Source organism: Streptomyces sp. NPDC007905 (assembly GCF_042959345.1).
Lineage (GTDB): Bacteria > Actinomycetota > Actinomycetes > Streptomycetales > Streptomycetaceae > Streptomyces.
In genome coordinates, this window is record NZ_JBIBKS010000016.1 from 56712 (window position 1) to 112075 (window position 55364).

55 protein-coding genes and 1 pseudogene (2 of these 56 cut by a window edge) are annotated in these 55364 nt (G+C 70.9%); 32 read left to right on the forward strand and 24 right to left on the reverse strand.

All coding sequences use genetic code 11. The annotated features are described in order from the left end of the window. The 3 genes in view from ACFZDC_RS26860 to ACFZDC_RS26870 are tightly spaced (at most 39 nt apart) and all read right to left on the reverse strand, a layout consistent with a single transcriptional unit that may run on beyond the window. Window positions 1-2133, reverse strand: partial view of an FtsX-like permease family protein gene (locus ACFZDC_RS26860; protein ID WP_391327836.1) — the 5' portion only. It extends 150 nt beyond the left edge of the window; only the first 2133 of its 2283 coding nucleotides appear in the window; the start codon lies at window positions 2131-2133; its stop codon lies beyond the left edge, outside the window. 39 nt (window positions 2134-2172) lie between these two features. Beyond that, window positions 2173-2940: an ATP-binding cassette domain-containing protein gene (locus tag ACFZDC_RS26865; protein WP_391327838.1), complete on the reverse strand. Its 768-nt coding sequence runs from the start codon at window positions 2938-2940 to the stop codon at window positions 2173-2175. After that, entirely contained in the window at window positions 2937-3452 is a 516-nt protein-coding gene (locus ACFZDC_RS26870; protein WP_391327840.1) for a helix-turn-helix transcriptional regulator, read from the reverse strand. Before ACFZDC_RS26870 ends, ACFZDC_RS26865 begins: the two co-directional genes overlap by 4 nt. 129 nt (window positions 3453-3581) lie before the next feature. On the opposite strand from ACFZDC_RS26870, the gene ACFZDC_RS26875 reads away from it, so the two are divergent. The 5 genes from ACFZDC_RS26875 to ACFZDC_RS26895 all read left to right on the forward strand — a co-directional run bounded on the left by ACFZDC_RS26875 (window position 3582) and on the right by ACFZDC_RS26895 (window position 10247). Beyond that, the gene (locus tag ACFZDC_RS26875) at window positions 3582-4853 is read left to right on the forward strand and encodes an extracellular solute-binding protein (protein WP_391327842.1); all 1272 of its coding nucleotides are present in this window, start codon (window positions 3582-3584) and stop codon (window positions 4851-4853) included. 143 nt (window positions 4854-4996) lie between these two features. Next, on the forward strand, window positions 4997-6658 hold the full coding sequence (locus ACFZDC_RS26880; RefSeq protein ID WP_391327844.1) for an alpha-amylase family glycosyl hydrolase: 1662 nt from the start codon (window positions 4997-4999) through the stop codon (window positions 6656-6658). Window positions 6659-6711: 53 nt separating this feature from the next. Continuing rightward, window positions 6712-8040, forward strand: coding sequence for an extracellular solute-binding protein (locus tag ACFZDC_RS26885; RefSeq protein WP_391327845.1), 1329 nt, complete (start codon window positions 6712-6714; stop codon window positions 8038-8040). A 9-nt stretch (window positions 8041-8049) separates the two neighbouring features. Next, entirely contained in the window at window positions 8050-9411 is a 1362-nt protein-coding gene (locus tag ACFZDC_RS26890) for an ABC transporter permease subunit (protein WP_391327847.1), read from the forward strand. Next, complete coding sequence (locus ACFZDC_RS26895; RefSeq protein ID WP_391327849.1) at window positions 9408-10247, forward strand: ABC transporter permease subunit; 840 nt, start codon at window positions 9408-9410, stop codon at window positions 10245-10247. The genes ACFZDC_RS26890 and ACFZDC_RS26895 overlap by 4 nt, the downstream gene beginning before the upstream one ends. Window positions 10248-10304: 57 nt before the next feature. On the opposite strand, the gene ACFZDC_RS26900 is transcribed toward ACFZDC_RS26895, so the two are convergent. The 7 genes from ACFZDC_RS26900 to tkt form a co-directional block, all read right to left on the reverse strand. Further along, window positions 10305-10781: a hypothetical protein gene (locus ACFZDC_RS26900; protein WP_391327851.1), complete on the reverse strand. Its 477-nt coding sequence runs from the start codon at window positions 10779-10781 to the stop codon at window positions 10305-10307. Between the two features lie 29 nt (window positions 10782-10810). Continuing rightward, window positions 10811-11305 (reverse strand): lamin tail domain-containing protein, encoded by a 495-nt coding sequence (locus tag ACFZDC_RS26905; protein ID WP_391327853.1) that lies wholly within the window; start codon window positions 11303-11305, stop codon window positions 10811-10813. Window positions 11306-11473: 168 nt separating this feature from the next. Next, window positions 11474-12256 (reverse strand): 6-phosphogluconolactonase, encoded by a 783-nt coding sequence (pgl, locus tag ACFZDC_RS26910; RefSeq protein ID WP_391327854.1) that lies wholly within the window; start codon window positions 12254-12256, stop codon window positions 11474-11476. Further along, window positions 12253-13299, reverse strand: a complete 1047-nt coding sequence (gene opcA / locus ACFZDC_RS26915) for a glucose-6-phosphate dehydrogenase assembly protein OpcA (RefSeq protein ID WP_391327856.1) — start codon at window positions 13297-13299, stop codon at window positions 12253-12255. Before opcA ends, pgl begins: the two co-directional genes overlap by 4 nt. Then, window positions 13296-14834 (reverse strand): glucose-6-phosphate dehydrogenase, encoded by a 1539-nt coding sequence (zwf, locus tag ACFZDC_RS26920; protein ID WP_391327858.1) that lies wholly within the window; start codon window positions 14832-14834, stop codon window positions 13296-13298. The genes opcA and zwf overlap by 4 nt, the downstream gene beginning before the upstream one ends. Before the next feature lies 1 nt (window position 14835). Beyond that, a complete protein-coding gene (gene tal, locus ACFZDC_RS26925) occupies window positions 14836-15954 on the reverse strand; it encodes a transaldolase (protein WP_391327860.1) in 1119 nt (372 codons plus the stop codon). A 33-nt stretch (window positions 15955-15987) separates the two neighbouring features. After that, window positions 15988-18075: a transketolase gene (gene tkt, locus ACFZDC_RS26930; protein ID WP_391327862.1), complete on the reverse strand. Its 2088-nt coding sequence runs from the start codon at window positions 18073-18075 to the stop codon at window positions 15988-15990. A gap of 377 nt (window positions 18076-18452) precedes the next feature. Between tkt and ACFZDC_RS26935 the strand changes: the two genes are divergently transcribed. The 4 genes from ACFZDC_RS26935 (at window position 18453) to ACFZDC_RS26950 (ending at window position 21877) form a co-directional block, all read left to right on the forward strand. Then, window positions 18453-19442 (forward strand): heme o synthase, encoded by a 990-nt coding sequence (locus ACFZDC_RS26935; protein WP_391328118.1) that lies wholly within the window; start codon window positions 18453-18455, stop codon window positions 19440-19442. A 58-nt stretch (window positions 19443-19500) separates the two neighbouring features. Beyond that, window positions 19501-19821 carry a hypothetical protein gene (locus tag ACFZDC_RS26940; RefSeq protein ID WP_391327864.1) on the forward strand — a complete coding sequence of 107 codons (321 nt, stop codon included), beginning with the start codon at window positions 19501-19503 and terminating at the stop codon, window positions 19819-19821. A gap of 172 nt (window positions 19822-19993) precedes the next feature. Beyond that, window positions 19994-21100 carry an amidohydrolase family protein gene (locus ACFZDC_RS26945; RefSeq protein WP_391327866.1) on the forward strand — a complete coding sequence of 369 codons (1107 nt, stop codon included), beginning with the start codon at window positions 19994-19996 and terminating at the stop codon, window positions 21098-21100. Between the two features lie 39 nt (window positions 21101-21139). After that, complete coding sequence (locus ACFZDC_RS26950) at window positions 21140-21877, forward strand: nucleotidyltransferase (protein ID WP_391327867.1); 738 nt, start codon at window positions 21140-21142, stop codon at window positions 21875-21877. Between the two features lies 1 nt (window position 21878). On the opposite strand, the gene ACFZDC_RS26955 is transcribed toward ACFZDC_RS26950, so the two are convergent. The 4 genes from ACFZDC_RS26955 to ACFZDC_RS26970 are packed head-to-tail and all read right to left on the reverse strand — an operon-like array spanning window position 21879 to window position 25471. Further along, the gene (locus ACFZDC_RS26955; protein WP_391327869.1) at window positions 21879-22889 is read right to left on the reverse strand and encodes a COX15/CtaA family protein; all 1011 of its coding nucleotides are present in this window, start codon (window positions 22887-22889) and stop codon (window positions 21879-21881) included. Between the two features lie 44 nt (window positions 22890-22933). After that, entirely contained in the window at window positions 22934-23650 is a 717-nt protein-coding gene (locus tag ACFZDC_RS26960) for an ABC transporter permease (RefSeq protein WP_391328119.1), read from the reverse strand. A 50-nt stretch (window positions 23651-23700) separates the two neighbouring features. After that, entirely contained in the window at window positions 23701-24624 is a 924-nt protein-coding gene (locus ACFZDC_RS26965; protein ID WP_391327871.1) for an ATP-binding cassette domain-containing protein, read from the reverse strand. Window positions 24625-24655: 31 nt separating this feature from the next. After that, the gene (locus ACFZDC_RS26970) at window positions 24656-25471 is read right to left on the reverse strand and encodes an AAC(3) family N-acetyltransferase (RefSeq protein WP_391327873.1); all 816 of its coding nucleotides are present in this window, start codon (window positions 25469-25471) and stop codon (window positions 24656-24658) included. A gap of 185 nt (window positions 25472-25656) precedes the next feature. On the opposite strand from ACFZDC_RS26970, the gene ACFZDC_RS26975 reads away from it, so the two are divergent. From ACFZDC_RS26975 to ACFZDC_RS27010, 8 genes are all read left to right on the forward strand, one after another. Next, window positions 25657-26400: an ArsR family transcriptional regulator gene (locus ACFZDC_RS26975; RefSeq protein ID WP_391327875.1), complete on the forward strand. Its 744-nt coding sequence runs from the start codon at window positions 25657-25659 to the stop codon at window positions 26398-26400. Continuing rightward, window positions 26397-27818 (forward strand): Fe-S cluster assembly protein SufB, encoded by a 1422-nt coding sequence (sufB, locus tag ACFZDC_RS26980; protein ID WP_391327877.1) that lies wholly within the window; start codon window positions 26397-26399, stop codon window positions 27816-27818. The genes ACFZDC_RS26975 and sufB overlap by 4 nt, the downstream gene beginning before the upstream one ends. Before the next feature lie 59 nt (window positions 27819-27877). Further along, window positions 27878-29062 (forward strand): Fe-S cluster assembly protein SufD, encoded by a 1185-nt coding sequence (gene sufD / locus ACFZDC_RS26985; RefSeq protein WP_391327879.1) that lies wholly within the window; start codon window positions 27878-27880, stop codon window positions 29060-29062. Further along, complete coding sequence (locus ACFZDC_RS26990) at window positions 29059-29382, forward strand: Rieske 2Fe-2S domain-containing protein (protein WP_391327881.1); 324 nt, start codon at window positions 29059-29061, stop codon at window positions 29380-29382. The genes sufD and ACFZDC_RS26990 overlap by 4 nt, the downstream gene beginning before the upstream one ends. Before the next feature lie 7 nt (window positions 29383-29389). Then, window positions 29390-30154 carry a Fe-S cluster assembly ATPase SufC gene (sufC, locus tag ACFZDC_RS26995; RefSeq protein ID WP_391327883.1) on the forward strand — a complete coding sequence of 255 codons (765 nt, stop codon included), beginning with the start codon at window positions 29390-29392 and terminating at the stop codon, window positions 30152-30154. Then, entirely contained in the window at window positions 30151-31407 is a 1257-nt protein-coding gene (locus ACFZDC_RS27000; protein ID WP_391327885.1) for a SufS family cysteine desulfurase, read from the forward strand. The genes sufC and ACFZDC_RS27000 overlap by 4 nt, the downstream gene beginning before the upstream one ends. Before the next feature lie 62 nt (window positions 31408-31469). After that, window positions 31470-31940, forward strand: a complete 471-nt coding sequence (sufU, locus tag ACFZDC_RS27005; RefSeq protein WP_391327886.1) for a Fe-S cluster assembly sulfur transfer protein SufU — start codon at window positions 31470-31472, stop codon at window positions 31938-31940. After that, window positions 31937-32269 (forward strand): metal-sulfur cluster assembly factor, encoded by a 333-nt coding sequence (locus ACFZDC_RS27010; protein WP_030745090.1) that lies wholly within the window; start codon window positions 31937-31939, stop codon window positions 32267-32269. The genes sufU and ACFZDC_RS27010 overlap by 4 nt, the downstream gene beginning before the upstream one ends. A 54-nt stretch (window positions 32270-32323) precedes the next feature. Here the strand turns inward: ACFZDC_RS27010 and ACFZDC_RS27015 are convergent, their stop codons facing one another. Then, a complete protein-coding gene (locus ACFZDC_RS27015; protein ID WP_391328121.1) occupies window positions 32324-32533 on the reverse strand; it encodes an AbfB domain-containing protein in 210 nt (69 codons plus the stop codon). On the opposite strand from ACFZDC_RS27015, the pseudogene ACFZDC_RS27020 reads away from it, so the two are divergent. Beyond that, window positions 32501-32602, forward strand: a pseudogene (locus ACFZDC_RS27020) (TetR family transcriptional regulator); the annotation flags it as partial. The gene ACFZDC_RS27015 and the pseudogene ACFZDC_RS27020 overlap by 33 nt on opposite strands. A gap of 74 nt (window positions 32603-32676) precedes the next feature. Next, a complete protein-coding gene (gene dapD, locus ACFZDC_RS27025; RefSeq protein WP_391327888.1) occupies window positions 32677-33663 on the forward strand; it encodes a 2,3,4,5-tetrahydropyridine-2,6-dicarboxylate N-succinyltransferase in 987 nt (328 codons plus the stop codon). A gap of 57 nt (window positions 33664-33720) precedes the next feature. On the opposite strand, the gene ACFZDC_RS27030 is transcribed toward dapD, so the two are convergent. Both ACFZDC_RS27030 and ACFZDC_RS27035 read right to left on the reverse strand, forming a co-directional pair. Then, the gene (locus tag ACFZDC_RS27030; protein WP_391327890.1) at window positions 33721-33951 is read right to left on the reverse strand and encodes a LuxR C-terminal-related transcriptional regulator; all 231 of its coding nucleotides are present in this window, start codon (window positions 33949-33951) and stop codon (window positions 33721-33723) included. 136 nt (window positions 33952-34087) lie between these two features. Further along, the gene (locus ACFZDC_RS27035; RefSeq protein WP_391327891.1) at window positions 34088-34597 is read right to left on the reverse strand and encodes a hypothetical protein; all 510 of its coding nucleotides are present in this window, start codon (window positions 34595-34597) and stop codon (window positions 34088-34090) included. 137 nt (window positions 34598-34734) lie between these two features. Here ACFZDC_RS27035 and ACFZDC_RS27040 point away from each other — a divergent pair, with 137 nt between their 5' ends. Together ACFZDC_RS27040 and ACFZDC_RS27045 are read left to right on the forward strand one after the other, a co-directional pair. Then, window positions 34735-35292 carry a SigE family RNA polymerase sigma factor gene (locus ACFZDC_RS27040; RefSeq protein WP_391327893.1) on the forward strand — a complete coding sequence of 186 codons (558 nt, stop codon included), beginning with the start codon at window positions 34735-34737 and terminating at the stop codon, window positions 35290-35292. After that, window positions 35289-36506 (forward strand): WD40 repeat domain-containing protein, encoded by a 1218-nt coding sequence (locus ACFZDC_RS27045; protein ID WP_391327895.1) that lies wholly within the window; start codon window positions 35289-35291, stop codon window positions 36504-36506. The genes ACFZDC_RS27040 and ACFZDC_RS27045 overlap by 4 nt, the downstream gene beginning before the upstream one ends. On the opposite strand, the gene dapA is transcribed toward ACFZDC_RS27045, so the two are convergent. Next, entirely contained in the window at window positions 36507-37400 is an 894-nt protein-coding gene (gene dapA, locus ACFZDC_RS27050; RefSeq protein ID WP_391327897.1) for a 4-hydroxy-tetrahydrodipicolinate synthase, read from the reverse strand. Window positions 37401-37567: 167 nt separating this feature from the next. Here dapA and ACFZDC_RS27055 point away from each other — a divergent pair, with 167 nt between their 5' ends. The 6 genes from ACFZDC_RS27055 to ACFZDC_RS27080 all read left to right on the forward strand — a co-directional run bounded on the left by ACFZDC_RS27055 (window position 37568) and on the right by ACFZDC_RS27080 (window position 40821). Continuing rightward, a complete protein-coding gene (locus tag ACFZDC_RS27055; protein WP_391327899.1) occupies window positions 37568-37708 on the forward strand; it encodes a hypothetical protein in 141 nt (46 codons plus the stop codon). Then, window positions 37705-38400, forward strand: coding sequence for a hypothetical protein (locus ACFZDC_RS27060; RefSeq protein ID WP_391327901.1), 696 nt, complete (start codon window positions 37705-37707; stop codon window positions 38398-38400). Before ACFZDC_RS27055 ends, ACFZDC_RS27060 begins: the two co-directional genes overlap by 4 nt. Before the next feature lie 53 nt (window positions 38401-38453). Beyond that, entirely contained in the window at window positions 38454-38873 is a 420-nt protein-coding gene (locus tag ACFZDC_RS27065) for a phage holin family protein (protein ID WP_391327903.1), read from the forward strand. Then, complete coding sequence (locus tag ACFZDC_RS27070; protein ID WP_391327905.1) at window positions 38870-39361, forward strand: DUF3618 domain-containing protein; 492 nt, start codon at window positions 38870-38872, stop codon at window positions 39359-39361. The genes ACFZDC_RS27065 and ACFZDC_RS27070 overlap by 4 nt, the downstream gene beginning before the upstream one ends. 106 nt (window positions 39362-39467) lie before the next feature. Then, on the forward strand, window positions 39468-40070 hold the full coding sequence (locus ACFZDC_RS27075) for a helix-turn-helix domain-containing protein (protein WP_391327907.1): 603 nt from the start codon (window positions 39468-39470) through the stop codon (window positions 40068-40070). A gap of 13 nt (window positions 40071-40083) precedes the next feature. After that, window positions 40084-40821 (forward strand): SRPBCC domain-containing protein, encoded by a 738-nt coding sequence (locus tag ACFZDC_RS27080; RefSeq protein ID WP_391327909.1) that lies wholly within the window; start codon window positions 40084-40086, stop codon window positions 40819-40821. A 9-nt stretch (window positions 40822-40830) separates the two neighbouring features. Here ACFZDC_RS27080 and ACFZDC_RS27085 read toward each other — a convergent pair whose 3' ends face one another. Further along, the gene (locus ACFZDC_RS27085) at window positions 40831-42666 is read right to left on the reverse strand and encodes an endonuclease/exonuclease/phosphatase family protein (protein WP_391327910.1); all 1836 of its coding nucleotides are present in this window, start codon (window positions 42664-42666) and stop codon (window positions 40831-40833) included. A 265-nt stretch (window positions 42667-42931) separates the two neighbouring features. Here ACFZDC_RS27085 and ACFZDC_RS27090 point away from each other — a divergent pair, with 265 nt between their 5' ends. From ACFZDC_RS27090 to ACFZDC_RS27110, 5 genes are all read left to right on the forward strand, one after another. Further along, the gene (locus ACFZDC_RS27090) at window positions 42932-44359 is read left to right on the forward strand and encodes a hypothetical protein (protein ID WP_391327912.1); all 1428 of its coding nucleotides are present in this window, start codon (window positions 42932-42934) and stop codon (window positions 44357-44359) included. A 184-nt stretch (window positions 44360-44543) separates the two neighbouring features. Beyond that, window positions 44544-45989: an alkaline phosphatase PhoX gene (locus ACFZDC_RS27095; RefSeq protein ID WP_391327914.1), complete on the forward strand. Its 1446-nt coding sequence runs from the start codon at window positions 44544-44546 to the stop codon at window positions 45987-45989. 500 nt (window positions 45990-46489) lie between these two features. Further along, on the forward strand, window positions 46490-48073 hold the full coding sequence (locus tag ACFZDC_RS27100) for a TROVE domain-containing protein (protein ID WP_391327916.1): 1584 nt from the start codon (window positions 46490-46492) through the stop codon (window positions 48071-48073). Window positions 48074-48771: 698 nt separating this feature from the next. Next, window positions 48772-49335, forward strand: a complete 564-nt coding sequence (locus ACFZDC_RS27105; protein WP_391327917.1) for a 2'-5' RNA ligase family protein — start codon at window positions 48772-48774, stop codon at window positions 49333-49335. Window positions 49336-49412: 77 nt separating this feature from the next. Next, on the forward strand, window positions 49413-49991 hold the full coding sequence (locus ACFZDC_RS27110) for a TetR family transcriptional regulator (protein WP_391327919.1): 579 nt from the start codon (window positions 49413-49415) through the stop codon (window positions 49989-49991). 55 nt (window positions 49992-50046) lie between these two features. Here the strand turns inward: ACFZDC_RS27110 and ACFZDC_RS27115 are convergent, their stop codons facing one another. The 5 genes from ACFZDC_RS27115 to ACFZDC_RS27135 all read right to left on the reverse strand — a co-directional run. Continuing rightward, the gene (locus tag ACFZDC_RS27115) at window positions 50047-51252 is read right to left on the reverse strand and encodes a TerD family protein (RefSeq protein ID WP_391327920.1); all 1206 of its coding nucleotides are present in this window, start codon (window positions 51250-51252) and stop codon (window positions 50047-50049) included. A gap of 85 nt (window positions 51253-51337) precedes the next feature. After that, a complete protein-coding gene (locus tag ACFZDC_RS27120) occupies window positions 51338-52327 on the reverse strand; it encodes an alcohol dehydrogenase catalytic domain-containing protein (RefSeq protein ID WP_391327922.1) in 990 nt (329 codons plus the stop codon). After that, on the reverse strand, window positions 52324-53169 hold the full coding sequence (locus tag ACFZDC_RS27125; RefSeq protein ID WP_391327924.1) for an ABC transporter permease subunit: 846 nt from the start codon (window positions 53167-53169) through the stop codon (window positions 52324-52326). The genes ACFZDC_RS27120 and ACFZDC_RS27125 overlap by 4 nt, the downstream gene beginning before the upstream one ends. Next, window positions 53166-54101, reverse strand: a complete 936-nt coding sequence (locus tag ACFZDC_RS27130; protein WP_391327925.1) for an ABC transporter permease subunit — start codon at window positions 54099-54101, stop codon at window positions 53166-53168. The genes ACFZDC_RS27125 and ACFZDC_RS27130 overlap by 4 nt, the downstream gene beginning before the upstream one ends. Beyond that, a protein-coding gene (locus tag ACFZDC_RS27135; RefSeq protein ID WP_391327927.1) for an extracellular solute-binding protein crosses the window boundary here: on the reverse strand, window positions 54098-55364 show its 3' portion. The gene runs 104 nt beyond the window's last position; the window shows 1267 of its 1371 coding nt (coding positions 105-1371); its start codon lies beyond the right edge, outside the window; the stop codon is at window positions 54098-54100. The genes ACFZDC_RS27130 and ACFZDC_RS27135 overlap by 4 nt, the downstream gene beginning before the upstream one ends.

Below are 55364 nucleotides of genomic sequence, written 5' to 3' on the forward strand. Positions count from 1 at the left end.
GCCGCTGGAACTGCCCTGGGCGTCGATCAGCCGGTGCGCCAGCGGCAGCCCCAGCGCCGTACCGGCAACCGCCGCGGCCAGGGCGGTACAGGTCGTCGCCGTGACGGTGATCGCGGTGATCTGCCGCGGGGACATGCCGATCGCCCTGAGCGCCAGCACGTCCCGCTCGCCCTCCCGGACGCTGCCGCCGATCGCGGTGAGCAGCTCGACGAGCCCGATGAGGGCGAGCACGGCGATCAGCCCGGTGACGACCCCGCGCAGCGGGGACAGCCCGTCGGCCGGGTTGGTCACGGCGTGCACGTCCAGATGTCCGCGGCCGGTCCTGACCAGGGCGGACGCGACCCGCCGCGGGTCGGCGCCCGGGCGCAGGCGGAGCTGGTAGAAGGCCGGTGACAGGTGCGGGTCGTTCTCGCGCAGGGTGTCCAGGGAGGTCGTGACGACCCGGCCGGCGTTCTGCGGCTCGATGCTGCGGCCCACGATGTGCAGGATCTGCGGCTGCTCGCCCACGGTCATCCGCACCCAGTCGCCGACCCGTACGTGCAGCAGGTCGAGCAGGCCCTGACCGGCCACCGCCTCGTCCGGCTCGTGCGCGGCCCGGCCCTCGGCGAGGGCGTACGGGTAGGGCTGGGTGCGCGTGCCGAGGCCGCGCAGCGCGATCGTCCCGGTCTGGCCGGGGACCAGCGCGACCACCTCGACGCCCGGATAGGCGGCGCCGACCCGGGGGTCCTTCGCCAGCAGGGCCCGTACGTCCGCGTCGCTCATGCCGCCGTCCGAGCGGACCGAGAGCGCCGCCGGCAGCCCCACGCGCTCGGGGTCGCTGTGAAACTGGTCGAGGGTGGTCCACGCGCTGAGCGCCACCACCATCAGCAGCAGCGGCAGCGTCAGCCGGGCCACGCCGGCCAGCGAGCGGCCGCGGCCCGCGAACGCCTTGTGGCAGCCCAGGACCAGCGCGGCCGGCAGCCGCAGCCCCAGGGCGCCGCGGGCGAGGCCGGTGAGACGGCCGCCCCCCGGAGCCGACGGGCGCGGCACCGGCACCGGAGGCACCCGGCCCGCCCGCCAGGCCGCGAGTCCCGTCGTCAGGCCGATGAACAGCACCGCACCGACAGGCACGGCGGACAGCGCCACGGTGTGCCCCGGCAGCCCCTGCCACACACCCATCGCGTCACCGAGCCGCCCCGGGATCCGGTTGCCCAGACCCTCGGTGAGCGCGGCCGCGGTCACCGCGCCCAGCACCGCGTACGCCAGGTGCTGGAGCAGGAAGATCCGCACGACCTGGCCGGGCGTGAAGCCGATGGCCTTCAGTACCGAGATGTCCCGCAGATGGCCCCGGATGCGGGTGCCGATCGCCCCGTGCACGGCGAAGCCCGCGGCGGCCAGGGCGCCGAGCCCGAACAGGGCGAGCACCTGCCCGAGGAGCCGGTTCTCGCCCTGTGCCTCGGCCCGCGCCTGCTGCCAGGTGGAGACCTCGCCGACCGCGCCCGCGCCCAGCACGGTCACGGCGCGCTGCACCGCGTAGTCCGTGTCGCCCGGGTCCTTCAGGCGCAGCCCGGTCACCTGGCCGGCGGGGGCGCGCACGGCGGACGGCAGCGCCCACACGAGCCCTGGCTGTGCGCCCGGGCTGTAGCCGGGTTCCGCGCTGTCGGCGATGCCCTCGACGGTCAGGGTGCGGGCGGTGCCGGGCAGGCTGAGGGCGTCACCGGGCTCGGCCAGCAGGGACCGGGCCAGGCGGCTCTCCAGGACCACGCCGTCCGGCTCGGCCGGGTCCAGCCAGTGGCCCGCGGTGAGCAGCGGGCGGCCGACGGAGGGCAGGTGCGGGGTGCCGCGCAGCTCCACGGCGGCGCGGGTGCCGCGGGAGGCCACGGTGGTGGACTCCGTCCGGTACGGGCCGGCGACGGACTCGACGCCGTCCAGCCGGGCGAGTTTTCGGGCGTCGGCGGACCCGGCCGTGCGGATCCACACGTGTGCGCCGTGTCCCTGGGCGAAGGTCCGCTGCCAGGGGTTGGTGGCGTAGCCGAAGAGGGCGGCGGCCAGCAGCAGCGAGGCGACGATGCCGGCGGTGGCGAGCGTGATGAACAGCGCCTCGCCCCGGTGCGTGCGCAGATCGGAGTGGGCCCAGCGGAGGGTGGCTCGCACGGGCTCAGCCCCCGGTCGTCGGACGGTCGTACACCCGGATCAGTCCCTCAGCTCCAGCACGCCGGAGGCGCCGCTCCTGCGGGACGGCGTGCCGTCCAGGGCGGCGTCGTCGGCTATGCGGCCGTCGAAGAAGCTGATGACCCGGTCGGCGGCGCTGGCCAGCCGGGCGTCGTGGGTGACCAGCACGATGGTCTGGCCGCGCCCGTGGAAGCGGGACAGCAGCCGCATCACCTCGCGGGTGCCCTTGCTGTCCAGGCTGCCGGCGGGCTCGTCCGCCAGTAGCAGCGGCGGATGGTTGACCAGGGCGCGGGCCAGCGCGACCCGCTGCTGCTCGCCCCCGGACAGCTCGCCCGGCATGCTGCGCTCCTTGCCCTCAAGGCCCAGCTCGGCGAGCAGCTCCTCGCGCTCGGCCCGGGCCTTCTTCGGCGCGACGCCCGCGAGCAGCGCGGGCAGCTCGACGTTGTCGGCGACCGACAGGTTCGACACCAGGTTGAAGAACTGGAAGACGATCCCGATGGCCTTCCTGCGCTCCACCGCCCAGCGCGCCTCGCTGAAGGAGTCCGTGCACCGGCCGTCGAGCCAGAGGCTGCCCTCGTCCGGCCGCTGCAGGCCGCCGAGCAGGTGCAGCAGTGTGGACTTGCCGGCTCCGGAGGGCCCGGTGATCGCCACGAACTCGCCCCTCGCCACGCTCAGGTCGACCCCGCGCACGGCATGCGCGGGCGCGCCCTCGCCGTGGTGGGTCTTCACCAGGCCCGCGGCCCGCAGCACAGCGGGATGGCCGTGCACAGGAGGGTGGCCGTCACTCACTCCAGCTCCTCCAGTTCCTCCTGGCACCGCTCCAGCCAGTCCAGGTCGGCCTGCAGGTGCAGCATCGCGCCCTCGATCAGCAGATGGGCGATTCGGTTGTCCCGGTTTTCGGCCGCGGCCAGCTTCGACAGATTGCGCATGGTGTTGAGGTACTGGCGCCGTTGCTTGTTGATGAGGGCGATCTGTTCGGCGAGACCGGCCTGCGGGGCGAGTACGAGCTTCATGAAGAACTCGTCCCGGACCCGCGGCTCGTCCTCGGTCTCCTCGAACCAGGCGTGCAGCGCCTCGCGCCCGGCGTCGGTGAGGTGGTAGACCTTCTTGTTGGGCCGGCTGGACTGCTCGACGTCCTCGCCCTCGATCAGTCCCGACTTCTCGAGGCGGCCGAGGGTGACGTAGATCTGGCCGACGTTCGGCTGAGGGTACGCGGAGCCCAGCAGTTGCTCAAGGTCCTGCTTCAGCTCGTAGCCGTGGGCCGGACCGCGCGCGAGGAGTGCCAGGAGGGGCAGACGCACTCGTGCTGTCCTCCTGTCTGCTCAATGTGCTCCAGGCCCTATTATCGCCCATGCCTAACAGGTATACATGGCCTCTGACCCCGGGCAAGGGTGCCCGTGGCCGGGTGTACGTGTTCCAGGGAGGAACCTATGCGGTGGATGCGCGCCGCCGGTAGGGGGCTCCTCGTCCTTGTGGTGGTCCTGACCGGGTACATGGCCTCCGGCGTCCACGCGGAGGAGGCGGGCACGGGCGGCCGCGGGCCGCTCACTCTCGCCACCGCCGGCGACCTCACCGGCTACCTCGGCCCGCTCCTGCAGGGCTGGAACCGCACGCATCCCGCCGAGAAGGTCACCCTCGTCGAGCTGCCGGACTCGGCCGACGAGACTCACGCGCAGATGATCACCGACCTGCGCGGTGGCGACCGGGGCCGGTTCGACGTCCTCAACATCGACGTCACCTGGACCTCGGAGTTCGCGGCGGCCGGCTGGATCCGTCCGCTGCCCCCGGAGCGCTTTCCGCTGAAGAGCTTCCTGCCCGCGGTCGTGGACACGGCCAGGTACGACGGACGGCTGTACGCCGTGCCGTACGTCACCAACGCCGGATTGCTGCTGTACCGCAAGGACGTCCTCGCCAAGGAGGGCGTGCCGCCGCCGCGCACCTGGGCCGAGCTGGAGCACGACGCGAAGACCATCGCGCCCCGGTACGGCCTGGACGGATACGCGGGCCAGCTGCTGCCCTACGAGGGCCTCACCGTCAACGCGGCCGAGGCCGTGTACTCGGCGGGCGGCACGATCCTCGGTGACGAGGGCACCCGCGTCACCGTCGACTCGGACGCCGCCCGCGAGGGCATCGGCTTCCTCGCCCGGGGCCTGCGCGAGGGCTGGATCCCGAAGGCGGCGCTGACGTACAAGGAGGAGGAGTCCAAGCAGGCCTTCCAGGACGGCCGGCTGCTCTTCCTGCGCAACTGGCCCTATGCCTACGCCGTGGCCTCGGCCCCGGGCTCCCAGGTCGCCGGGAAGATCGGCGCCGTGCAGCTGCCGGGGCCCGACGGGCCGGGCAAGAGCGTCCTGGGCGGCTCCAACCTGGCCGTCAACACCCATGCCCGGCATCCCGATTCGGCCGCCCGCCTGATCGCCTACCTCACCAGCGAGAGCGTGCAGCGCCAGGTGCTCACGCGGGGCGCGCTGCCGCCCGTACGCGCCGCGCTCTACGACGATCCCACGCTGGTGCGGCGGTTCCCCTACCTGCCGACCCTGCGCGCCGCCGTCCGCACGGCCGCGCCGCGCCCCAAGAGCCCGCACTACGACCAGGTGAGTCTGGTGGTGCAGGCGGTCGTGCACGACGCGCTGACCGGGCACGAGACGCCCGCGGCAGCGGTACGGCGACTGGCGCGGGAACTCGACGCCGTCGCCCGGCGATAGCCGATTCTCTAGTTACTTGTTAGGTAACGCGGACATCTCATCTCGGCTCGTGATGAGTAGATAAGTCCGTAATTGCCAACCCAACCCGGCAGTAGCTTCTGTTCTTTTCATTGACACCCTCGCGACACGCCTACCTAACATGCATGCATAACTGCTGCCCTTCACAGAGACAGGTCAATGGGTTGAACAGGCACCACTGGTGGCGCGATGCGGTGATCTACCAGGTGTACGTCCGCAGCTTCCTGGACAGCACCGGTGACGGCATCGGCGATCTGGCCGGGGTCCGCGCCGGACTTCCGTACCTGAAGAAGCTCGGCGTCGACGGGATCTGGCTGAGCCCCTTCTACCCCTCGCCCCAGCACGACCACGGCTACGACGTCGCCGACTACTGCGGCGTCGACCCGGTCTTCGGCGACCTCGCCGAGTTCGACCTGCTGATGGCGGCCGCCCGCCGGCTCGGGATCAGGGTGCTGCTGGACATCGTCCCCAACCACTGCTCCAGCGAGCACCCGTGGTTCCGCGAGGCCCTCGCCGCCGAACCCGGCAGCCCGGCCCGCGCCCGCTTCCACTTCGCCGACGGCCGCGGCCCCGACGGCAGCGAGCCGCCCAACAACTGGCACGCCATGTTCGGCGGCCCGGCCTGGACCCGGATCACCGAGGCGGACGGCCGCCCCGGCCAGTGGTACCTGCACATGTTCACGCCCGAACAGCCCGACTGGAACTGGCGCGAGCCCGAGGTGTCCGCCGAGTTCGACCGCGTCCTGCGCTTCTGGCTGGACCGCGGCGTGGACGGCTTCCGCATCGACGTGGCCGCCGGCCTGTACAAGCACCCCGAACTGCCCGACTCGGACGACCCGGAGGCCGACGCCCGCACCCGCGACTCGGTCAACCCGCTCGCCTGGAACCAGCCCGAGGTGCACGAGGTGTGGCGCCACTGGCGCTCCCTGTGCGAGGAGTACGGCGCCTGGGACGGTCGCGAGCGCCTGCTGGTCGGCGAGGTGTCCGTCCCCACGGCCCGCGAACACGCCCAGTACGTCCGCCCGGACGAACTCCACCAGGCCTTCTTCTTCGACCTGCTCAGCGCCCCCTGGGACGCCGACTCCTTCCGCAAGGTCATCTCCGAGGCCATGCAGGACATAGCCGGCACGGGCTCGACGGTCACCTGGGTCCTCAACAACCACGATCAGGTGCGCACCGTCACCCGCTACGGCGAACCCGCCACCGAGGGCAGCGGCCTCGGCGCCGCCCGCGCCCGCGCCGCCGCGCTGCTGATGCTGGCGCTGCCCGGCGCCGCGTACATCTACCAGGGCGAGGAACTGGGCCTGCCCGAGGTCGTGGACCTGCCCGACGACGTGCTCACCGACCCGATCTTCCGCCGCACCGGAAGCCGCGCCCGCATCCGGGACGGCTGCCGGGTGCCGCTGCCGTGGTCCGGGCAGGCATCTCCGTTCGGCTTCACCTCCGGCGTCGAGAGCGCCAAACCCTGGCTCCCGCAGCCCGACTACTTCGCCGAGTACGCCACCGACCGTGCCCTCGCCGACACCCGCTCCTTCTGGCACCTGTACCGCGACGGCCTGCAACTGCGGCGCTCCCTGCCCCAGCTGGGGGAGGGCACGCTGCGCTGGCTGGACGCCCCGCCGGGCGTCCTCGCCTTCGCTCGCGGCGACGGTCTCGTCTGCGCCGTCAACTTCGGTACGTCCCCCACGCCCGCGCCGGCCTCCGGCATCCCCCTGCTGTCCAGCGGTCCCTGCCCGGCCGGGATGCTGCCGGGCTCGACGGCCGCCTGGTGGCTGAGCGACCTCTGATCCTCCCCTCCGTCAAACCCGTCACCTCCCATCCCCCTGAAGGGACATCAACGATGATGCGACGACGTACGACCCTGCTCACGAGCTGCACCGCCCTGGCCCTGGCCCTCGGCGCGACCGCCTGCGGCGGTGGCGGCCCGGTCGCCGCCGGCGGCGGCGACAAGGCGCTGGGCGGCCAGACCGTCACCGTGGCCGGTGTCTGGTCCGGCAGCGAGCAGAAGAACTTCCAGAAGGTGCTCGACGCGTTCAGCGCGAAGACCGGCGCCAAGACGCAGTTCGTCTCCACCGGCGACAACGTCTCCACCGTCGTCGGCAGCAAGATCGAGGGCGGCAACGCGCCCGACGTGGTGATGGTCCCGCAGGTCGGCGTGCTCCAGCAGTTCGCGAAGAAGGGCTGGCTCAAGCCGCTGTCCGCCACCACCGAGAAGTCCGTGGACGCCGGATACGCGCCCGTCTGGAAGAAGTACGGCAGCGTCGACGGCACCCTCTACGGCCTCTACTTCAAGGCCGCCCACAAGTCGACCGTCTGGTACAGCCCCGACGCCCTCGCCCAGGCCGGCGTCAAGCCGCCGAAGACCTACGACGAGATGCTCAAGGCCGGGCACACCGTCTCCGACTCCGGGCTCGCCGCCTTCGCGGTCGCCGGGCAGGACGGCTGGACCCTCACCGACTGGTTCGAGAACATCTACCTCTCCCAGGCAGGACCCGCGAAGTACGACGCCCTCGCCGCCCACAAGCTGAAGTGGACGGATGCGAGCGTGACCCAGGCGCTCACCACGCTCGGCAAGCTGTTCAAGGACAAGCAGCTGATCGCGGGCGGCCAGAAGGAGGCCCTGAACACCGACTTCCCGGGCTCGGTGGAGAAGGTGTTCGGACCCAAGCCCGAGGCCGGCATGGTCTACGAGGGCGACTTCGTCGCCGGGGTCGCCCACGACCAGTTCGGCAAGGCCATCGGCAAGGACGCGAACTTCTTCCCGTTCCCCGCGGTCGGCGGCGGCACGGCTCCGGTGGTCAGCGGAGGCGACGCGGCCGTGGTCCTCAAGGACGGCAAGAACGCCAAGGCCGGCATGAAGCTCCTGGAGTACCTGGCCACTCCGGAGGCGGCGGCCGTCTGGGCCAAGGCGGGCGGCTTCCTGTCCCCGAACAAGAAGCTCGGCCTCGCGTCCTACAGTGACGACGTCACCCGGGCCACCGCCAAGTCCCTCATTTCCGCTGGGGATTCGGTCCGCTTCGACATGTCCGACCAGGCGCCGGCGGCCTTCGGCGGCACCAAGGGCACGGGCGAGTGGAAGCTGCTCCAGGACTTCCTGCGCAACCCCTCCGACCCCAAGGGCACCGCGGCGAAGCTCGAGGCCGCGGCGGCCAAGGCCTACCAGGACTGAGCCGGACACATGACCGCCACCACGCTGGTACACAAGGAGGCGGGCCCCCGGGCCGCCGGCGCGGCGCGGGGGCGCCGCGGCCGGCGGCGCGCCCGGACCGTCGCCCTGCTCTTCGTCTTCCCCGCCCTGCTCCTGCTCGGCGCGCTCGTCGTCTACCCGGTGCTGTTCTCCGTCGGCCGCAGCTTCTTCGACGCCTCCGGCACCCGGTTCGTGGGCGGCGACAACTACACCGAGATGTTCCGCGACCCGGCGACCATGAAGGCCATCCGCAACACGACGATCTGGGTGGTCGTGGCCCCGGCCCTGCTGACCGGGCTCGGTCTGATCCTGGCCGTCCTGGTGGAGAAGGTCCGCTGGGCCACCGCCTTCAAGCTGCTGCTGTTCATGCCGATGGCGGTGTCCTTCCTCGCCGCGGGGATCATCTTCCGGCTCGCCTACGACGAGGACCCCGCCAAGGGCGTCCTCAACGCGGCCGTGGTCTCCGTCCACGACGCCTTCGAGGGGACCTCTTCCTACCCGATGGCACGGGCGCGGATCGGGCACGGGCTGGAAGCGGCCCGCGACGGCTCGTACCTCACGACCGCGAACGTGTCGCCGGGGCACACGACGGCGCTCGGTCTGGTGGGCGTACTGCCCAAGGACCTGCCGAAGGGCGCCTCGCCCGCCTACCCGGCCGCTGAACGGAAGGCCGCCGCCGGTGAACTGCGCGGCGTCGTCTACCTCGACTTCACGCCCGGCGGGGGAGGCAAGCAGGGCAGGGTCGACCCGAAGGAGAGCGGCCTGCCCGGCATGAGGATCGAGGCGCTGCGCGACGGGAAGACGGTCGCGAGCACCACCTCCGCCTCCGACGGCTCCTTCCGCTTCCCCGGACTGCACGACGGCGCGTACACGGTGAAGCTGCCCGCCTCGAACTTCGCTCCGCCCTACCAGGGAGTCTCCTGGCTCGGCCCGACGCTCGTCACTCCGGCGATCATCGGAGCGTACCTGTGGATCTGGACGGGCTTCGCGATGGTGCTGATCGGCGCGGGGCTCTCGACCCTGCCACGGGACACGCTGGAAGCCGCGCGGATGGACGGCGCGAACGAGTGGCAGATCTTCCGCAGGATCACGGTCCCGCTGCTCGCCCCCGTGCTGACCGTGGTGTTCGTGACCCTCGTGATCAACGTGATGAAGGTCTTCGACCTCGTCTACATCATCGCGCCGGGACCGGTGCAGGAGGACGCCACCGTCCTCGCGACCCAGATGTGGCTGGTGTCCTTCGGCGGCGGCAACAACCAGGGCCTCGGCAGCGCCCTCGGCGTGCTGCTCCTGCTGCTGGTGGTCCCCGCGATGGTCTTCAACGTCCGCCGTTTCCGAAGGAGTCAGCGATGAACGCGGTCAGGCGCGGCCTGGGCAGCGGCCTGGTCCAGGCGTTCCTCGTGGTGATCGGCCTGGTCTGGCTCACCCCGCTTGCAGGCCTCTTCGTGTCCTCGCTGCGGTCGGCCCAGGACACCGCCAAGGGCGGCTGGTGGACGGCCCTGGCCAGTCCCGGCCAGCTGTCCTTCGACAACTACTCGGCCCTGCTGAAGAACGCCGGGATGACGCAGGCCTTCTGGAACACGGTCCTGATCTCGGTGCCGGCCACGACGCTCGTCGTGGTCATCGCGGCCCTCGCCGGATACGCCTTCGCCTGGCTGGACTTCCCCGCCCGTGAACCGCTCTTCCTGCTGGTGGTGGCCCTGCTGGTGGTGCCGGTGCAGATCGGCCTGCTGCCGGTGGCCAAACTCTTCGGCCAGCTGGGCCTGTTCGGCACGATCCCGGGAGTCGTCCTCTTCCACGTCGCGTACGGCCTCCCCTTCGCCGTGTTCCTGCTGCGGAACTACTTCGCGGAGATACCGAAGGAGATGCTGGAGGCGGCGCGGATGGACGGCGGCAGCGAGTGGCGCATCTTCACCCGCCTGGTCCTGCCGGTGGGCCGCCCGGCCATCGCCAGCCTGGCCATCTTCCAGTTCCTGTGGGTCTGGAACGACATGCTGGTCGCCCTGCTCTTCGCCGACAGCTCCTCCCAGCCGCTGACCGTGGAACTCCAGTCCCAGGTCCGCCAGTTCGGCAGCAACATCGACGTCCTGGCGCCGGGCGCGTTCCTGTCCCTGATCGTGCCGGTGGTGGTGTTCTTCGCCTTCCAGCGGCACTTCGTGCAGGGCGTGATGGCGGGCTCGGTCAAGTGACCGGGACCCGCCCGCGGCGAACCGTACGGAGGCGGCCGAGGTGACGGCCGCCTCCGGTCACGCGTAGGTCCAGCGCCAGGCGTTCGCGCTGTAGGCGCACCTGATCCGCGCACCGCTCGCGGTGGTGGTCAGCGCGCCGTGGTCGCTGTTCCGGCAGAACTGGCCTGCCTGGTAGCAGTTGCCCGCGTTGGAGACGATGGAGCAGGTGCCGCTGCCGGTACCGCTGTCGTCACTGCGCAGGGTGCCCGCGGCGGCCCTGGTGACGGTGACGGTCGGCCCGGGTGTGCGGACGGTCCTGGTCCTGGTCACCGTCGGCGCCGGTTTCGGCCGGACGGTCACGGTGGCCGTCGCGGTGACGGTCATGGTCGCGGTGGGCCGGGGCGACGGTGTCGGCGCTCCGGCCGCGTCGTCGTGCCCGGACTGGCCGCAGCCGACCGCGCCGGCGGCCACCAGGGCGACACAGGCGGCCCACACCCGCCCGCGCCGGTGTGACGGCCGGGTGCCGCCCGGTCGCCGCGGACTCTTGTACGACATCACGGTCATCCTCCCGGGACGGCGCGGCGTCAGCCGTGGAAGGTGATGTATCCGTTGCCGTCCCGGTCGTCGCGGGACTTGGTGTAGGCGTGGCTGTCCGCGTGGGCACCGGACGGCTTGTACAGGTGGATGGTGTCCTTGTCGTTGTTCCAGATGAAGTTGCAGTTCTGGCGGTACACCACGTTGTTCGCGTCCGAGTCGGTGCCGTGGCCTCCGCGCAGCTTCACGTAGTCACCGGGCTGGAGGTAGTGGTTGGCGGAGAAGACGAACTCGTTGCCAGTGGCGTCCTTGACGACGTAGCCCCTGAGGTTCACCGTCGTGCTGCGCGAGTAGTTCTTGATCGTCAGGTACTCGCTCTTGCTGTTGCCGGTACGGCAGTTGTTCGAGTCCCGCCCCGGAGCGTCGTACTGGACGCCCTTGATCTTCAGGGCGGAGGAGTACTCGGTGGCCTGGGCCGGAGCCGCGACGACGACGGCGAGCGTTCCGGCCGCGGCGGTAGCGGCCAGCGCGAAGCGTATACGCATGAGGTCCCCCCTCAATGGTGCGAATGGAGCTCCAGGAGCCTACACAAAAGATGGTGGGTACATGAGCATCTGATGCAGAAAATGTGAAGAGCTCGGCTGAGGGAGGGTCAGGAAGACGACGAGGGCGGCAGAGGAGTCGTCCTCTGCCGCCCTCGGAGCCTCACGCGCTCAGGGTGAAGCCGGCGGATACAGCGAGCGCGGCAGTTGGGAAGCCGCGGCCGAGTCCAGCAGCCACAGGGTGCGCTGCCGGCCGTATGCGCCCGCCGCCGGGGCCTGGATCTCGCCCGCGCCCGACAGGGCGATCGCCGCGGCCTGCGCCTTGTCCTCGCCGGCCGCGAGGAGCCAGACCTCGCGGGCCGCGCGGATCGCCGGGAGGGTGAGGGTGATCCGGGTCGGCGGCGGCTTGGGGGCGCCGTGAACGCCGACCACCATGCGCTCGGTCTCCCGTACGGCCGGCGACTCCGGGAAGAGCGAGGCCACATGGGTGTCCGGGCCCACGCCCAGCATCAGGACGTCGAAGGAGGGAACCGCGGCGTGGTTCTCCGGGCCGGCCGCCTTCGCCAGTTCCTGCGCGTAGGCTTCCGCCGCCGCGTCCACGTCCGCACCGTACGGACCGTCCGAGGCGGGCATGGCGTGCACGCGCGCCGGGTCCAGCGGCACGGCGTCCAGCAGGACCTCGCGGGCCTGCGTGACGTTGCGCTCCGGGTCGCCCTCGGGGAGGTAGCGCTCGTCGCCCCACCACAGGTCCAGGCGGCTCCAGTCGATGGCGTCCCGGGCGGGTGCCGCCGCCAGCGCGGCCAGCACCCCGTTGCCGTTGCGGCCGCCCGTGAGGACCACGGACGCCTGGCCCCGGGAGGCCTGCGCGTCCACGATCTTCGTGATCAGGCGGGCCGCGGCGGCCTGCGCCATCACGTCCTTGTCGCGGTGCACGACCAGCTGTGGAGTGCTCACTTCGCCGCCGCCTTCTTCGCCGGGGCCTTCTTGGCGGCCGCCTTCTTGGCAGGTGCCTTGGCGGCCTCCTCCACCGGCTCCGGCACCGCGACCGGCTCCCCGGACGCGGGCTGCGGGACGGTGTTCAGCCGCTCCACGCCGTAGCGCAGCGCCGACGCGTACGTGTCGTCCGGGTCCAGCCGGCGCAGCTCCTCCGCGATCAGCTCGGCGGTGTCCCGCCGCTTCAGCGCCACCGCGCGGGCCGGCTGGCCGTCGATGGCCAGGGTGGCCAGCGAACCGTCGGCGCGGTCCAGGACGATCGGACCGCTGCTGGTGTCCATGCGCACGGCCGTCAGACCGGGGCCCGAGGACAGCGAGCGCTTGACGGGGACGTCCAGCCGGTCCGCGAGCCACATCGCCAGCAGCTCGCAGCTCGGGTTGAACTCCTCGCCCTCCACCTCGACGGCGCGCACCTCGCAGACCACCTGGTCCAGGGCCGCCGCCAGCATCGAGCGCCACGGCGTGATCCGGGTCCAGGACAGGTCGGTGTCGCCGGGCGTGTAGGTCTCGGCGCGGGCGGACAGCTCCCGTACCGGCTGCTCGGCGGCGTAGGTGTCGGTGACCCGGCGCTGGGCGAGCGCGCCCAGCGGGTCCTTGGCCGGGTCCAGCGGGGCGTTCACCGGCCACCAGACCACGACCGGGGCGTCCGGCAGCAGCAGCGGCAGCACGACCGAGTCGGCATGGTCGGACACCTCGCCGTACAGCCGGAGCACCACCGTCTCGCCGGTGCCCGCGTCCGCGCCCACCCGCACCTCGGCGTCCAGCCGCGAGGACGTGCGGTCGCGCGGGGAGCGGGAGACGCGCTTGATGACCACGAGCGTGCGCGAGGGGTGCTCGCGCGAGGCGTCGTTGGAGGCCTTCAGGGCGTCGTAGGCGTTCTCCTCGTCGGTGACGATGACGAGGGTCAGGACCATGCCGACGGCGGGGGTGCCGATGGCGCGGCGGCCCCGCACGAGCGCCTTGTTGATCTCGCCGGCGGTGGTGCCGGTCAGGTCTATTTTCATGGCCGGCGCCAGCTCCGTCCGTCTCGTGCGAGCATCTCGTCCGCCTCGGCCGGCCCCCAGGTGCCCGACGGATACTGCGCGGGCCTGCCGTGCTTGTCCCAGTACTGCTCGATCGGGTCGAGGATCTCCCAGGACAGCTCGACCTCCTCCGTGCGCGGGAAGAGGTTGGCGTCGCCCAGCAGCACGTCCAGGATCAGGCGCTCGTAGGCCTCCGGGCTGGACTCCGTGAAGGACTCGCCGTAGGCGAAGTCCATGGACACGTCCCGGATCTCCATCGAGGTGCCCGGCACCTTGGAGCCGAAGCGGACCGTGATGCCCTCGTCCGGCTGGACGCGGATGACGACCGCGTTCGAGCCCAGCTCCTCCGTCGCCGTGTGGTCGAAGGGGGAGTGCGGGGCCCGCTGGAAGACGACCGCGATCTCGGTGACGCGGCGGCCCAGCCGCTTGCCGGTGCGCAGGTAGAAGGGGACGCCCGCCCAGCGGCGGTTGTCGATCTCCAGCTTGACGGCCGCGTACGTGTCGGTCTTCGACTTCGCGTCGATGCCGTCCTCTTCGAGGTAGCCGATGACCTTCTCGCCGCCCTGCCAGCCCGCCGCGTACTGCCCGCGGACCGTGCTGCGGCCCAGGTCCTTCGGCAGCCGGACGGCGCCGAGCACCTTGGTCTTCTCCGCGGCCAGCGCGTCCGCGTCGAAGGAGGCGGGCTCCTCCATCGCGGTCAGCGCGAGCAGCTGCAGCAGGTGGTTCTGGATGACGTCACGGGCGGCGCCGATGCCGTCGTAGTAGCCCGCGCGGCCGCCGATGCCGATGTCCTCGGCCATGGTGATCTGCACGTGGTCCACGAAGGACCGGTTCCAGATCGGCTCGAACATCGTGTTGGCGAAGCGCAGCGCCAGTATGTTCTGGACGGTCTCCTTGCCGAGGTAGTGGTCGATCCGGAACACCTGCTCCGGCTCGAACACCTCGTGCACGACCTTGTTCAGCTCCTCGGCCGACTTCAGGTCGTGGCCGAAGGGCTTCTCGATGACCGCGCGCCGCCAGGAGCCGCCGGTCTGGTCGGCCAGGCCGTGCTTCTTCAGCTGCTGGATGACGACGGGGAACGAGCGCGGCGGCACCGAGAGGTAGAAGGCGAAGTTGCCGCCCGTGCCCTGTGCCTTGTCCAGTTCCTCGATGGTGGAGCGCAGCCGCTCGAACGCGTCGTCGTCGTCGAAGGTGCCCTGGACGAAGCGCATCCCCTGGATGAGCTGCTGCCAGACCTCCTCACGGAACGGCGTACGGGCGTGCGCCTTGACGGCGTCGTGGACCTCCTGCGCGAAGTCCTCGTGCGCCCACTCGCGGCGGGCGAAGCCCACCAGTGAGAAGCCCGGCGGCAGCAGACCCCGGTTGGCGAGGTCGTACACCGCGGGCATCAGCTTCTTGCGGGACAGGTCGCCCGTGACGCCGAAGATGACCAGACCCGACGGCCCCGCGATGCGCGGGAGCCGTCGGTCGGCCGGGTCACGAAGCGGGTTCGCTCCGGGGCCGGAAACGGGTGACAAATCAGCCCTCCGAGGGGGCAAGGCGCTCGAGCTCCGCCTGGGTCGACTTCAGCAGGTCGTTCCAGGACGCCTCGAACTTCTCGACGCCCTCCTCCTCCAGCACCCGGACCACGTCGTCGTACGAGATCCCGAGCCTCTCCAGCGCGTCGAGGTCGGCGCGGGCCTGTTCGTACGTACCGGCGATCGTGTTGCCGGTGATCTCGCCGTGGTCCTCGACGGCCTCCAGCGTGGCCTCCGGCATGGTGTTGACCGTGTTCGGCGCGACCAGCTCGGTGACGTACATGGTGTCCGGGTACGCCGGGTCCTTCACGCCGGTCGACGCCCACAGCGGACGCTGCTTGTTGGCGCCCGCCTTCTCCAGCGCGCTCCAGCGGTCGGAGGAGAAGACCTCCTCGTACGCCTGGTAGGCGAGCCGGGCGTTGGCGATGGCGGCCTTGCCGCGCAGCGCCTTGGCCTCGTCGGTGCCGAGGGCGTCCAGGCGCTTGTCGATCTCGGCGTCCACGCGGGACACGAAGAAGGACGCCACCGAATGGATCTTCGACAGGTCCAGGCCGCGCTCCTTGGCCTTCTCCAGGCCGGAGAGATAGGCGTCCATGACGACCCGGTACCGCTCCAGGGAGAAGATCAGGGTGACGTTGACGCTGATGCCGAGACCGATCGTCGAGGTGATCGCCGGCAGACCCGCCATGGTGGCCGGGATCTTGATCAGGGTGTTCGGGCGGTCGACGAGCCAGGCCAGCTGCTTGGCCTCGGCGACGGTCGCCTTCTCGTTGTGCGCGAGGCGCGGGTCGACCTCGATGGAGACCCGGCCGTCCTTGCCGCCGGTGGCGTCGAAGACGGGGTGCAGGATGTCGGCGGCGTCGCGGACGTCCGCCGTGGTGATCATGCGGATGGCCTCTTCGACGGTGACCTTGCGGGCGGCGAGGTCGGACAGCTGCTCGTCGTAGCCGTCGCCCTGCGAGATCGCCTTCTGGAAGATCGTCGGGTTGGTGGTGACGCCCACGACGTGCTGCTGGTCGATCATCTCGGCGAGGTTGCCGGACGTGATCCGCTTGCGCGACAGGTCGTCCAGCCAGATCGCGACGCCTTCCTCGGAGAGGCGCTTGAGTGCGTCTGTCATGGAATTACATCTCCTACGTGTCGTATATGAGCGTCAGCGCTGGGCGGCGGCGATGGATTCCCGGGCCTTGGCGGCCACGTTCTCGGCAGTGAAGCCGAACTCGCGGAAGAGCACCTTGCCGTCGGCGGAAGCACCGAAGTGCTCCAGGGAAACGATGCGGCCGGCGTCCCCGACGTACTTGTGCCAGGTCAGGCCGATACCCGCCTCGACAGAGACGCGGGCCTTCACGGACGGCGGCAGCACGGAGTCCCGGTACCCCTGGTCCTGCGCCTCGAACCACTCCACGCACGGCATGGACACGACCCGCGTCGGCACCCCGTCGGCCTGCAGCTGCTCGCGCGCCTCGACGGCGACGTGCACCTCGGAGCCGGTGGCGATCAGGATGACCTGGGCGTCGCCGCCCTCGGCCTCGAACAGGACGTAACCACCGCGCGCGGTGTCCTCGTTCGGCTCGTAGATCGACACGCCCTGGCGGGTCAGCGCGAGGCCGTGCGGGGCGCCCTTGCCGAACTCCTTGGTGTAGCGCTTGAGGATCTCGCGCCAGGCGATCGCGGTCTCGTTGGCGTCCGCCGGGCGGACGACGTTCAGGCCCGGGATGGCGCGCAGCGAGGCGAGGTGCTCGACCGGCTGGTGCGTCGGGCCGTCCTCACCGAGACCGATGGAGTCGTGCGTCCACACGTACGTCACCGGCAGGTGCATCAGGGCCGACAGACGCACGGCGTTGCGCATGTAGTCCGAGAAGACCAGGAACGTACCGCCGTATACACGGGTGTTGCCGTGCAGGGTGATGCCGTTCAGCTCCGCGGCCATGGCGTGCTCGCGGATGCCGAAGTGGATCGTGCGGCCGTACGGGTTCGCGCTCGCCAGCGGGTTGTCCGCGGGCAGGAACGAGCTGTCCTTGTCGATGGTCGTGTTGTTGGAGCCGGCCAGGTCGGCGGAGCCGCCCCACAGCTCGGGGATGACCGCACCGAGCGACTGCAGCACCTTGCCGGAGGCGGCACGCGTCGCGAGGGTCTTGTCCGGCTCGAAGACCGGGAGCTTCTCCTCCCAGCCGGTGGGCAGCTCGCCCTTGCTGATGCGGTCGAAGTCGGCGGCACGCTCGGCGTTGTTGTCGCGCCACTCCTGGAAGGTCTTCTCCCACTCCGCCTTGAACTGGCGGCCCCGGTCCAGGGCCTGGCGGGTGTGGTTCAGCACCTCGTCGGAGACCTCGAAGGTCTCCTCCGGGTCGAAGCCGAGGACGCGCTTGGTGGCCGCCACCTCGTCGTCGCCGAGGGCGGAGCCGTGCGCGGCCTCGGTGTTCTGCGCGTGCGGGGCCGGCCAGGCGATGATCGAGCGCATCGCGATGAAGGACGGCCTGTCCGTCACCTTCCGCGCCTCGTGGATCGCGTCGTAGATGGCGTGCGGGTCGAGGTCGCCGTTCGGCTTCGGGGGGACGCGCTGCACGTGCCAGCCGTACGCCTCGTACCGCTTGACGGTGTCCTCGGAGACGGCCGTCTCGGTGTCGCCCTCGATCGAGATGTGGTTGTCGTCCCACAGCAGGATCAGGTTGCCGAGCTTCTGGTGGCCGGCCAGCGAGGACGCCTCCGCGGAGATGCCCTCCTGCAGGCAGCCGTCGCCGGCGATGCAGTAGATGAAGTGGTCGAAGGGCGACTCGCCCTGCGGGGCCTCCGGGTCGAAGAGACCGCGCTCGTAGCGGGCGGCCATCGCCATGCCCACCGCGTTGGCCACACCCTGGCCCAGCGGGCCGGTGGTGGTCTCGACGCCCTTGGTGTGCCCGTACTCCGGGTGGCCCGGCGTCTTCGAGCCCCAGGTGCGGAAGGCCTTCAGGTCGTCCAGCTCCAGGCCGAAACCGGCCAGGTAGAGCTGCGTGTAGAGGGTCAGGGACGAGTGGCCGGCGGACAGTACGAAGCGGTCACGCGCGACCCACTCCGGGTCGGCCGGGTCGTGCCGCATCACCTTCTGGAAGAGGGTGTAGGCGGCCGGGGCCAGGCTCATCGCCGTACCGGGATGGCCGTTGCCGACTTTCTGTACGGCGTCGGCGGCCAGGACACGGGCGGTGTCCACGGCGCGCTGGTCCAGCTCGGTCCACTCGAGGTCTGTGGTGGTCGGCTTGGTGCTCACCCTGGGTCAGGGCTCCTCTCCACATGTCGGTCGCCGGTCTTCGGGGCATGCCCCGACCCGGCCGCCGGTGCACTGCCTGCCCACCGGCCGTTGTCGAGCCTACCCCCGTAAGGACGTGCGTTTTTTCGAGTCATTCCAGACTGCCGGGACTCTTGGGGATCCGCCTCCCGACTGGCCGACGACGCATTCGGCACATGAATACGAAGCCGCTCATCCGACTGCTCAATCGAGCCGTACGACACCTCGAATGGGCCGCCCGCCAACACGACCCCACCCCCGCGAAGGCCGAGGTATGGGCAACGTCTAAAGTGGCGTGGTACGCGCGAGCCTTTACCGGGACTTCACACGGGGGGCTTGCTGGGATGTCTCTGTCAGGGGTGTGCGTGACGGCCGTCGAATCCCGTCCTGGGGGCACCTCCCAGGCCCTTAAGGCGCTGGGGGAGGGTGTGCGCGGTGGTGCGAGCCAGGGCCCGGTTCGCCGGTCGTTCGGAGCCCGCGTCAAGGCGTTCGTGGCTCTGACCAAGCCGCGGATCATCGAGCTGCTGCTCATCACCACCGTTCCGGTGATGTTCCTGGCACAGCAGGGTGTGCCCGACCTGAAGCTGGTCCTGCTCACGTGCGTCGGCGGCTACCTCTCCGCGGGTGGCGCCAACGCGCTGAACATGTACATCGACCGGGACATCGACGCCCTGATGGACCGCACCTCGCAGCGCCCGCTGGTCACCGGAATGGTCAGCCCGGGCGAGTGCCTGGCCTTCGGTATCACCCTGGCGGTCGTCTCGACGCTGCTGTTCGGGCTGACCGTCAACTGGCTGAGCGCCTGGCTGTCACTCGGAGCGCTCCTCTTCTACGTCGTCGTCTACACGATGATCCTCAAGCGGCGTACCTCGCAGAACATCGTGTGGGGCGGCATCGCCGGCTGCCTGCCGGTGCTGATCGGCTGGTCCTCCGTCACCAACTCCATGTCGTGGGCGCCGGTCGTCCTCTTCCTCGTCATGTTCTTCTGGACGCCGCCGCACTACTGGCCGCTGTCCATGAAGGTCAGGGAGGACTACGCGCGCGTGGGCGTGCCGATGCTCCCGGTCGTCGCCTCCAACAAGGTGGTCGCCCGGCAGATCGTCCTCTACAGCTGGGTGATGGTCGCCGTCTCCCTGCTGTTGACGCCGCTCGGCTACACCGGCTGGTTCTACACCCTGGTGGCCCTCGCTGCCGGCGGTTTCTGGCTGTGGGAGGCGCACGGGCTGCAGAACCGGGCGAAGGCCGAGGTGACCGGCGCCAAGCTCAAGGAGATGCGGCTCTTCCACTGGTCGATCACGTATGTGTCGATCCTGTTCGTCGCGGTCGCGGTGGACCCGTTCCTGCGCTGACGTACGTCACAGGTCCCTGCCCTCGCCAGGTGATCTACTCGTGAGTAGCATCCTGGTCATGGCAGACACGCAGCAGATTGACCCGAAGGCCGAGCGCAAGGCGGCGAAGCTCGCGCGGCAGATCAGTGCCTTCTCCAAGGCGCACGGCGGTGCCGAGGGCCAGGTGGCCTACATCGGCGAGCGCGGCGCCCGGATCGTGCTCGTCGGCGAGGACGGCGGCTGGGGCGACCTGGTGGCCCCGAACACCACGATCGCCGAGCAGGCCGTGCAGAAGGCCGGCATCACCGTCCACGAGTCCTTCGACGGCGAGTTCGCGGCCAAGGTGCGGACGGGTCCCTACGAGTGGAAGCGCATGGCGGGCATCCAGATCGGCGGCTGAGCGGCAGATCCGGGGGCGCGGGGCCGCAGGCGGCACGCGGCTCCGCCGCGCGGGCACCATCGGGCCACGACCGCCGACGGTCGCCGAACGGGCCGTACCCCGAGCCGAACCGCGACCTCGAACCCCGTTCACCCGTTAGGACGTGTAAGACCGCGTCCCACGGGGAGTCCGGATGATCGAAACGCCGTCCCTCGTGGACCAGTACTGCCACGGCGTACTGCGGACGGAACTGGGCCTCGGCACCTTCGAGGCCCAGCTCGCCCGGACCGAGGGACCGCCCGCTCAGGGCACCACCCTCTTCGACACGCAGACCGGCTTCGCCGTACGCCGCTGGTGTCCACCCCTCCTCGGCCTGGAGCCGCACTGCGCGCCCGCCCGGTATCTCGCCCGGCGCCGTGAACTCGGCGTCCTGGAGGCGGGCCGCAGGCTGCTGCGGGGCAGCGGCATCACCACCTATCTGGTCGACACGGGCCTGCCCGGCGACCTCATCGGCCCCGGCGAGATGGCCGCCGCGGGCGACGCGGAGGCCCGCGAGATCGTCCGGCTGGAGCTGCTCGCCGAGCAGGTCGCCGACACCTCGGGCACCGTGGAGTCCTTCCTCGCCAACCTCGCCGAATCGGTGCACGGCGCGGCCGCGGAGGCGGTCGCCTTCACCTCCGTCGCGGGCCTCAGGCACGGCCTGGCCCTGGCCCCCGAACCGCCGGGCCCGGGCGAGGTGCGGGGTGCGGCGGGCCGCTGGCTGGCCGGCCGGCGGGTCGGCGGCGAGCTGACCGACCCGGTGCTGCTGCGGCACCTGCTGTGGATCGCGGTCGCCTCGGGACTGCCCCTGCAACTGCACGCCGGTCTCGGCGAGCCGGGCTCCCGCATCGACCGTACGGACCCGGTGCTGCTCACCGACTTCGTCCGGGCCACGGCAGGGCTGGGCACGGACCTGATCCTGCTGCACGGCTATCCGTACCACCGCCACGCCGCCCACCTGGCCGGCGTCTTCCCGCACGTCTACGCCGACTCCGGGGCGGCCCTCGTCCGCACCGGCGCCCGTGCGGCCACCGTCCTCGCCGAGATCCTGGAGCTCGCCCCCTTCGGCAAGATCCTCTTCTCCAGCGGCGCCCACGGGCTGCCCGAGCTGCACGTCGTCGGCGCCCGGCTGTTCCGCGAGGCCCTGGCCCGGGTGCTGGGCACCTGGGTGGCCGAGGGCGCGTGGTCCCTGGCGGACGCCCAGCGGGTGGCCCGGCTGATCGCGGCGGGCAACGCGCGGCGGGTGTACGGGCTGGACTGAGGTCTGTACGGCGCCGCCCGCGCCGGGGATACCGATGCGATGCCGACCGAGGCCCTTCTCGCGCGCTTCCTGCAGGCACTGTCGGACCTGAGCCCCCTCGCCGTCCGGGCCCACGGCTCACTGGCCGGCGGCGACTGCCAGGAGGGCCGCAGCGACCTGGATCTGATCGCGGTTCTGCCGGGCCCGCTGGGCCTTGGGACCGTACGGCGGGTGGTGGCACGGCACCGGCGGCTGCGCGCCGCACCGCTCGCCGCACAGCTCCACTGCAGCTACCTCACCCCGGCCACGCTGGACGACCCGGGCCGGGCGCACCTGACCTGGGCGCACGGACGTGTGACGCGCCGCCCGGTCACCTCCGTCACCCGGCGCGAGCTGCACGCCTTCGGCCGGGTGCCGCACGGCGAGGCGCCCGCCACACTGCTCCCGGCGGTGCCGGACGCGCAGCTCAACGGCTTCCTCGTCCAGGACCAGCGGGACTTCGGGCGGCCCGCGGTGGACAGGGCCGGGCTGTGGCGGCAGGACGTCCGGGTCGACCTCGGACTGCTGACCTTCGCCCGAGCCACCGTGACCCCGCGCGAGGGACGGCTCATCTCGAAGCGGGTGGCGCTGGGTGTGCTGCGGGGGCTCGGTGCCCCGGAGGAGGTGGTCGGGGACATCGAGCGGCGGCGGTACGAGGGCCCGGTCCCGGCGGACGCCGGCCGGCTCGCCGACCGTGCCGGGCTGACCCGTGCCTACCTGGGGCCGGCGATCGACGCGCTGGTCGCCACGTACGGGTGAGTCACGCGCGCGTGTCGACCCGCACCCCGGCCGAGGGACCGGGCAGGTCCAGGACGGCCCCCGGGCGTTCCCGCAACGACAGCAGCACGCGCAGCACGCCGATCCACACCAGGCACGAGCCGAACATGTGCAGGCCGACGAGGACCTCGGGCAGGTGCGTGAAGTACTGGACGTAGCCGATGACGCCCTGCCCGAGCAGGATCAAGAACAGCTCGCGGGTGCGGTCGAGGGGCCCCTTGGGGGCGTCGACGGCCTTGAGGACGAACCACAGGGCGAAGGTGAGGGTCACCACGATCCAGGCGAGCACGGCGTGCAGCTTGCTGACCGTCTCCCAGTCGATGTGGATCCGCTCGACCTCGGTGGAGTCGCCCGCGTGCGGGCCGGCCCCGGTCACCACCGTGCCGACCGTGATGAGCAGCGCGGATGCGGCCACCAGGAACCACACCAGCTGTTGCACCGCCTTGCCGACCAGCGGGCGCGTCGTCCCGTCGCCCTCGCGGGTGCGCTGCCACATCACGGTGGCGACGGTCATCAGAGCCGTGCTCGACAGGAAGTGGGCCGCGACGGTGTACGGGTTGAGACCCACGAGGACCACGATGCCGCCGAGGATCGCGTTGCTCATCACGATCCAGAACTGGGCCCAGCCCAGCCGGGTCAGGCTGCGCCGCCACGGCTTCTCGGCGCGGGCGGCGATGATTGCCCAGCCGACGGCCGCGCAGAGCACGTACGTCAGCATGCGGTTGCCGAACTCGATCGCTCCGTGGAAGCCCATGGCCCGGGTGGTGGTCAGCGAGTCGTCGGTGCAGGTCGGCCAGGTCGGGCAGCCCAGGCCCGAGCCGGTCAGCCGGACGGCACCGCCGGTGACCACGATGACCACCGACATGACGAGGGCGGCGAGCGCCGCCCGCCGGACCGTCCGGGGGTCCGGGGTCCAGCGGCGGGCGATGAGGGCGAGCGGGTTGCGCAGGGCCGCTACGGCGTCGGCGCGGGTCAGCTTTGGCACGGGCACCATCGTAGGCCGCCGCTTGTGCACGCTTTCACGAGGGTCCCCCGGGCCTACTCCCAGCGGAAGAACCTCCCGGCCGCGGCCAGTCCCACGACCGCCCAGACGGCGAGGACGCCCAGGTCGCCCCACGGCACGCCCGCGCCGTGCCGGAGCACGTCCCGCAGGCCGTCGGAGAGCGCGGAGATGGGCAGCAGGCCGAGCACGTGCTGACCGGCCGAGCCGAACTTCTCCAGCGGAACGATCACCCCGCCGCCGACGAGCAGCAGCAGGAAGATCAGGTTGGCGGCGGCCAGCGTCGCCTCCGCCTTCAGGGTGCCGGCCATCAGCAGGCCGAGGCCGGAGAAGGCGGCCGTGCCGAGGATCAGCAGGAGCAGGACGGCGGCCGGGTTGCCGTGCGGGGACCAGCCCAGCGCGAAGGCGATCACCGTCAGCAGGATCACCTGCAGGATCTCCGTGACCAGGACGGAGGCCGTCTTCGCGGTCATCAGGCCCCAGCGCGGCAGCGGGGAGGAGGCGAGCCGCTTCAGCACGCCGTAGCGGCGCTCGAAACCGGTCGCGATGGCCTGGCCGGTGAACGCCGTGGACATCACGGCGAGGGCCAGGATGCCCGGGGTGAGGAAGTCGACCGCCTTGCCGGCGCCGGTGTCGACGATGTCCACGGAGCTGAAGAGCACCAGCAGCAGGGTCGGGATCACGACCGTCAGCAGCAGCTGCTCGCCGTTGCGCAGCAGCATCTTCGTCTCCAGCGCCGCCTGGGCCGCGATCATGCGGGGGAGCGGGGCGGCTCCGGGCTTGGGGGTGTAGGTACCCGCGGTGCTCACGAGCGCAGCTCCTTGCCGGTCAGCTCAAGAAAGACGTCTTCGAGCGTGTGCCGCTCCACCGAGATGCGGTCCGGCATCACCCCGTGCTGGGCGCACCACGAGGTGACCGTGGCCAGCAGCTGCGGGTCGACCTTGCCGACGACCCGGTAGCTGCCCGGGGTCAGCTCGGCCGCCGTGCAGTCGGCCGGGAGCGCCTTGAGCAGGGAGCCCACGTCGAGGCCGGGGCGGCCGGTGAAGCGCAGGGTGTTCTCGGCGCCGCCCTTGCACAGCTCCTCCGGGGAGCCCTGGGCGATGACCCGGCCGCCGTCGATGATGGCGACGTCGTCGGCGAGCTGCTCGGCCTCGTCCATGTGGTGGGTGGTGAGGATCACCGAGACACCGTCGGAGCGCAGGTCCCGCACCAGGTCCCAGGTGGCCCGGCGGGCCTGCGGGTCGAGGCCGGCGGTCGGCTCGTCCAGGAACACGAGCTCGGGGCGGCCGACGACGGCCATGGCGAGCGCGAGCCGCTGCTGCTGGCCGCCGGACAGGCGGCGGTAGGAGGTCCGGCCGCAGGAACCGAGCCCGAGGCGTTCGATCAGCGCGTCCACGTCCAGCGGGTGCGCGTGCAGCTTGGCCACGTGGCGCAGCATCTCGTCGGCTCTGGCGCCGGAGTAGACGCCTCCGGACTGGAGCATCACGCCGATACGGGGACGCAGCTCGGCGGACTGCCGTACCGGGTCGAGGCCCAGGACGCGCACCGTGCCGGAGTCCGGCCTCCGGTACCCCTCGCAGGTCTCGACCGTGGTCGTCTTCCCCGCCCCGTTGGGGCCCAGCACAGCGGTCACTCCCACGTCGGCCACCAGGTCGAGGCCGTTCACCGCGGTCTTCGTGCCGTACCGCTTCGCCAGGGCCTGGACCTGGACCACGGGCTCACTTCGCATGGATCCTGAGTCTAAGGAGGGGCCGTGCCGCTCAGGCGGCCGGGTGCGGGAAGTCCTCCTCACGGGGCCGGTGCAGCGGCAGCCACCGCTCGGCATAGGCCACCGCATCGGCCACCGGGAACAGCCGTGCGTCGGCGGCACCGACCCTGCCGCGTATGACGGGGCGGTCCCGTTCGAAGTCGTGGCCCAGCTCGTCGAAGCGGTCCGAGGTGATCGCCACCTCGGTCACCGTCTCCCAGCCGCCGCCCGTTGCCGGCCGGCCGACCCGCACGAGCGGGGACGGTATGCGGTACTCGGCCAGATGGAAACTGGTGCAGGCGTCGTAGCCCGCGCCGAGCAGCAGGACCCGGGCGCCGAGCTTCTCCAGCCGGGCCAGCGGGCTGCGCTCGCCGAGCCGGCAGTCGAGGGCGTGGTCCTCGACGATCTCCGCCGCGCGGGTTCCGAGCGCCGCGAACGAGGTCTGCGGGTGCGCGCTGCGCAGGGCACCGGGCCAGGTGCGGACGGTCTCCGGGATGACGCCGACGCCGCGCGAGGGAGTGATCAGGGGGTCGTAGTCGGGCATGGTGGCGCGGATCCGGTCCCACCACTCCTCGGGCACCGGAGGGTTCCCCCACACCGCCGGGTCGGACAGGTCGCCCGACTGGGTGGGCACGACGAGCGTGCCGGACGCGCCGAGGGCGTCGAGGAGTCCCCGGACCACGGCGACGGCGCCTCCGTTGACCCAGCCGAGGGAACTCAGCGAGGAATGCACGAGCAGGATCTCGCCGGTCTCGACGCCGAGCAGTCGCAGCTGCGTGGAGACGGTGTCGCGGGTGACAAGAGGGCCGGTCGGAGGGGGTGTGGGCATGCTTGGGGAGTCTTCCCGACGGGGGCGTGCGGCGCCACCGGTTCGGCTGCTCGGCGGGGACCGCAATGATCGATCAGAAGATCGTTTCCGCAGGTCGGATTAGGTATGCCTAAGTGACACAGGGCACCAACCGGTGATCCGGACGCCGCTTGTCAGGCTCCGAGGAATTACGCAACAATGGCGTTGTGAAAAACGTCGGCGAGGCTCGGGAGACCCCCACGGGGGCCCCGCACGAGGAGCTCGCGACCGGTGAGCGCTCGACGCGCAACCGGGTCGCGCGGTCCATCCTGGACCACGGCCCCTCCACCGTCGCCGAGCTGGCCGGCCGGCTGGGACTCACCCAGGCCGCCGTGCGGCGCCACCTTGACGCCCTGGTCGCCGACGACGTCGTCGAGGCGCGGGAGCAGCGGGTGTACGGCACGCGCACGCGTGGCCGTCCCGCCAAGGTGTTCGCGCTGACGGACTGCGGCCGGGACGCCTTCGACCAGTCGTACGACACGCTCGCCGCGGACGCCCTGCGCTGGATCGCCGAGCAGCAGGGCGGCGCCGAGGCGGTCGCCGCCTTCGCCCGCGCCCGGATCGCCGCCCAGGCGGGCGCGTACCGCGAGGCCGTCGAGAGCGTCGGCCCCGAAAAACGCGCCGAAGCGCTGGCCAAGGCCCTGAGCGCGGACGGGTACGCTGCTACGGCGCGCAGCGCACCGGTCGGCGAACAGCTGTGCCAGCACCACTGCCCGGTCGCCCACGTGGCGGAACAGTTCCCGCAGCTGTGCGAGGCGGAGACGGAGATCTTCGCCGAGCTGCTGGGTACCCACGTCCAGCGACTGGCGACCATCGCCCATGGCGACGGCGTCTGCACGACGTTCATCCCCAAGATTTCCAAGTCCAGCGACAACGCATCTGCAAGCACGGCCGGGAGGAACCCCGCATGACTCTCCCCACGGAGACTGCCCACCCCGAACTCGAGGGCCTGGGCACGTACGAATACGGCTGGGCCGACTCCGACGTGGCCGGTGCCTCTGCCAGGCGCGGCCTGAACGAGGACGTCGTCCGAGACATCTCGGGCAAGAAGTCCGAGCCGGAGTGGATGACGAAGCTGCGCCTCAAGGGCCTGAAGCTCTTCGAGAAGAAGCCCATGCCGAACTGGGGCTCGGACCTGTCGGGCATCGACTTCGACAACATCAAGTACTTCGTGCGCTCCACGGAGAAGCAGGCGGAGTCCTGGGAGGACCTGCCCGAGGACATCAGGAACACCTACGACAAGCTGGGCATCCCGGAGGCCGAGAAGCAGCGCCTCGTCGCCGGTGTCGCCGCCCAGTACGAGTCGGAGGTCGTCTACCACCAGATCCGCGAGGACCTGCAGGAGCAGGGCGTCATCTTCCTCGACACCGACACCGCGCTGAAGGAGCACCCGGAGCTCTTCAAGGAGTACTTCGGCACGGTCATCCCGGCCGGTGACAACAAGTTCGCCGCGCTGAACACCGCCGTGTGGTCCGGCGGCTCCTTCATCTACGTGCCGAAGGGCGTGCACGTCGAGATCCCGCTCCAGGCCTACTTCCGCATCAACACGGAGAACATGGGCCAGTTCGAGCGGACCCTGATCATCGTCGACGAGGGCGCCTACGTGCACTACGTCGAGGGCTGCACGGCCCCGATCTACAAGTCGGACTCGCTGCACTCCGCGGTCGTCGAGATCATCGTCAAGAAGAACGCCCGCTGCCGCTACACGACCATCCAGAACTGGTCGAACAACGTCTACAACCTGGTCACCAAGCGCGCCGTCGCCTACGAGGGCGCCACCATGGAGTGGATCGACGGCAACATTGGCTCCAAGGTGACGATGAAGTACCCGGCCGTCTACCTGATGGGCGAGCACGCCAAGGGCGAGACCCTCTCCATCGCCTTCGCGGGCGAGGGCCAGCACCAGGACGCCGGCTCCAAGATGGTCCACATGGCTCCGAACACGTCCTCCAACATCGTCTCCAAGTCGGTGGCGCGCGGCGGCGGCCGTACCTCCTACCGCGGTCTGGTCGAGATCGGCGAGGGCGCGGCCGGGTCCAAGTCGAACGTGCTGTGCGACGCGCTGCTCGTCGACACGATCTCCCGCTCCGACACGTACCCCTACGTGGACGTCCGCGAGGACGACGTGTCCATGGGCCACGAGGCGACCGTCTCCAAGGTCTCCGAGGACCAGCTCTTCTACCTGATGAGCCGCGGTCTGAGCGAGTTCGAGGCGATGGCCATGATCGTGCGCGGCTTCGTCGAGCCGATCGCCAAGGAGCTGCCCATGGAGTACGCCCTCGAGCTCAACCGGCTGATCGAGCTGCAGATGGAAGGCGCGGTCGGCTGAGGCCCGCCCCCGACAGCAGCCAGCAATTTCTGACGTAGGAAGAGAGCAGACCGACAGCCATGGCTGAGGCTCAGAACATCCCCGTGGGCTCCACCACCGCGGGCCAGATCGCGGTGGCCGCCGAGTCGACCGTCGCCACGCGCATGAGCGCGCCCCCGTCCTTCGACGTGGCGGACTTCCCGGTCCCCCACGGCCGCGAGGAGGAGTGGCGGTTCACGCCGCTGGAGCGGCTGCGCGGGCTGCACGACGGCACCGCGGTCGCCACCGGTGACGGCGTGAAGGTGGACGTCCAGGCCCCCGAGGGCGTGACCGTCGAGACCGTGGGCCGCGACGACGCGCGCCTCGGCAGGGCGGGCGTCCCCGTGGACCGCGTCGCCGCGCAGGCCTACTCGGCGTTCGAGAAGGCCGGCGTGGTCACCGTCCCCAAGGAGACGGTGCTCACCGAGCCGATCCGCATCGCCGTGCACGGCGAGGGCGGGGTCGCCTACGGCCACCAGGTCGTGGAGCTGGGAGCCTTCGCCGAGGCCGTCGTCGTCATCGACCACACCGGTGACGCCGTACTCGCCGCCAACGTCGACTACATCCTGGGCGACGGCGCCAAGCTGACCGTCGTCTCCGTCCAGGACTGGGACGACAAGGCCGTCCACGTGGGCCAGCACAACGCGCTGATCGGCCGGGACGCCACCTTCAAGTCCTTCGTGGTCACCTTCGGCGGCGACCTGGTACGTCTGCACCCGCGCGTCGCCTATGCGGGCACCGGTGGTGAGGCAGAGCTGTTCGGCCTGTACTTCACCGACTCCGGCCAGCACCAGGAGCACCGCCTCCTGGTCGACCACAACACACCGCACTGCAAGTCCAACGTCGCCTACAAGGGCGCGCTGCAGGGCGAGAGCGCGCACGCCGTGTGGATCGGCGACGTGCTCATCGAGGCCAAGGCCGAGGGCACGGACACCTACGAGATGAACCGCAACCTGGTCCTCACGGACGGCGCGCGGGTCGACTCGGTGCCGAACCTGGAGATCGAGACCGGCGAGATCGTCGGCGCCGGCCACGCCTCCGCCACCGGCCGCTTCGACGACGAGCAGCTCTTCTACCTGATGGCCCGTGGCATCCCGGAGCACGAGGCCCGCCGCCTCGTCGTCCGCGGCTTCTTCGCCGAGCTGGTCCAGCAGATCGGTGTCGCGGACATCGAGGAGCGGCTCATCGCCAAGATCGAGGATGAGCTGGAGGCGTCGGTCGCATGAGCGCCGCCTTCGTACGCGTCTGTGGGCTGAGCGAGCTGGAGGAGGACACCCCGAAGCGGGTGGAACTCGACGGCACGCCGGTCTCGGTCGTGAAGACCGAGGGGGAGGTGTTCGCCATCCACGACATCTGCTCGCACGCGAACGTCTCGCTCTCCGAGGGCGAGGTGGAGGACTGCCAGATCGAGTGCTGGCTGCACGGCTCCGCCTTCGACCTGCGCACCGGCAAGCCGTCCGGCCTCCCCGCGACGCGCCCCGTCCCCGTATACCCCGTAAAGATCGAAGGGGACGACGTTCTCGTCTCCCTCACCCAGGAGTCCTGAGGCACCCATGGCAACGCTTGAAATCCGAGACCTGCACGTCACCGTCGAGGCCGACAACGCCACGAAGGAGATCCTCAAGGGCGTCGACCTCACCGTGAAGCAGGGCGAGACGCACGCCATCATGGGCCCCAACGGCTCGGGCAAGTCGACCCTCGCCTACTCGCTCGCGGGTCACCCGAAGTACACGATCACCAGCGGCACCGTGCTGCTCGACGGCGAGGACGTCCTGGAGATGTCCGTCGACGAGCGTGCCCGCGCGGGCCTGTTCCTGGCGATGCAGTACCCGGTCGAGGTCCCCGGCGTCTCGGTCTCCAACTTCCTGCGCACCTCCGCCACCGCCATCCGCGGCGAGGCCCCCAAGCTGCGCACCTGGGTGAAGGAGGTCAAGGGGGCCATGGAGCGCCTCAACATGGACCCGTCCTTCGCCGAGCGCAACGTCAACGAGGGCTTCTCCGGCGGTGAGAAGAAGCGCCACGAGATCCTCCAGCTCGAGCTGCTCAAGCCGAAGGTCGCGATCCTCGACGAGACCGACTCCGGTCTCGACGTCGACGCCCTTCGCATCGTCTCCGAGGGCGTCAACCGCGTCCGCGAGACCGGGGAGGTCGGCACCCTGCTGATCACGCACTACACGCGCATCCTGCGCTACATCAAGCCCGACTTCGTCCACGTCTTCTCCGCCGGCCGGATCGTGGAGTCCGGCGGCGCCGAGCTCGCCGACAAGCTGGAGGACGAGGGCTACGAGGCATACACGAAGGGTGGCGCATCCGCGTGACACAGCTGCCGGGCCTCCTCGACACCGAGGCGATCCGCAAGGACTTCCCCATCCTGGACCGTCAGGTCCACGACGGCCGGAAGCTCGTGTACCTGGACAACGCGGCGACCTCGCAGAAGCCGCGCCAGGTGCTGGACGCCCTGAGCGAGTACTACGAGCGCTACAACGCCAACGTCCACCGCGGCGTGCACGTCCTCGCGGAGGAGGCCACGGCGCTCTACGAGGGCGCGCGTGACAAGGTCGCGGAGTTCATCAACGCGCCGAGCCGCGACGAGGTGATCTTCACCAAGAACGCCTCCGAGTCGCTGAACCTCGTGGCGAACATGCTGGGCTGGGCCGACGAGCCCTACCGGGTGGACCACGAGACCGAGATCGTCATCACGGAGATGGAGCACCACTCCAACATCGTGCCGTGGCAGCTGCTGGCGCAGCGCACGGGCGCGAAGCTGAAGTGGTTCGGCCTGACCGACGACGGCCGGCTCGACCTCTCCAACATCGACGAGGTCATCACCGAGAAGACGAAGATCGTCTCCTTCGTGCTGGTGTCGAACATCCTGGGCACCGTGAACCCGGTCGAGGCGATAGTCCGCCGCGCCCAGGAGGTCGGTGCGCTGGTCTGCATCGACGCCTCCCAGGCCGCTCCCCACATGCCGCTGGACGTGCAGGCCCTCCAGGCCGACTTCGTGGCCTTCACCGGTCACAAGATGTGCGGCCCGACCGGCATCGGCGTCCTGTGGGGGCGCCAGGAGCTGCTGGAGGACCTGCCCCCGTTCCTCGGCGGCGGCGAGATGATCGAGACGGTGTCGATGCACTCCTCGACGTACGCTCCGGCGCCGCACAAGTTCGAGGCGGGCACGCCCCCGGTCGCGCAGGCGGTCGGCCTGGGCGCCGCGATCGACTACCTGAACTCGATCGGGATGGACAGGATCCTCGCCCACGAGCACGCGCTCACCGAGTACGCGGTGCAGAAGCTGAACGCGGTACCGGACCTGAGGATCATCGGCCCCACCACGGCCGAGGACCGAGGGGCCGCCATCTCCTTCACGCTGGGCGACATCCACCCGCACGACGTGGGCCAGGTCCTCGACGAGCAGGGCATCGCGGTGCGGGTCGGCCACCACTGCGCGCGCCCCGTCTGCCTGCGCTACGGAATTCCTGCGACCACGCGAGCGTCGTTCTATCTGTACTCCATGCCGGCCGAGATCGACGCACTGGTCGAGGGGCTGGAGCACGTTCGGAACTTCTTCGGCTGAAGGGCGTGAGCTGAGACCGTGCTGTGTGACGTGACGGACGCTGGGATGCGAGGTTTGTCGTCGTGAAGCTGGATTCGATGTACCAGGAAGTCATCCTGGACCACTACAAGAACCCGCACGGGCGTGGTCTGAGGGATGGCGACGCCGAGGTGCACCACGTGAACCCGACCTGCGGCGACGAGATCACCCTCCGAGTGAAGTACGACGGCACGACGATCGAGGACGTCTCGTACGAGGGCCAGGGCTGCTCCATCAGCCAGGCCTCCGCCTCCGTGCTGAACGAGCTGCTGGTCGGCAAGGACCTGTCCGAGGCGCGGAAGATCCAGGAGACCTTCCTGGAACTGATGCAGTCGAAGGGCCGGATCGAGCCCGACGACGCCATGGAGGACATCCTGGAGGACGCGGTCGCGTTCGCCGGTGTCTCCAAGTACCCCGCCCGGGTCAAGTGCGCCCTCCTGAGCTGGATGGCGTGGAAGGACGCGACGGCCCAGGCGCTGGGTGGCGCCGAAGCCGAAAGGAAGACCACTGCATGAGCGACACCGTTGAGATGAAGCCGGCCTCCGAGGAGGAACTCCGCGAGGCCTTGATGGACGTGGTCGACCCCGAACTGGGCATCGACGTCGTCAACCTCGGCCTGATCTACGGCATCCACGTCGACGACGCCAACATCGCGACCGTCGACATGACCCTGACCTCCGCGGCCTGCCCGCTGACGGACGTCATCGAGGACCAGGCCAAGTCCGCCACGGACGGCCTCGTCAACGAGCTGCGCATCAACTGGGTCTGGATGCCCCCGTGGGGCCCCGACAAGATCACGGACGACGGCCGGGAGCAGCTTCGGGCGCTCGGGTTCAACGTCTGATACCGCATCACGTGAAGCGGCGGCACCTGTCCGCGTGCCGCCGCTTTCGTGTGCTCAGGCCACGCCGTCCACCAGCAGGAACGCCGAGTCCGCCCGGTACAGGTCGGTGTTCTGGTACGGGTCCAGTCCCAGCCGGAAGTCCTGGTGGCGCAGGAAGCGGCCGGGGTAGTTGACCGACTCCAGCATGACCGCGCCGGAGAAGGAGGAGGTGCGCGGGCAGAAGACGGCGTCCTGCTCGCGCTGATGGACGGCATCTGTCTCCAGGTGCTGCTGACGGGCGGTTCGTACGACGAGGAGTACGCCCGCGCCGTGCTGGCTCGGGTGATCCCCTGAACCCGGCGCCCGGCACATGAGACGCCCCCCGCGAGGGTTCGCCCGCGCAGGCCCCCTCACGTTAGGTTTCCTACATGACCGACACTGCTTCTCGTACCACCGGCGCCGTCGCCGCCGGCCTCGCCACCATCGCCTCCGACGGCACCGTTCTCGACACCTGGTTCCCGGCCCCCCAGCTGGTCGCGCAGCCCGGACCCTCCGGCACCGAGCGGCTCTCCGCCGAGCAGGCCGCCGAGCTGCTCGGCGGCGGCGCGACCGCGGCGATCGGCCCGGATGCCCGCCGGGCCGTCGAGGTGGTCGCGGTCCGTACGGTCATCGCCTCGCTCGACGACAAGCCGCTCGACGCGCACGACGTCTACCTGCGCCTGCACCTGCTCTCGCACCGCCTGGTCAAGCCGCACGGCCAGAGCCTCGACGGCATCTTCGGGCATCTGGCCAACGTCGCCTGGACCTCGCTCGGCCCGGTCGCCGTGGACGACATCGAGAAGGTGCGGCTGAACGCCCGCGCCGAGGGACTGCACCTCCAGGTCACCTCGATCGACAAGTTCCCGCGCATGACGGACTACGTCGCCCCCAAGGGCGTACGGATCGCCGACGCCGACCGGGTCCGCCTCGGCGCCCACCTCGCCGAGGGCACCACGGTCATGCACGAGGGCTTCGTCAACTTCAACGCCGGCACGCTCGGCACCTCCATGGTCGAGGGCCGCATCTCGGCGGGTGTCGTGGTCGGCGACGGCTCGGACATCGGCGGCGGCGCCTCCACCATGGGCACGCTGTCCGGTGGCGGCAACGTGATCATCTCGATCGGCGAGCGCTGCCTGATCGGCGCCGAGGCGGGCGTCGGCATCGCGCTCGGCGACGAGTGCGTGATCGAGGCGGGCCTCTACGTCACCGCGGGCACCCGGGTGACCATGCCCGACGGGCAGATCGTCAAGGCCCGCGAGCTCAACGGCGCCTCCAACATCCTCTTCCGCCGCAACTCGGTCACCGGCGTCGTCGAGGCCCGCCCGAACAACGCGGTGTGGGGCGGCCTGAACGACATCCTGCACAGCCACAACTGATGCGGACGATCGAGGGCGGCCGCGCTCGCGGCTGCCCTCGATCGGTCAATCCCTCCCTCACAGCCCCAGGGAGACGGCCAGCCGGGTCAGCTCGGCCGTGCTGGTGATGTCGAGCTTGGCCCGGATGCGGCGCAGATAGGCGTCGACCGTGTGCTTGGAGAGTCCCATGTGGCGGGCCGTCTGCAGATAGGTGCGGCCGGCGGCGATGTGCCCGAGGGTCTCCCGCTCACGCGGAGCCAGCTCGAGGGCGGGGGCGTCGGCGATCTGCGGGGTGAGGGTGAGGCTCATGGGATTTCCTTCGGCGGGTCGACTCGGTCGTCGCTGCTCGCGTCCTCGGAAGCAGTGGGCGAATGTCCGAATATCGGCTTTTCGCCCTCTTTCTTCGAGTTTGAGTCGATGACGTCATGACGCTGTCCGCCGACTGTCACAGGCGTGTCACGAGCCCGGTCGCGGCGTTTGCCAGGACGGCGAAGTCCTCCTCACGCAGGCCGACCCTCGGGTCGACGTGGTGCAGCAGCGCCGGTCCGGGGTGGTGGGCCACCACATAGGCGGTGTCCGCCGGGCTCTGCTCGTCGTCCACCCAGGCGAAGGGGCGGCCCGCCGCGTACGCCACGATCGCCTCCGTCTTCCAGTGCACCCCGTCCGGACGCTCGGCGAACAGACCGCGCCCGAAGTCGACGTACGGCAGCTCGGGCAGACCGATGACCGGCGCGATCCAGTGGTTGGCCTCCGCCATCCAGGTCGTCGCCCAGCACAGGTCGTAGCCGAGCGCCAGCAGCGCCGGGCCGTGGGACGGGTTCAGCCAGACTCGCAGGGGCCGGCCCGGAAGTACGGACGCCCTGATCGTCGTATAGCCCTCGGGGCGGCGTTCCGGCTGGGCCGCGTACGGGTTGAGGGGGCCGTCGACGTCCAGGAACAGCAGGGGGCGGCTCACGGGGTCACCGTACGGCAGCGGTCCGTGCGACTCGCGGAATTTTCCTGCGCCGGGCAGGCATAGCGGTGTTCCGGCTCGCGCGTCACAAGGGGTACAGGGCCCGGACACCAGGTCGGCCCGGGGAAGAGAAGGTGACGATGGATGCCCAAGCGGATGAGAGTTTCCGGGAGTTCGTGGCCGGCCGGTCCTCGGCACTGCTGAAGGCGGCCGTCCTGCTGACCGGCGGGGACCGGCACGCGGCCGAGGACCTGCTGCAGAACGCCCTGGTCAAGGCGGCAGGCCGGTGGCACCGGATCGACGAACCGGAGGCCTACGTCCGGCGGATCCTGTACCGGCAGCAGATCAGCCGCTGGCGGCTGAAGTGGCGGCGGCGGGAGATCATGGTCGCCGAGCCACCGGTGGCCTCGGCGGTCCCGGACGCGTCCGGCGCCGCCGAGCTGCGGCTCGTGCTGCGGACCGCCCTGTCCCGGCTCACCGCGCGCCAGCGCACCGTGCTGGTGCTGCGCTACTTCGAGGACCTGCCCGAGGCTGACGTGGCCCGGCTGCTGGGCTGCTCCGTCGGCACCGTACGGTCCACCACCCACCGCTCCCTGGCCCGGCTGCGCACGCTCGCGCCCGAACTGGCCGCCCTCGGTCCGGGAGCCGGCGCACAGGTGCCGTCCCGTGACTTCTCGCCCGTGGAGGTGCGACCGTGAACGTCGAGGAACTCGTGCGCGAAACGCTGCGGGAGCAGGCCGCCGCGCAGCCGCCGGCCAGGGCCGGGTTCGCCGACCGGGTGCTGGCTGCCCGGCGCCGCCGCCGTGCCCGCCGGCTGGCGTCCGTCGCCGTGGCCGCCGCAGCGGTGGTCGCCGTGGCCGTCGGGGTGCCGCTGCTGGACTCCGGCAAGGACGACGTACGGCCCGCGGGCGTGCTCGACTCCGGCGGGGTGTCCGCCCACCCGGACCAGTCGCCGCCGCGGGACCTGATCGCGGCCGGGCGTACGGCTCTGGCCGCGTACTACACCACGAAGACGGTCCCGCTGACGGCCGACCGTGGGGCCCTCGTCCGCACCTACCGGCTGCTGAACCCGGGCACCGGCAGGTACGAGAAGGATTCCCGGTGGTCGTACGCCGCCGTAGCCCCCGGGCTGCGGACCGCTGCCGTGCTCGAGCGCGCCCTGCCCGCCTCGCGTATCGGCCTGCTCGACCTCGGCACCGGGAAGGTCGAGCGGTGGATCCCGGTGCGGCACGGGGTGGGAGGGCTCGCGTTCTCGCGCGACGGCCGCAAGCTGGTGGCCACGACGTACAAGGAGAACCCCGACCAGTGCGACAGGTCCACCGAGCAGACGTCCGGCGACACCATCTGCATGCCGCGGTTCGGGGCCAGGATCCGCACCGGCTTCGCGGTCCTGGACGTGGCCTCGGGCAAGGGATCCTGGTCCGCGGTCTCCGCGAACCGCGCCGTCATCGGCCGCGAGGACTTCGCCTTCAGCCGTGACGGTGCCCGGGTCTTCGCGAGGGTCGTCGGGGAGCGGGACGGCACGGAGCAGTTCTACGACCTCGCGGGCCGCGAGGCCGCCGCACCCGCCGACGAGAAGCACCTGCGGTGGGACGTCGGGGCGCGGCTGTCCCCGGACGGCACACTCGCCGCGTGGGGTCTCGTCAAGGAGAGGCGTGACCGGTCGTACTCCGCGATCGTCGACCCGCGCACCGGACGGCACATCACCGCGGTGCGGGGTGCGGAGCTGGCCGCCTGGGCGGACAACAAGCGGCTCATCGCCTGGGAGCGGATGCCGGGTGTCAAGGAGTACCGGCCCCGGCTGGTGCTGGTCACCCTCGGGAGCGAGCACGTCGTACCGCTCAGCGGCTTCAGCGAGGTGAACAAGTTCGACTCGCCGCAGACCTGGCAGCCGGTCTTCGCCGAGCGCTGATCACACCGCCATGAGCTCCTGGTAGCGCGCCAGCAGTCCGTCGGCCGTCTCCCGGCCGGCGGGCAGCAGCGGTGCGCGCACCGGGCCCGCGGGCAGACCGAGTCGGCCGAGGAGCGCCTTGGCGGTGACCGTGCCCGGCAGACCCGAGTCCATCATCGCCTCGATCAACGGTGTGGCGCGCAGCTGGAGTTCGGTCGCGCGGGCGGTGTCACCCGCGTCGAAGGCGTCGAGGACGGCGGCGATGCGGCCCGGCACGGCGTTGGCGACCGTGCTCACACAGCCGGCCGCGCCCACCGCGTACAGCGCGAGGACGTGCTCGTCGCAGCCCGCGTAGTAGGCCAACTCCGTGTGCGCCAGCACCTTCTGGGTGCCGAGGAAGTCGTAGGAGCAGTCCTTGACCGCCACGATCCGCGGGTGCTCGGCGAGGCGGATCATCGTCTCCGGCTCGATCCGGGTGCCGGTACGGCCCGGGATGTCGTAGAGCATCACCGGCAGGCCGCTCGCGTCGGCGACCTGGCGGAAGTGCGTTTCCAGCGACTCCTGCGGCGGCCGGCTGTAGTAGGGCGTCACCACCAGCACCCCGTCCGCGCCCGCCTTCCCGGCCGTCAGGGCCAGTTCGACGGTGTGCCGGGTGTCGGCGGTCCCGACGCCCGCCACCAGCGATACCCGGTCGCCCACCGCCTCCCGTACGGCCCTGATCAGGTCCGCCTTCTCCGCGTCCGTGGTGGTCGGCGACTCGCCCGTGGTGCCGTTCAGCACCAGGCCGTCGCAGCCCTCGGCCGCCAGCCGGCCGGCCAGCCGCCGGGCCCCCTCCAGGTCGAGTGCGCCCGCCTCGGTGAACGGGGTGATCATCGCGCAGAGCGTACGGCCGAAGGGCCCCCGTCGGTTCGTCATACGCGTAGTCTCGGCAGGACCACGGTGAAGCTCCACTTAATTCTCCTACGATGTATTGCTAAGTATTGCTGATCCATCAGGTGGACGGCCGAAGGCCCTGTGTCCAACTCGGCCGTTCTGGGTCACTATGGGCCGGAGGGTCATCGACGTCGGTCATGGGAGGCACCATGAAGCTCGGCAAGGCACTGGCCACCGGGGTCGCCAAGGAGCGGCCACTCGTCCACGAGGAGGAGCCGCAGCTCCCCGAGGAGATCATCCGCACCGCACCGGCCGAACCGGCCCGCGAAGAGGTACCGGCGGCCCGATGAGGCTGCGGCTCCCGGTGGAACGTCCGACGGAGCCGCCGACCGGATACAAGATCGCCCACCCGGTCCTGTCCCAGGACGGCACCCGGGCCGGGTTCACGGGTGTGTCCCTGGGCGGCGCGCTGCCGTACGGCGTCCTCGCCGACGCCTCCTGCGTCTACGGGCGCCGGCACCGCCCGCCCGCGCGCCTGTGCGACTGCGGCTTCCACTGCGTGCACGAACGAACGGCCGCCGAGGCCCTGCTGTGCACGGCGGAGCACCGGAGCGCGGTCCTGCTCGACGTTTCCGTGCTCGGCGCCTACATCCGCTTCGAGCGGGGTTTCCGCTGTGCCCGGCAGCGGGTGCGCACGGCGACGGTCGGTCCGTGCGCCTGCGGTGCCACCGCCGTCGCGCTCGCCGACGCCGGCTGGGGCAGACCCGGCTGGCGGGCCCTCGCCCCCGCGTGCGCGGGCTGTGTGCGCGGGCGTCCGTCCGTCTCGCTCGCCGGATTCGCCCGCCTGGCCGGGGAGGGCCTGCGGGTGGTCGCGGGCGGTGCCGCCGCGCCGACCCCGTCCGCCGAGTTGACGGCCGCGGAGGAGCTGGGCGTTCCCGAACTCATGGCGGAGGCCGCCCTGTTGCAAGCACGGCTGGACTGGTTCCAGACCCAACTCGCGCGGCTCGGCGAACGCGGGGCCGGGGGAGCGGAGCAGGGCTAACGGTCCCGGGCGGGGGTACCCGGATGTTTCGGACAGAGAGGAGGCGGAGCACCGTGACCGTGACCCAGCACGCACGACCCGCGATCGACGGACGCCCCTCCACGGGCGAACTCGTCGGCCGGGCCACCGAACAGCTCTCCCGGCTCCTGCGGCAGGAGGTCGCCCTCGCGAAGGAAGAGCTGACCGAGAAGGGGCGCCGGGCCGGACGCGGCGGCGGGCTGCTGGGCGCCGCGGGCGCCGTCGCCTACGTCGGCCTGATCACCCTGGCCGGCGCGGCCACCGCCGCACTCTCCCTGACCCTGCCCGTGTGGGCGGCGGCGCTGATCGTCGCCGCGGTGTTCCTCGCGGTGGCCGGCCTGCTGGCCGCGGCGGGGCGCGCCCAGCTGCGCCGCGCCGCCCCGCCCGCACCCGAGGAGACACTCGGCAGCGTCAGGGCGGACGTCGACGCGATCAGGGAAAGGGCACACCGATGACGGACAGGATCCCGCACGGCTCGGGCGCCAAGGGCCCCGACGAGCTGCGACGCCAGATCGAGCACACCAGGAGCCAGCTCGGCGACACCGTCGCCCAGCTGGTGGACAAGGCCGATGTCAAGGGCCGGGCCCGCGCCCGGGCCGCCGACCTGAAGGACAAGGCCGGCGCGATGACCGTCCAGCTGCGCGTGAGCGCCCGGCAGGCCGGGCACGCGGTGCAGGACCGGGCGGCCAGGACCGGGCACGTGGTGCAGGACCGGGCCGCCCACGCCGGGCATGCGGTCCAGGACCGGGCGACCCATGCCGGGCATGTTGTACAGGACCGGGCCGCGCGCGCGGGCCACTCCGTCGAGGGCGGCGTCCCGCAGCCCCTGCGCGGAGCGGTGCGCAAAGGCATGCGCCACCCGGGTCCGATCCTGGCCGTGGGCGTGCTGGGCGCCGCCGCCGTGGCGGCGGGCATCGCCTGGCGCAGGCAGCGCCGTCACTGACGGCAGGCGTCTCCACAGGCCTCGCACCTCGCGGACTCCAACCCACCCTCCCACCGAAGATTCTGTCCGTCTGGACAAGAAAAGTTTTCGGTGGGAGGGTGGACGCATGCTGGACGTGACCGTGATCGAGGACCCCGAGGCGGCGGCCGTATCGCTCGACCCGATACGGGCCAGGCTGCTCGCCGAGCTGGCCGCCGAGCCCGCGTCGGCCGCGATGCTGGCCGGCCGGGTCGGGCTGCCCCGGCAGAAGGTGAACTACCACCTCAAGGCGCTGGAGCGGCACGGCCTGGTCGAGCTGGCCGGGGAGCGCCGCAAGGGCAATGTCACCGAGCGCCTGATGCGCGCGACCGCCGCGTCGTACGTCATCTCGCCGGCCGCCCTGCCCGCGGTGCAGCCGGACCCGGACCGCTTCCGGGACCAGCTCTCCGCGCGCTGGCTGCTCGCGCTCGGCGCCCGCCTGGTGCGCGACGTCGGCGCACTGATCACCGGTGCCACCAAGGCCCGCAAGCGGCTGGCGACCTACGCCCTGGACGGCGAGGTCCGCTTCGCCTCCGCCGCCGACCGCGCGGCCTTCGTCCAGGAGCTGACGGCGGGCGTGAGCGCGCTGATCCGCAAGTACGACGCCCCCGACGCCGAGGGCGGCCGCGACCACCGGATCGTCGTCGCACTGCATCCCACCGTCAAGGACCAGCCCCCCATCGAAAGCTGAGCAGGAGCCCGTCATGTCCGAGGAATTCGAGATCGTCCGCGAGTTCGAGGTCGACGTCCCGCCGGAGAAGGTCTGGGAGGCCGTCACCACCGGCACCGGTGGCTACCTGTGGCCGATGGACCCGCCCGAGCCCCGCGAGGGCGGCCAGGGGCCCTTCGGGTCCACCGTCACCGCCTGGGACCCACCGCACCGCTACACCAGCCTCAGCGAGGACGTCGGCTTCCCGACCCAGTCCCGCAACCAGCTGGACTACACCATCGAGCCCCGCGACGAGGGCCGCCGCGCCTGGGTGCGCTACGTCCACAGCGGCATCTTCACCGACGACTGGAACAACCAGTACGACGGCGCGAGCAAGCACACCAACTTCTACCTGCACACCCTGCGCGAGTACCTCACGCACTTCGCGCCCCGCCCGGTCACCTTCGCCCAGCTGAACGGGCCCGAGGCCGCGCGGACGCCGCGGGCGCTCGCCGCCGTCGGCCGTGCGCTCGGCCTCGCGGACGACACGGCCGCGGGCACGAAGGTCAGCGCCCGCGGGCCCGGCGGGCGGACCCTGGACGCCGTACTCGACTACCGCAATCCGTACTTCATCGGGCTGCGCACCGACAGCGCCCTCATCCGCTTCTTCGGACGCGGCCACTGGGGCGCGCCGCTCGGCATCAGCGTCCACGACTTCGCGCCGGACGCCGACGCCCGGGCGAACGAGACCGCCTGGCAGGACTGGCTGAACGGCGTGTTCAGCCAGTCCTGAGCAGCCGGGCTACGGGCGGAACCGAAGTATCTGCGGGTCGTGGTCGCTGATCTGGTCGTTGAACTCCGAGTTGATGTGCACGCTGTCGTACGCGAAGTCGCAGCCGCGCCGGATCGCGGAACTGATCAGGATCTGGTCCAGGACCTGCTCGTTGCCCTGGTAGTCGTAGGTGTAACGCTCGCTCCTGGGCAGCGACTTGATCGCCGACCACAGCTCCCCGTCACCCTCGAGAATCTTCGCCGTCTCGGAGAACTCGAAGTCGTTCATGTCGCCGAGCGCGATGACGTTCGCGTTCTTCTGGACGTCCAGGATGTTCTTGACGAACGCGTTCACCTCGGTCGCCTGTGCATGGCGCTGGATCTCCGAGCTGCGCACCGGCGGCTGGTACTGGGCGGTCAGACCCTGGTCGCCACCCTTGGAGTTGAGGTGGTTGGCGATCACGAACACGGTCTTGCCGCGGAAGACGAACTCGCCGGCCAGTGGCTTGCGGCTGCTCTTCCAGGCGGCGTTCGTCGGGTCGATGCGGCCCGGGGACGCCGTCAGCTGCGCCTTGCCGTGCACCTTGGTGACGCCGACGGCGGTGGTGGAGTCACCGCCCGCGCGGTCCACGAAGGACACCCGCTCCGGGTTGAACAGGAACACCTGGCGGATGTTGCCGCCGGGCTCGCCGCCGTCCTGGTCGTTGACCGGGTTGATCGAGCGCCAGTCGTACTGCGGGCCGCCCGCCGCGACGATCGCGTCGATCAGCTTCTTGACGGTCTCGCTTGCGTCGACCGTGCCGTCGTCCTTGGCGCCGTTGTTGTCCTGGATCTCCTCCAGGGACACGATGTCCGGCGACTGCAGGTTGTTCACGATCGCGGCGGCGTGCTGGTCGAAGGTGGCGTCCGACGGGTCGAGGTTCTCGACGTTGTAGGTCGCCACCGCCAGCTCGCCGCGCGACTGCTTCTGCGTGGTCTCCCGCTCCAGGCCGCCGCTCTGCAGCGTGCCGAGCTTGCTCGCGACCAGCGTGTAGCCGCCGAACTGGTTGAAGTCCAGCGGGCCCGTGGTGGTGCCCTCCAGGGTGTCGCCGACGTTCGCTTTCGGGAAGTCGGCGGTCGGACCCAGCGACTGGATCTGCAGCCGGCCGGTGTTCTGGGAGTCGTAGGAGCCGTAGACCGTGCCGCCACGGCGGTTGCGGTGCTCCCACGGCTTCACCGTGACCCACAGCTCGCTGTACGGGTCGGTGGCGGTGACCACACGGGTGTCGGCGACCTGGACGTTCATGCCCTCAAGGGACTCGTAGTAGTCCAGGGCGTACGCCGACGGGTCCAGAGTCAGGCCGTTGACGGAGCCGGCCGCGGCCGTGTCGCCGGTGGGGGCGTACTCGTCCGGCACCGCGTCCTCGTCGATCACGGCCGGCGCCGGGACCTCGTTGCCGGTGGAGACCGTGGTGATCGTCGGCTTGGTGACCTCCGTCACCGACTGGTTGCCGGAGGAGGCACCGCCCGGAACGTACTCGGAGACCGTGCCGGTGACCTTGACCGAGTCACCGACCGCGACCTTCGGCGTGGAGCTGGTGAAGACGAACACGCCTTCGCTGGTGGCCGGGTCGTCGTCCGGGGTCGGATCCTGGATCCAGAAGCCCTTGGACGAACCGTAGGTGCGCGTGGCCGTGACGACGCCGGGCACGTCCGCGACCTGCTGGGCCGCCAGCGGCGATATTCGGGTGGTGCCCTGGATGTCGTGGATGCGCACCGAGTCGGCGTGCGCGGGCGTGGGGACGACAACCATCTGGGCGGCGGACGCGGCGGAACAGACGGCGGCGACGGTGAGCGCGGCGAGGCGCGCGGAAGACCTGCTCGGCAAGGGATCCCTCCGGGGACGTACGTGAGCGCCGGGACGAGGGTGGAACGGGAGCGTGCCTGGTTCGTAGCCCTGTGTGACACGCATAGAGCCGAGTGAACAGTTGTCCCCCCAACTTCTACGCGCGTCAATCTCCTGCCTGCTCCCGGGAGTTGTCAAGGTTTCGGCCATGTACGGCCGCCGGCCGGGAGATGAACCGGGCGGCATGGGTGGAAATCCGTCTAGGCTGAGCGGCTGAGTACGTTCATGGCCTGAGGAGAACCAGCCGATGTCAGACAGCTCCCCCCTGCCGCCCGTACGGCTGCACCCCGAAGCGGAGCTGGCACGCGCCGCCCTGTCCACGCCGTTGCTCTCCCGCGCTGCCCGCCTCGCCCGCTGGGCCGGGCCCGGGACCCGCGTGGACGCCGGTGGCAGCCTGGTCGAGGATCAGCTTCCGGCCGCCGCCGAGGCGCTCGGGCTGAGCGGGGAGGACGCCGTGGCCGACGCCGGCGAGGCGTGGCGGGTGGCCGTGGACGCCGGGCTGGTGGCGATCACCGACGAGGAGACCGGGACGGTGGCGGCCGGGGACGAGCTCGCGCTGCTCACCGGCGGCTCCCCGCACGATGTGCTCACCGTGTGGCTCAGCGCTCTGGAGACCGTCGTCGCTGACGCGAGCGTGCCCGACCTGGACGGTCTCGTCGACGCGATGGACGAGGGCGGCGAGGTCGATTTCTCGTCACTCGACTGGGACCCGGAGGCCGAGGCGGAGTTCCTCGACGGTGTCCTCGGCAACCTCTACCTGCTGACGGTCAGTGAGGAAGGCCCCGGTCAGGGGCCGGTACCGCTGCCCGCCCTCGCCGCCTCGATGATCGTCCCCAGTGACATGGGCGAGCCCACCAACGACGTCCTGGAACAGGTCTCCGACGCGATGATGCGACTCGACGACCAGTTCCGGATGCTGGAGCCGGTCGGTCTCGTGGAGTACCAGCCGGTGGACGAGGCACTCATGACCGACGCCGACGAGGAGCCCGCCGCCCCGGTGGACGACACCGACGTCTCCCGCTACGGCCTGGTCCGGCTGACCCCGCTCGGCGTCTACGGGCTGCGGGCGCGCCTGTTGGAGGCCGGGCTGCAGGCGCCCGCCGTCGGAGAACTCGCCGACAAGGGCGCGGACGCGCTGCTCGACGGCACCGCCCGCTTCGGGCAGTCCGCCGCGCGGGCCGAGACCGAGCAGTGGCTGGCATGCCGTGAACCGCTCGCCGCGGCACGGGAGTTGCTCGCGGCGGCACGGGGCGCGGACGCCGCCGCCCCGCTGCGCAGACTGCGCTGCCAGCAGGCGCTGTCGCTGGTCGGGGTGGAGGCGGAGCCGGCCTTGCGGGAGGTGCTGGACGATCCGGAACTCGGCGGACTGGCCCGGGTGTGGCTGAGCGAGCGGGGCGCCCCCGACGTGCCGGCCCCGTCCCAGGAGCTGGTCTTCTGGCTGACCGTGGACACGGTGGCCGCGCAGCTCGCGGCCGAGGGGAACTCCGAGGAACTCCAGGCGCTGGTGGAGGGCCTGGCCGAGCAGCACAGTGCCTTCTTCGCCGCGGCCTGGCGGGTGGACCACCCGGCGACCGCGGACGTCCTGGAGGCGATGGGACGGCTGCACCCGGACAAGAAGGTGGCCAAGGAAGCGAGGAAGGCCGCTTTCAAGGCGCGGTCGCAGCAGGGCGGCTGAGCGACTGCGGGAGACGAACATGGCCGGTGTTTTTGTTGGCCATGGGGCAGTGCATACGGATTCATGGAACAGGGGCCTGCGAAGTACCCCGGTGTTCAACTCCCGTTCAGAACTGGGCGGGAGCGTGTGCGCCGAACCGAGGCCCGCCACCCTCCACGGCACGCCCACCGTCACAGGAGACACCATGTCGCTCACCCGCAGGGACTTCGCCAGAAAATCCGCGATCACCGGTGCCGGCGTCGCGCTGGCGGGCAGCGTCGACGCCCTCGCCACGGCCCCCAACGCGCTCGCCGTCGCGGACACCGACAGCGCGGAGGGCGCGTCGGCGCACGGGCACCACGGCGTCGGCTACGGTCCGCTGATCCCCGACCCGGACGGCATCCTCGCACTGCCCGAGGGCTTCTCCTACCGGATCATCACCTACAGCGGCAGGACCAAGCTGGAGTCGGGCGAGTTCACCCCGTCCAACCACGACGGCACCTCCACCTTCGACGGTCCCCGCGGCGCCACCCTCCTCGTCAACAACCACGAGCTGAAGGGCCCGCGCGCCCACTGGACGTACCCGGTGCCGCTCATCGAGGGCCTCGTGTACGACCCCGCCGCCTCCGGTGGCTGCACGGTCGTCGAGGTACGCCGCGACCATGTCGCCGAGTGGGTCGGCATCGCCGGCACCTCCACCAACTGCGCGGGCGGCAACACCCCGTGGGGCACCTGGCTGACCTGCGAGGAGACCGAGGACAAGGCCGGCCAGAACGGCATGACCAAGGACCACGGCTACGTCTTCGAGGTCGACCCCGAGGACCGCCGGGCCAACCGCGACCCGAAGCCGGTCAAGGCGCTCGGCCGCTACGCCCACGAGGCCGTCGTGGTCGACCCCAAGCGCGGTCACCTGTACCTGACGGAGGACGCGGCCGGCCCCAACGGCCTGCTCTACCGCTGGACCCCGCCGGAGGGCTTCCGTCACGGCCGCGGCAAGCTGCGCACCCTCGCCGACGACGCGGGCGTCCTGCAGGCCTTCAAGTGCTTCGACTCCGGCGGCAAGTTCGTGGACGACCTGTCCCGGGCCACCAGGATCGGCACCGTGTACGGCGTCGACTGGGTCGACGTCCCCGACCGCGACGCGAAGACGACGTCCGTCCGCAAGCAGTTCACCGACGGCCGGATCACCCGCGCCCGCAAGCTCGAGGGCATGTGGTGGGGCGACGGCGGCACCTACATCGTCTCCTCCTACGCCCGTGAGGAGAGCCCCGTCCAGCACGACGGCCAGGTCTGGTTCTACGACCCCAAGCGCCGCACGCTGACCCTGAAGGTCCTGCTCGGCGTGAACCCCGACCCGGCCGAGGACGGCGCCTTCGACGGCCCGGACAACATCACCGTCTCCCCGTACGGCGGTCTGGTCATCGCCGAGGACGGCGAGGGTGTGCAGCACCTGTTCGGCGCCACCGAAAGCGGCCGTACCTACCCGATCGCCCGCAACGAGCTGAACATCGGCACCGAGGAGGAGCCCGAGTACAGCGAGTTCACCGGCGTCACCTTCTCGCCCGACGGCCGCACCCTGTTCGCCAACATCCAGGAACCGGGCATCATGCTGGCCGTCACCGGGCCCTGGAAGCGCCAGAAGTGCGCCTGACGTCCGCCCGGTAATTAATTCACTCGCTCGTCCCGCGGCTCCCCTTCTAGAGTGATCCACGTCCAGGTGCGACAGGCAGGACCTACTTCCACTGTTAATGGGGAGGCCGCGGGTTCGAGTCCCGCCACCGGCTCGACGGGCCGGTGTAGCTCAGGGGTGAGAGCACCAACCGTCGGTTCCGCCGACCTCGATCTCTGGACACCGAAAACTTCATGCACCTCCCGGTGCGCAGGCTGCGGTTACTTCTTTTGCAAAGAGAATCCGGAACCGCCGCCGACTTGATCTCGGGAGGCGCAGCACATGGTGGGTGTCCGGTGCGCAGGCAGCGGATACTTCGGGACACGGTATGTTGCGGGTTCGAATCCCGTCATCGACTCGCGGTCGATGTGGCGGAAAGGGAAGACGCGCCGGGTTACGTTCCGTCGCCGACCCATGACCTCGGACACCTTCCTTTTGCTGCGCCTCCCTCGGAAAAGCAAACGAATTCGGGGGAATTCACCATGGCGCGATTCAACACGCGTGCCGCCAAGGCGCAGCTGAAGTCGGCAGTGACGTCGACGGGCCGCATCCTGCGGACGTATGAAGGAGGCCGGGGCCAGGAGCGCGATCCGCGCTCGGAGCTGTTCCTGCTCGCCGTCTCCAACTTCGTCTCGCAGGACACCTTTTACGAGAGTGCCACGGACCGCGACAACCGGTTCGTCCGCCTGGTCCGCGACCTCGCCGTCAGCGACCCGGACTGGACGGCCGGTCTGCTCGGCTGGCTGCGCGGCGAGGGCAACATGCGGACGGCCTCGATCGTGGGCGCCGCCGAGTACGTGCACGCCCGGCTGACGGCGGGCGCGACCGAGGGCCTGTCGAACCGGCAGGTCGTGGACTCGGTACTGCAGCGCCCGGACGAGCCCGGCGAGCTGCTCGCCTACTGGACGTCGACCTACGGCCGCGCCATCCCCAAGCCCGTCAAGCGCGGTGTCGCCGACGCCGTACGACGGCTGTACCACGTCCGGTCGCTGCTCAAGTACGACACCGCGTCCAAGGGCTACCGCTTCGGCGACATCCTCAACCTGGTGCACGCGGCGCCGGACCCGGACAAGCCGTGGCAGGGCGAGCTGTTCCGGTACGCCCTCGACCGGCGGCACAACCCGGACACCGCCGTGCCGCCCGAGTCCCTCCCGGTGCTCACCGCGCACCGCGAGCTGATGGCGCTGCCCGTCGAGCGGCGCCGGGCGGTCGTCACCGCGCCCGACGGCGTCGAGCGGCTGGCCGCGGCCGGCCTCACCTGGGAGGCGCTGGCCGGCTGGCTGCAGGGCCCGATGGACAAGGCGGCCTGGGAGGCCGTGATCCCGTCCATGGGCGCGATGGCGCTGGTCCGCAACCTGCGGAACTTCGACGAGGCGGGTGTCTCGGACGAGGTCGCCGCCCGGGTCGCGGCGAAGATCAGCGACCCGGAGCAGGTGGCCCGCTCGCGGCAGTTCCCCTTCCGCTACCTGGCCGCCCACCGGCACGCGCCCTCGCTGCGCTGGTCCTACCCGCTGGAGCAGGCGCTCGGCCACTCGCTGGCCAACGTGCCCGCGCTGCCGGGCCGGACGTTGGTGCTGGTCGACCGCTCGGGCTCGATGTTCTGGTCGCCGGCGTCCGAGCGCTCGCAGCTCACCCGGGCCGACGCGGCGGCGATCTTCGGCACCGCGATCGCGCTGCGGGCGGCGGACGCCGACCTGGTCGAGTTCGGCTCGACCAGCGCCAAGGTGGGGTTCCGCAAGGGCGAGTCGGTGCTGAAGATCCTGGAGCGCTTCGGTGACCTGGGCGGCACCGACACCACCGAGGCGGTGCGCCGGCACTACAAGAAGCACGACCGGGTGCTGATCGTCACCGACGAGCAGTACGCCCCGCACCAGCAGGGCGACCCGACCTCGCAGATCCCGGCCCACATCCCGGTCTACACCTGGAACCTGGAGGGTTACCGGGCGGCCCACGGCCCGTCGGGCACGGGAAACAGGCACACCTTCGGAGGTCTGTCGGACTCGGCTTTCCGAATGGTGCCGCTGCTCGAGCGGGCGAGGAACGCCGACTGGCCGTGGCAGGCCTGAACCACGGCCGGCCCTGAGCGTGGCCCGCACTTCTACGGGGGGTGCGGGCCACACCCTTGTCTGCAGCGGCAGACGGCGTCTGCGCCGACAGACGGGGCCACGTCGACGGGGCGCCCGGGCGCTGCCATCTCGCCCGGCCTGGCCTGCCCCGCCTCACGCAGGTGAAGCTGCCCGTCCGGCGAGTCGACACCCGGCCGCTGCCTCCAGGGGCGGCGGCCGACGGCGGCCGGGGCCATGATGGCGGTGCGTCCCGCCCCCCGACACCCGGCTCGTCCAAGGGCCCACGCCCGTCCGAGGCCTCGGGGCCGTCCGAGGTGCCCGGTACGGCTGCGGCTCCCGGTTCGCTTGCGGCTTCAGGTCTCTCCGGGGCCTTCGGTTCGCCCGAGGCTTCCGGTCCCTCCGGGGCGTTCGGTTCGCCCGAGGCTTCAGGTCTCTCCGGGGCGTTCGGTTCGCCCGAGGCTTCCGGTCTCTCCGGGGCGTTCGGTTCGCCCGAGGCTTCCGGTCTCTCCGGGGCGTTCGGTTCGCCCGAGGCTTCCGGTCTCTCCGGGGCCTTCGGTTCACCCGAGGCTTCCGGTCCCTCCGAGGCTTCCGGTTCGCTTGGGGCTTCCGGTCCGTGGGAGGCCTCCGGTCCCTCGAAGGTTTCCGGTCCGGCTGCCGCCCCCGGCCGCCTCGCGTCGCCCCCCACGCCCCGGACCGCCGTGGCGTGGCTGCCCCCGGCCGGACTCTGGCCCGCCATCCAGGGCATCCGTGTCGAGCACGACCCGCAGATCCGCCGCTGGCCGCCCCACGTGAACCTGCTCTTCGGCTTCGTACCGGAGGAGGACTTCCCGGCGGCGCTCCCGCTGCTGGCCGCGGCGGCCGCGGAGTGCGAGCCCTTCGACATCCGGCTCGCCGGGGTCCGCGCCTTCCGCCACCGGTCCTACGCCACCGTGTGGCTCGACCCCGCGGCGGCCGGCGCCGCGCCCTGGACGGAGCTCCGGCGCGCGCTGGCGGAGCCCTTCCCGAACTGCACGGACCGCTTCCCGCATTTCATCCCGCACCTCTCGCTCGGGCGCACCCGCGTCCCGCGTGTCCTTGCGGCCGAATGCGCTGCCCGGCTCGGCGTGCTGCATGCGCGCGTGGCCGAGATCGCACTGCTTTCCCGCCGCGGTGACGGCCCCATGCGGACGCGCGCCACGATCGGCCTGGGCACCGGCGCGGTACGCCGCCACCCCGGACCGGACCCGGCCAACGGCGGTTACCAGCCACCGGAGCGGCACTGACCGGGAGACGGGGGGCGCTCCGTTCAAGACCCTCGATAAAATGCGGAGAAGATCCCCGGTTCGCGAGGAGTACCCGGATGCCGCAGGTCAGGCCCATGCGCGCGGACGCTCGGCGCAACTACGAGCGGTTGCTGCAGGTGGCGGCCGAGGCCTTCGCCGAGCGCGGGGAGAACGCGTCGCTCGACGACATCGCCAAGCGCGCCGGCGTCGGCTCCGGCACGCTCTACCGGCACTTCCCGACCCGGCAGGATCTGCTGGAGGCCGCGTACGTGGACCGGCTCCAGGCCATGGCGGCCCGGGCCGACGACTTCGCCGCCCAACTTCCGCCGGGGGAGGCGCTGGTGGAGTGGCTCAACGAGGTGTGTGTCGGGACGATCCAGGTGCGCGGCATGAAGGCGCTGCTGGGTTCAGCCGTCACCGACGGCAACTCCGTCACGGTCGCGGCCTGCGGCACCTGTCTGAAGGACGCGGCGCGACGGCTGGTGGAGGCAGCGCAGCGGGAGGGCAGCCTGCGCAAGGACATCGAGCCGATCGAGGTGCTGCGCCTGGCACATGGCGTGGCGTCGGCGTCGGAGCTGGCGAACGGGCAGGGGAAGCAGATCCGCCGCTACCTGTCCCTGCTGACGGAGGGGCTGCGGCCGGGCGCGGACGCCTGAGAAACCGGGCGCGCCCCCGCACTGAGGGGGGCGCCGCCGGCTGCCTTGCGACCGCTTACAGCGCCCGTGCCCCGGGATCGACCATGTTCCGCACCGTCCGCGCCTTCACGAACTCGCCCAGCGCCGTCATGTCCCACTCGCCGGAGAACTGCCGGACGAGCTTGGCCATCATCACGCCCGTCTGCGGCTCGGCGTGGGTGAGGTCGAAGCGGACCAACTCCTCTCCCGTGGCCGCGTCCACCAGGCGGCAATACGCCTTGGCGACCTCGGTGAACTTCTGGCCGGAGAAGGAGTTGACCGTGAAGACCAGACCGGTGACCTCCTGGGGGAGCCGGCCGAGGTCGACCGTGATCACCTCGTCGTCGCCCCCGCCCTCGCCGGTGAGGTTGTCACCGGAGTGCTTGATCGCGCCGTTCAGGATCGTCAGCTTGCCGAAGTAGCAGCTGTCGATGGGGTTGCGCTGCGGGCCGTAGGCGATGACCGAGGCGTCCAGGTCGATGTCCTTGCCGCGGAACGCGGGCTCCCAGCCCAGGCCCATCTGCACCAGGGAGAGCAGCGGGCGGCCGCCCTTGACCAGGGACACGGTCTGGTTCTTCTGGAGGCTGACCCGGCCCTTGTCCAGATTGATCTTTCCGGCGCCGGGCGCCGGGGCGGGCGGAGCGGCCGGGGCGGGCGGTGTGACCGGGGCCGGCGGTGTGACCGGTGCCTGTGCGGCGGGCGCCGGCGGAGCGGCCGGCCGCTGCGGCGTGGCGGTGGGGGCGGCGGCGGGCTCTTCCACCGTCACGCCGAAGTCCGTCGCGATGCCGGCCAGCCCGTTGGCGTACCCCTGGCCGACTGCGCGGGCCTTCCAGGCGCCGCCCCTGCGGTAGATCTCCACGACCACCAGTGCCGTCTCGGTGCCGAGTTGCGGCGGCGTGAACGTGGCCAGGGCGGAGCCGCCGTCCGCATCCCGGATCGTGGCCGTCGGCTCGATGCCCTGGAAGGTCTGGCCGGCGGCGTCCGGGCTGGCCGTGACCACGATCTTCTCGATGTCCGGCGGCACTGCGGCGGTGTCGACCGTGATCGCGTCGGGCGCCGCGCCGCCGCCGGACGTGTACGTCACGCCCGGCCCGGCGGGCTGGTTGTAGAAGATGAAGTCGTCGTCGGAGCGCACCTTGCCGTCGGCGGTGAGCAGCAGGCCCGACACGTCGAGCCGCACCGGCGCGGCGACGTCCACCGTCACGCGGGCGGCCGACAGAGGGATGTTCGAGCCAGGGGTCATAGCTGTCATGCCGGGTGAACGAACGACACCGCTTTACCGTTCCCTTACCGACGCCCCGACGGCCCATTGCCGCCCCCCGATCGGCTCAGGGCACTACGACGATCTTGCGCCCCACTCCTGCCGCGAACTGCTCCAATGCCTCGGGATATCGCTCCAGCGGTATCCGGTCGCTGATGAACACCTCCGGGTCCAGTACCCCGTTCGCGAACAGCTCGGCCGCCCGTTCGAAGCTGTGCAGCACCGCCATGGAGCCGGTGATGGTGATCTCCTGGTTGTAGATCCGGTACGGGTCGATCGTCACGCGGGTCGCGTAGTCGGCGACGCCGAACTGCAGGAACGTGCCCGCCTTCGCCACCCGGTCCAGGCCGTCCTGGATCGCCGCCGCGTTGCCCGTCGCGTCGACGACCACGTCCCAGCCCTGGGGCCGGTCCAGTTCGTCCGCGCTGCCCGCCGCGCCCGAGACGCCGAGCCCGCGGGCGGTCTCCAGGCGGGCCGCGTTGACGTCCACCACGTCCACGCTCGCCGCACCGGTGCGCTTGGCCAGCTCCAGCATCATCAGGCCCATGGTCCCGGAGCCGTAGATCAGGACGTGCGCGCCGAGGCGGGACCGCAGGACGTCGTAGCCGCGCACCGCGCAGGACAGGGGTTCCACCAGGGCCGCGTCCTCGGTGCGCACGTGTTCGGGCAGCTTCACGCAGTTCGCCACGGGCGCCACCGCGTACCGGGCCGCACCGCCCGCCGTGGTCACGCCGATCGCGGCCCAGCGCTCGCACAGGTTGTTGTGGCCGGTGCGGCAGTAACGGCACTCGTAGCAGTACAGGGAGGGGTCCACGGCCACCCGGTCGCCGACCGCGACCTCCGTGACCTGGGTGCCGACCCCGACCACCTCGCCCGCGAACTCGTGGCCGGGCACGATCGGCAGCTTGGGCGCGAACTCGCCCTGGAGGATGTGCAGGTCCGTGCCGCACAGGCCGCAGGCGGCGACCTCGACGACGACCTCACGGGGCGCTGGCGTCGGGTCCGGGACCTCGGTGACGACGGCGCGGCCCACGGACTCGATGACGGCGGCCTTCATTTCACGGCTCCCAACGACAGGCCCTGGACCAGCTTGTCCTGGGCGGCGAACCCCGCGGCGAGCACCGGCAGGGAGACGACGAGCGACGCGGCGCACACCTTGGCCAGGAACAGGCCCTGGCTGGTGATGAAGCCGGTCAGGAAGACGGGGGCGGTCTCGGCGACCACGCCCGTCAGGACTCGGGCGAAGAGCAGTTCGTTCCAGCTGAAGATGAAGCAGATCAGGGCCGTCGCGGCGATGCCGGGCAGGGCGATGGGTGCCACCACGCGCGCGAGGATCACCGGCAGACGGGCGCCGTCCACCCTCGCCGCCTCGATGACGGCCACCGGCACCTCGGCCAGGAAGGACTGCATCATCCAGACCGCGATCGGCAGGTTCATGGACGTGTAGAGGATGACCAGCAGCCAGATGTCGTCGAGCATCCCGGTGTTCTTGGCGAACAGGTAGATCGGGAGCAGGCCCGCAACGGCGGGCAGCATCTTCGTGGACAGGAAGAAGAACAGGACGTTCGTCCACTTCCGCACCGGCCGGATCGACAGCGCGTAAGCCGCCGGGAGGGCGAGCAGCAGCACGCACACCGTCGATACGACGGACGCCACCGTGGAGTTGATCAGCGCGGGCCACGGGCTCGCCCCGCCGCCGGTGCCGAAGAACTCGCGGTAGCCGTCCAGGGTGAGGGAGGCGGTGAAGGACGGTGGGTTGGTCGCCGCGTCCGACTCGGAGTGGAAGGACGTCAGGGCCATCCACGCGACGGGCAGGAAGAAGACGACGCCGGCCAGCCAGGCCACCAGGCCCAGGCCGTGTCCCCTGCGTACCTTGCGCTGGACGTCGGTTGCGCTCATGCGCGGGACACCTCCTCGCGGAACAGGGACGACACCACGCGCAGGGCGAAGGTCGCGATGACGATCGAGCCGATGACCACCAGGACGCCCGCGGCCGAGGCGAGGCCGTTCTCGTGGGCCTGGTAGAAGCTCTGGTAGACGGTGTAGGGCAGGTTGGCGGTGCCGAGGCCGCCGGAGGTGATCGTGAACACCGCGTCGAAGTTCTGCACGATGTAGATCGAGCCCAGCAGGGCGCCGAGTTCGAGGTAACGACGCAGATGGGGCAGGGTGAGGTGGCGGAAGATCTGCCAGTCGCCGGCGCCGTCGACGCGTGCGGCCTCGATCTGCTGCTGGTCCCGGCTCTGCAGTCCGGCCAGCAGGATCAGCATCATGAACGGTGTCCACTGCCACACCAGTGAGGCCTCGACCGCGAGCAGCGGGGTGTTCGAGATCCAGTCCGGCTGTGGGCCGCCCACATAGTGCAACAACCCATTGAGCAGGCCGTATTCGGGGTTGTAGAGCACATGCTTCCAGAGCAGGGCCGCGGCCACGGGCACCACCAGGAAGGGTGTGATCAGCAGGGTGCGGACGACACCCCGGCCGCGGAACCTGCGGTCCAGCAGCAGGGCGAGTGCCAGGCCGAGGACCAGGCTGGCCAGCACCACCGCCACCGTGAGCAGCACGGTCGTCCACACCGAGTGGCGCAGGCCGGCGTCGGTCAGCACCTGGCGGTAGTTGTCCAGGCCGGTGAAACGGCGGGCCTTGGGGTAGAGGGCGTTCCAGTCGAAGAAGGAGATCACCAGCGTGGCCACGAACGGCAGCTGGGTCACCACGATCATGAAGACTAGGGCCGGCAGGAGGGGGGCCCGGGTGGCCCAGGCGCGCAGCCGGGCCGGGGGCTGCTTCACCGCACGTACGGGGGTGGTCGCGAGGGGAGCCGTCGTCGCTGTCATCGTCCCTCGTACTCCTTGGCGATCTTCTCGGCGAGCTGCTGGGACCCCTTCAGGGCCGACTCGACGGACTGGCGTCCGGCGATGGCCGCGCTGATCTCCTGGGAGACCTTGGTGCCGAGGTCGGTGAACTCGGGGATGTCGACGAACTGGATGCCGGGAGCGGGGCGCGGTTGCACGCCGGGGTCGTTCGGGCGGGCGCTCTCGATCGCCTCCTTGGTCATCTCCTGGAAGGCGGCGGCCGACCTGCGGTAATCGGCGTTCGTGTAGGTCGACGCCCGCTTGCCGGCCGGGACGTTCGGCCAGCCGCTGGTCTCGCCGACCAGCTGCTCGTATCCCTTGCCCGACGCCCAGGAGACGAACTTCCAGGCCTTGTCGGGGTTGCGGGAGGCCTTCTGGATGCCCCAGGCCCAGGTGTAGAGCCAGCCGGAGGAGCTGGTCTTCTCCACCGGGGCGGGGGTGTAACCGAGTCTGCCCTTGACCGGCGACTTGTCCGCCTCCAGCAGACCGGCCGCGGACGTGGCGTCGTACCACATGGCGACCTTGCCCTGGGTCATGTCGTTGAGGCACTCGGCGAAGCCGGACTGGGCCGCGCCGGACTCACCGTGCCGGCGGACGAGATCGACATAGAACTTTGTCGCCTTCCCGAACTCGGGCGAGTCCAGGCGGGCCTTCCAGTCCTTGTCGAACCAGGTGCCGCCGAAGGTGTTCACGACGGTGGTGAGCGGCGCCATCAGCTCACCCCAGCCGGGCAGCCCGCGCAGGCAGATGCCCTTCATGCCGGGCCGTGCGCCGTCCGCCTGGGCGGCGAGGTCCGCGACCTGCTGCCAGGTCGGACGGGCCGGCATGGTCAGACCCTTCGCCGCGAACACGTCCTTGCGGTACATCAGGAAGGACGACTCGCCGTAGAAGGGCTGCCCGTAGAGCTTGCCGTCGTCGCCGGTCAGGGACTGGCGCATGGGCTTCAGCACGTCCTGTTCGTCGTACGCCCGGTCCTTCGTGACGTACGCGTCCATGTCGTGCAGCCAGCCGTTGCGGGCGTAGATCGGTATCTCGTAGTTGGACAGGGTGGCCACGTCGTACTGGCCGGCCTGGTTGGCGAAGTCCTGGCTGATCTTGTCGCGGACGTCGTTCTCGGGCAGGACCGTGAAGTTGACCTTGATGCCGGTCTCCTTCGTGAAGTGCGCGGCGGTCAGCTTCTGCAGCTCGGTCATCTGGGGGTTGTTGACCATCAGCACGTTGATGGAGTCGCCGCCGGAACCGGTC

Coding starts and splice junctions, on each gene's coding strand:
- ACFZDC_RS26875 (WP_391327842.1), top strand. CDS start 3,582: ATGCGGTGGATGCGCGCCGCCGGTAGGGGGCTCCTCGTCCTTGTGGTG.
- ACFZDC_RS26880 (WP_391327844.1), top strand. CDS start 4,997: ATGCATAACTGCTGCCCTTCACAGAGACAGGTCAATGGGTTGAACAGG.
- ACFZDC_RS26885 (WP_391327845.1), top strand. CDS start 6,712: ATGATGCGACGACGTACGACCCTGCTCACGAGCTGCACCGCCCTGGCC.
- ACFZDC_RS26890 (WP_391327847.1), top strand. CDS start 8,050: ATGACCGCCACCACGCTGGTACACAAGGAGGCGGGCCCCCGGGCCGCC.
- ACFZDC_RS26895 (WP_391327849.1), top strand. CDS start 9,408: ATGAACGCGGTCAGGCGCGGCCTGGGCAGCGGCCTGGTCCAGGCGTTC.
- ACFZDC_RS26900 (WP_391327851.1), bottom strand. CDS start 10,781: ATGTCGTACAAGAGTCCGCGGCGACCGGGCGGCACCCGGCCGTCACAC.
- ACFZDC_RS26905 (WP_391327853.1), bottom strand. CDS start 11,305: ATGCGTATACGCTTCGCGCTGGCCGCTACCGCCGCGGCCGGAACGCTC.
- opcA (WP_391327856.1), bottom strand. CDS start 13,299: ATGAAAATAGACCTGACCGGCACCACCGCCGGCGAGATCAACAAGGCG.
- tal (WP_391327860.1), bottom strand. CDS start 15,954: ATGACAGACGCACTCAAGCGCCTCTCCGAGGAAGGCGTCGCGATCTGG.
- ACFZDC_RS26940 (WP_391327864.1), top strand. CDS start 19,501: ATGGCAGACACGCAGCAGATTGACCCGAAGGCCGAGCGCAAGGCGGCG.
- ACFZDC_RS26945 (WP_391327866.1), top strand. CDS start 19,994: ATGATCGAAACGCCGTCCCTCGTGGACCAGTACTGCCACGGCGTACTG.
- ACFZDC_RS26950 (WP_391327867.1), top strand. CDS start 21,140: ATGCCGACCGAGGCCCTTCTCGCGCGCTTCCTGCAGGCACTGTCGGAC.
- ACFZDC_RS26955 (WP_391327869.1), bottom strand. CDS start 22,889: ATGGTGCCCGTGCCAAAGCTGACCCGCGCCGACGCCGTAGCGGCCCTG.
- ACFZDC_RS26960 (WP_391328119.1), bottom strand. CDS start 23,650: ATGATCGCGGCCCAGGCGGCGCTGGAGACGAAGATGCTGCTGCGCAAC.
- ACFZDC_RS26965 (WP_391327871.1), bottom strand. CDS start 24,624: ATGCGAAGTGAGCCCGTGGTCCAGGTCCAGGCCCTGGCGAAGCGGTAC.
- ACFZDC_RS26970 (WP_391327873.1), bottom strand. CDS start 25,471: ATGCCCACACCCCCTCCGACCGGCCCTCTTGTCACCCGCGACACCGTC.
- sufB (WP_391327877.1), top strand. CDS start 26,397: ATGACTCTCCCCACGGAGACTGCCCACCCCGAACTCGAGGGCCTGGGC.
- sufD (WP_391327879.1), top strand. CDS start 27,878: ATGGCTGAGGCTCAGAACATCCCCGTGGGCTCCACCACCGCGGGCCAG.
- ACFZDC_RS26990 (WP_391327881.1), top strand. CDS start 29,059: ATGAGCGCCGCCTTCGTACGCGTCTGTGGGCTGAGCGAGCTGGAGGAG.
- sufC (WP_391327883.1), top strand. CDS start 29,390: ATGGCAACGCTTGAAATCCGAGACCTGCACGTCACCGTCGAGGCCGAC.
- ACFZDC_RS27010 (WP_030745090.1), top strand. CDS start 31,937: ATGAGCGACACCGTTGAGATGAAGCCGGCCTCCGAGGAGGAACTCCGC.
- dapD (WP_391327888.1), top strand. CDS start 32,677: ATGACCGACACTGCTTCTCGTACCACCGGCGCCGTCGCCGCCGGCCTC.
- ACFZDC_RS27030 (WP_391327890.1), bottom strand. CDS start 33,951: ATGAGCCTCACCCTCACCCCGCAGATCGCCGACGCCCCCGCCCTCGAG.
- ACFZDC_RS27040 (WP_391327893.1), top strand. CDS start 34,735: ATGGATGCCCAAGCGGATGAGAGTTTCCGGGAGTTCGTGGCCGGCCGG.
- dapA (WP_391327897.1), bottom strand. CDS start 37,400: ATGACGAACCGACGGGGGCCCTTCGGCCGTACGCTCTGCGCGATGATC.
- ACFZDC_RS27055 (WP_391327899.1), top strand. CDS start 37,568: ATGAAGCTCGGCAAGGCACTGGCCACCGGGGTCGCCAAGGAGCGGCCA.
- ACFZDC_RS27060 (WP_391327901.1), top strand. CDS start 37,705: ATGAGGCTGCGGCTCCCGGTGGAACGTCCGACGGAGCCGCCGACCGGA.
- ACFZDC_RS27070 (WP_391327905.1), top strand. CDS start 38,870: ATGACGGACAGGATCCCGCACGGCTCGGGCGCCAAGGGCCCCGACGAG.
- ACFZDC_RS27075 (WP_391327907.1), top strand. CDS start 39,468: ATGCTGGACGTGACCGTGATCGAGGACCCCGAGGCGGCGGCCGTATCG.
- ACFZDC_RS27080 (WP_391327909.1), top strand. CDS start 40,084: ATGTCCGAGGAATTCGAGATCGTCCGCGAGTTCGAGGTCGACGTCCCG.
- ACFZDC_RS27090 (WP_391327912.1), top strand. CDS start 42,932: ATGTCAGACAGCTCCCCCCTGCCGCCCGTACGGCTGCACCCCGAAGCG.
- ACFZDC_RS27095 (WP_391327914.1), top strand. CDS start 44,544: ATGTCGCTCACCCGCAGGGACTTCGCCAGAAAATCCGCGATCACCGGT.
- ACFZDC_RS27100 (WP_391327916.1), top strand. CDS start 46,490: ATGGCGCGATTCAACACGCGTGCCGCCAAGGCGCAGCTGAAGTCGGCA.
- ACFZDC_RS27110 (WP_391327919.1), top strand. CDS start 49,413: ATGCCGCAGGTCAGGCCCATGCGCGCGGACGCTCGGCGCAACTACGAG.
- ACFZDC_RS27115 (WP_391327920.1), bottom strand. CDS start 51,252: ATGACCCCTGGCTCGAACATCCCTCTGTCGGCCGCCCGCGTGACGGTG.
- ACFZDC_RS27120 (WP_391327922.1), bottom strand. CDS start 52,327: ATGAAGGCCGCCGTCATCGAGTCCGTGGGCCGCGCCGTCGTCACCGAG.
- ACFZDC_RS27125 (WP_391327924.1), bottom strand. CDS start 53,169: ATGAGCGCAACCGACGTCCAGCGCAAGGTACGCAGGGGACACGGCCTG.
- ACFZDC_RS27130 (WP_391327925.1), bottom strand. CDS start 54,101: ATGACAGCGACGACGGCTCCCCTCGCGACCACCCCCGTACGTGCGGTG.